The sequence below is a fragment of the Nevskia sp. genome, assembly GCF_021732705.1.
Lineage (GTDB): Bacteria > Pseudomonadota > Gammaproteobacteria > Nevskiales > Nevskiaceae > Nevskia.
Genome location: NZ_JAKFUM010000007.1, coordinates 397,770 through 455,440, shown reverse-complemented (window position 1 = coordinate 455,440; position 57,671 = coordinate 397,770). Strand labels below are relative to the sequence as shown.

Sequence of the window (57,671 nt, the reverse complement as noted above, 5' to 3'; positions counted from 1 at the left end):
CGAGGCCGCCGCCTTGCCGGCGAGGCGCATGCCTTCGCGCTCTTCCGGATTCTTGATGGTTACCGACATTATTGTTTGGGAAGCCTGCAGCGGGTGGGGGCGGGCGGCATCGCGCGCCGGGCCCGCGCCCATGGTGGGGGACGGCACCGCGTTGCGAGTGGTCAGCACAAGCGCCGTATGGTATAAAGCGCGCCGCCGCAAGGCAATGACGCAGCGGAAACGCGTTTTTCGCGCCTTCCGTTGCCTACACCATCCGCGCTCGTCCCTGGGTGTTCCGGGCCTGTCAACAGGCTCTGGATTCCTCGATGCGCGGTCAGCCCAACCCAAGGAGATTGCACCATGTCGTCGATTACCATGCGTCAGCTGCTGGAAGCGGGCGTCCATTTCGGACACCGCACCCGCTACTGGAACCCGAAGATGGAGTCCTACATCTTCGGCGACCGCAACAAGATTCACATCATCAACCTCGAAAGCACGCTGCCGCTGCTGAAGGATGCCTGCAACTTCGCCGGCAAGCTGGCCGCCAATGGTGGCCGCATCCTGTTCGTAGGCACCAAGCGTGCCGCCCGTGATGCGATCCGCGACGAAGCCGTGCGCGCCGGCATGCCGCACGTCAGCCAGCGCTGGCTCGGCGGCACGCTGACCAACTTCAAGACCATCAAGGGCTCGATCAAGCGCCTCCACGAGATGGAAAAGCAGATCACCGACGGCACGATCAACCGCCTGTCGAAGAAGGAACAGTTGCTGTTCACCCGCGAGCTGGAAAAGCTGCAGCGCTCGCTCGGCGGCATCAAGGACATGCCGGCGCTGCCGGATGCCCTGTTCATCATTGACACCGGCTACGAAAAGATCGCTGTCTCGGAAGCCAAGAAGCTCGGCATCCCGGTCATCGCCGTGGTCGACACCAACAACAACCCGGACGGCATCGACTGCGTGATTCCGGGCAATGACGACGCCATCCGCGCGATCAAGGTCTACGCCCAGTGCATCGCCGACGCGATCATCGAAGGCCGTGGCACCAACACCGTCAACGTCCGTGCCGAGGAATTCGCCACCGCCGGTGACGACGAGGCCGCGCCGGCCCGTCCGCGCCGTCCGCGCACCGGCAAGCCGACCGGCCGCGGCGAGCGCGCCGACGCCTGATCGGCGGCACGCAGCACGCTGTGCCGACGACGGCAGACTGAAAGGTCTGCCGTCGTCGCTTGCATCACCGGTTCTGCGCGGTTCGCTGCGGCAGGACCCGGTTGGCCCGGTCCGGCGGACGCTTCCGCCATCGCGCTGACCCAATCCGTCCGTATGGTTGCTGGCTGACCGTACATCTTTCACCCCTAATTCAGGTTGACCGGACATGAGCACCCCCATCACTGCTGCCCTCGTCAAAGAACTCCGCGACCGCACCGGCGCCGGCATGAGCGACTGCCAGAAGGCGCTGAAGGCGACTGACGGCAATGTCGACGCCGCCGCCGAAAAGCTGCGCATCGACGGCATGGCCAAGGCCGACAAGAAGGGCAGCCGCACGGCTGCCGAAGGCGTGATCTCGATCGCCGTCGGTGACGACGCCATCGTGCTGGTCGAAACCAACAGCGAAACCGACTTCGTGTCGAAGGGCGACGACTTCAAGGCGCTCGGCGAAGCTGCCGCCAAGGCGGCGCTGGTGGCCCGTCCGAAGACGCTGGCTGACCTGCTGGCGCTGACCACCGCCGAAGGCAAGACCATCGAAGAAGTCCGTCGCAGCCTGGTCGCCACGATCGGCGAAAACATCACCGTGCGCCGCTTCGAGATCATCGAAAAGGCCGCCGGTGCGATCGGCTATTACCTGCACGGCACCAAGATCGGTGCGGTCGTGGCGCTCAGCGCCGGCGATGCCGAACTGGCACGCGATCTCGCGATGCATGTCGCCGCCAGCGCCCCGCGTTTCGTCGATGCCTCGCAGGTGTCGGCCGACGTGATCGACGCCGAAAAGCGCGTGATCGAAGCCTCGATGGCGCAGGAGCAGGCCGAAGCCCAGACCGAATCCGAGCGCCTCGGCGGCCTGCTGAAGGAAATGGATGCCGAGAAGGCCAACGGCGTCTACGACGGCCTGGATGCCGAAGCCAAGAAGAACTGGGACGAGGACTACGCCAGCATCAAGAAGAAGTTCGGCGGCGGCTACCGTCCGAAGCCGGCCGACATCCTGGCCAAGATGGCCACCGGCAAGATCGCCAAGTTCGTCAACGACATCACGCTGGTCGGCCAGCCGTTCGTGAAGAACCCGGACGAGACCGTCGAGAAGCTGCTGAAGTCGAAGAACGCCGGCGTTGCCCGTTTCGTCCGCCTCGCCGTCGGCGAAGGCATCGAGAAAAAGACCACGGACTTCGCGGCCGAAGTCGCCGCGGCCACGCAGATTTGAGCGTGGTTCTCAGGTAAAGTAGTGCGATTCGAGGCCCCGGAAACGGGGCCTCTTTCTAACTGCCATCCTCGGTTTCGCGCGGGCCATTTGTCACTGCAAATGCCTGAATTCATTCCGCAAAGCGTGCACGCGGGCCCGGCGATCCCCAGCTGATTGACTCGGAGCCCCCTCATTGAATCAACAGCCCGCTGCTGAATCCGGCGCCAAGCCCGCCTACAAGCGCATTCTCCTGAAGCTGTCCGGCGAAGCCCTGATGGGCGACCTCGGATTCGGCATCTCGCCGGACGTGATGGGTTTCCTCGCCAAGGAACTCAAGGGCATCGTCGACATGGGCGTGCAGGTCGCGCTCGTCGTCGGTGGCGGCAACATCTTCCGCGGCGAAGGCTTGGCCCGTGCCGGCATGGACCGCGTGACCGGCGACCAGATGGGCATGCTGGCCACCGTGATCAACGCGCTGGCGATCCAGGATGCGATCGAGCGCGTCGGTCTCGAAGCTCGCGTGCAGTCGGCGATCCGGATCAACGAGGTCTGCGAGGACTTCATTCGGCGCAAGGCGATCCGTCATCTCGAGAAGGGCCGTGTGCTGGTGTTCGCTGCCGGCACCGGCAATCCGTTCTTCACCACCGATTCGGCCGCCGCGCTGCGCGCGATCGAGATTTCGGCCGACCTGATGCTCAAGGCGACGAAGGTCGACGGCATCTACACCGCGGATCCGAAGAAAGACCCGAACGCGACCCGCTACGACGAGCTGACCTACGACGAAGCGCTCGACCGTCGCCTCGGGGTGATGGACCAGACCGCGCTCGTGCTGTGCCGCGATCACAAGATCCGGCTGCGGGTGTACGACATGGACCGCCCGAACGCGCTGCACCGGATCGTCAGCGGCGACAGCTCGCTGGGGACGCTGGTTCGCGTCTGATCGGCAAGCGAACGCGCGGAATCTGAACGGATTTCCGCAGGATTTGCACGAAAAGCGCACGCTGCCGTGCGAAAGTGGTACCGAAAAATGGCTCAGGCCAGTTGAGAGACCGGATTCCGATGATCGAAGACATCAAGAAAGACGCCACGACCCGCATGCAGAAGACGGTCGATGGCTTGAAGCAGTCGTTCACCAAGCTCCGCACCGGTCGCGCGTCGACGGCGATCCTCGACCATGTCCGCGTCGACTATTACGGCTCCGAATCGCCGCTGTCGCAGGTCGCCAGCGTCGTCGTCGAAGACGCCCGCACGATCTCGATCGCGCCGTGGGATCGCAACATGATCGGTGCGATCGAGAAGGCCATCCTCGCGTCCGATCTCGGCATCACGCCGAACACGGCCGGCACGACGATCCGCATCAACATGCCGCCGCTGACCGAAGAACGCCGCAAGGATCTGGTCAAGGTGGTGAAGGGCGAAACCGAGAACGCGCGCGTCGCGATCCGCAGCGTTCGCCGCGACGCCAACCAGTCGATCAAGGAACTGGCGAAGGAAAAGATCATCACAGCGGATGAGGAAAAGGGCGCCGAGGCGGCCATCCAGAAGCTCACCGACCAGTTCGTCGCCAAAGCCGATGAAGTGATGGCGGCGAAGGAAAAAGAGCTGCTGTCGGTCTGATCCAGACCGACCGACGTCATGACCCAGAACCTGCCGAAGTTGCCCGACGATCGGATTCCGGCGCATGTCGCCGTGATCATGGATGGCAACGGCCGCTGGGCGCGGCAACGCCTCAGGCCGCGCGCCTTCGGCCATCAGGCCGGCGTCAAGGCGGCGCGGCGCATCGTCCGCGCCTGTCATCAGCATGGCGTGAAGGCGCTGACGCTGTTCGCGTTCAGCCAGGAGAACTGGCAGCGTCCACCGCTCGAAGTCACCCTGCTGATGCGGCTGTTCGTGCGTACCTTGTCGCGTGAAATCAACAGCCTGCACAAGAACGGCGTGCGCATCCGCTTCATCGGCGATCACCGCGATTTCGCCCCCGAGTTGCGCGCGCTGATGGCGGACGCCGCGGCGCTGACCGAAGCAAACACCGGTCTGACCTTGGTCGTCGCTGCCGGTTACGGTGGTCAGTGGGACATTGCGCAGGCCGCTGCCAGCCTGTGCCGCGACGGCCTGCCGATCACGCCGCAGGCGATTGAATCACGGCTGGCAGTGGCCGATCTGCCGCATCCGGATCTGCTGATCCGCACCGGCGGCGAGAAGCGCCTGTCGAACTTTCTGATGTGGCAGCTGGCGTACACCGAACTGCATCTGGTCGACATGCTGTGGCCGGATTTCGACGAATCGGCATTCTCGGAGGCGCTGGCCTGGTACGCCGGCCGCGAGCGGCGCTTCGGCCGCGTGCCGGAAGCGAGCTAGTGGCAGACGGTTCGATTCGCGCGCCACGACTCGGGGCGGGACGCTAGGTGCTCAGGCAGCGGGTCATCACCGCGCTGATCCTGCTGCCGATGATCCTCGGGCCGATCCTCTGGTTTCCGACGCCGGCCCTGTTTGTGTTTCTGTCCGCCGTCGGCCTGATCGCCGCTTGGGAATGGACGGCGTTGATGGGGCTGACGCAGACGGCTTCGCGCGCCGCCTATCTCGGGCTGATCGCATTGCTGCTGGCGGGTGCGGGTTTCCTCGAAGTGCATTTCGCGCTCGGTTACGCCGTGCTGATGGTCGGGGCGCTGTGGTGGGGCATGGCGCTGAGCCTGGTCGCCGGGTATCCGATCAACTTCAAGTATCGGCCGTGGGGTCTCGTCCGCTTTTCGCTGGCCGGTGTCGTGATGATCGTGCCGGCCGTGCTGGGGCTCGCGATGCTGCACGGCAGCCTGAGCGGGCTCGAACGCCCCGGCTACAACGGTATTGCCCGGCTGTTCTTCATGTTCGCCATGGTCTGGATGGCGGATATCGGCGCCTATTTCGCGGGTCGCCGCTTCGGCAAGCGCAAGCTGGCGCCGGATGTCAGCCCGGGGAAGACCATCGAAGGCGCGATCGGCGGTTTCATCGCCTCGATGTCGATGGTCGCCGCCGCGCCGTGGGTGTTCGGCTTCGGCCGCTTCGACTGGCTGCCGCTGTTGCTGTTGTGCGCGCTGGTCGTGGTCGCCTCGGTGATCGGAGACCTGACCGAAAGCCTGTTCAAGCGCCATCGCGGCGTCAAGGACAGCGGCACGCTGCTGCCCGGTCATGGCGGTATTCTCGACCGGATCGACAGCGTGCTCGCCGCGGCCCCGGTACTGGCGCTCGGGCTGGTGCTGCTCGGCATCTGATGCCATTCCGGATGAACGCTTCGCCTGCCGTCGTGGTCGAAGCACGTCGTCCGTTTCCCTTCCGGAGCTGATCCATGCTCGAAAACCTGCATTCCCTCGGGTCGTTCATCGTCGCCATCGGCGTGCTGGTGGCGTTCCACGAGTTCGGGCACTTCTGGGTCGCGCGGCGTTTCGGCATCAAGGTGCTGAAATTCTCGATCGGCTTCGGCAAGCCGCTGCTCAAGCGCACGGCGCGCGATGGCGTCGAGTACCAGTTGGCGATGATCCCGCTCGGCGGCTACGTCAAGCTTCTGGACGAGCGCGAAGTCGATGCCGACGGCCAGCACCACATCGCGGCAGCCGATCTGCCGCACGCCTTCAACCGACAGCCGGTCTGGACGCGGATCGCCGTGTTTGCGGCCGGACCGGTGTTCAATTTCATGCTGGCGCTCGTTTTCTACTGGGCGCTGTACATGGTCGGCGTGCCCGGCATGAAGCCGGTGATCGCGGCCCCGGCCGCAGGCTCGCTGGCGGCGAAGGCAGGTTTCGAGGCTCGCGACGAGATCATCGCGCTCGATGGCCGTGCCGTGGCGACGTGGTCGGCACTGCGCGGTGACCTGATCGACGAGGCGCTGTCGCGCGGCACCACCGAATTCCGCATTCGCAAGCCCGATGGCAGCGAGCGCACGGTCCCGGTCGATCTCGGCGCGGTCCGCATCGATCCGGTGAAACTGTTCGAGGATCTGGGGCTGGCGCCGTTCGATGTGCCGATCGCCGCGGTCGTGGGCGAAGTGCTGCCGGGCGAGGCGGCAGCACGCGCCGGACTTCAGAGCGGCGACCGGATCGTCTCGATCGACGGCGTGGCGATCACCTCGTTCCAGCAGATGCGCGAGATCATCCTGGCGCGGCCCGGTCAGATCGCGAAGTTCGCGATCGAGCGCGGCGGTGCGCCGATGGGGCTCTCCGCGATCATCGGCAGCGACAGCAGCAAGCCGCCTGCCGGGCGTATGGGCTTCGCGCCGCAGCGCGTGGCGGGAGACACTGATTTGTGGCAGGATTTGCGCGCCGAAGTGCGGCTGGGACCTCTCGCCGCGGCAGCGGCGGCGTGGCATCAGACGTGGCAGGTGGCCGGATTGACGGTGCGTCTGCTGGGTCGGATGGTCATCGGCGAAGTGTCGGTGAAGAACGTCAGTGGTCCGATCCAGATCGCGCAAGCGGCGGGCTATTCGGCCAGCGCCGGTCTTGTCGCGTTCGTGACGTTCGTGGCATTGGTCAGCATCAGCATCGGCGTGTTCAACCTGCTGCCGATACCGATGCTCGACGGCGGGCAGATCCTGTTCGGTCTGATCGAGGCGGTGAAGGGTTCGCCGCTGTCCGAACGCGTGCAACTGGCGGGCCAGCAGGTGGGCCTGACCTTGCTGTTGTTGCTGATGGGCTTGGCGGTCTACAACGATGTGGCCAGCGTCATCGGCTGACAACACTCATGAATCGCTCGAGGTATGGCTCTGAACCGGATAAGCAACAAGGCACGCGGCGCGCTGCTGACCCTGATCGCCGTCGCTGCACTGCCGCACGCGGCCTGGGCATTCGAGCCATTCGTGATCAAGCAGGTCCGGGCCGAGGGGCTGAAGCGCCTCGAACTCGGCACCGTGCTGACCTATCTGCCGCTGTCGGTCGGCGACGAACTGACCGAAACCGCCTCGCGTCAGGCGATCCGCAGCCTGTACAGCTCCGGTCTGTTCCTCGACGTGCAGCTCGAACGCGAAGGCGACGACCTGGTCATCAAGGTCAAGGAACGCCCGGCAATCGCCAGCTTCAAGATCGAAGGCAACGAGAAGGTCGGCGGCGACGAGCTGAACAAGTCGCTGAAGGATGCCGGTCTTGCCGAGGGCGAACTGTTCAAGCGCGCGCTGCTCGATTCGGTCGAGCAGGAACTGCGCCGCCAGTACTACGCCAACGGCTATTACGATGTCGCGATCGAAGCCAAGGTCACCGACCTGCCGAACAACCGCGTCGACATCGGCATCAAGGTGACCGAAGGCAAGGTCACCAAGATCAAGGAAATCAACATCATCGGCAACAAGGCCTTCAAGAAGGACGTGTTGCTCGAACAGCTGAAACTGCGCAAGACCCACTGGATTCCGTTCCAGCGCTCGGATCGCTATTCCAAGCAGCAGCTCGGTGGCGATCTCGAAACGCTGTCGTCGTACTACCAGGACCGCGGCTACCTGCAGTTCAACATCTCGTCGGTGCAGGTCGCGCTGTCGCCGGACAAGCAGGACATCTACGTCACGCTCGCCGTCGAGGAAGGCAAGGTCTACAAGGTCAAGGATCACCGCTTCAGCGGCGAGATCGTGCTGAACGAGAAGTTCCTCGACCTGCTGACGTCGACCAAGACCGGCAGCGTGTTCTCGCGCAAGGAAGCGACCGAAACCGGCACCCGCATCGAAGCGGCGCTGTCGGACATCGGCTACGCGTTTGCCAAGGTCACGCCTGTGCCGGAAGTCGACGAGCCGAACCGTCAGGTCGGCATCAACTATTTCATCGAGCCCGGCAAGCGCGCGTACATCCGCCGCATCAATTTCCAGGGCCACAGCGGCACCAACGACGAAACGCTGCGCCGCGAGATGCGTCAGCTCGAAGCCGCACCGTTCTCGAAGAGTGCGGTCGAGCGTTCGCGCGTGCGTCTGGCGCGATTGCCGTTCATCGAGGAAGCCGAAGTCGAGACCAAGCCGGTGGCCGGCAGTGACGATCTCGTCGACATCGAGTTCAAGGTCAAGGAACGCGCCCCGGGTTCGATCCAGTTCGGCGTCGGCTTCTCCGGCGCCCAGGGCTTCCTGATCAATGCCAGCATCACCAACACGAACTTCCTCGGTACCGGCAACCGCGTGCAGCTCGCGGCCGACACCAGCACGTTCAACCGCTCGGTCAGCCTGAGCCTCACCGATCCGTACTTCACGCAGGACGGCATCAGCCAGACGGTCTCGACGTTCTTCCGCAAGTCGCAGTCGGTCATCCGCTTCAGCTCCGGTTTCGACACCAACGTGGTCGGCGGCGATCTGACTTACGGCATCCCGCTGTCGGAATTCACCAGCCTGCGCGTCGGTGCCGGCGTCAGCCAGACCGCGGTCAAGACCTTCGCCAACGCGTCCAGCGACAACATCCTGAACTTCGTCATCCGGAACGGCACGAACTTCACGGAATTCCAGCTGCGCACCGGCATCGCGCGCGACACCCGCAACCGCACGTTCTTCGCATCGAGCGGCGCGTTGACCCGACTGAACTTCGACATCGCCGTGCCGGTCAGCGACCTGACGTACTACAACACCAGCCTGTCGCACGAGCAGTTCTTCCCGCTGCCGTTCAAGTTCTTCGCGCAGGTGCAGGGCACGGTCGGCTATGTCGAGCGCTACGGCTCGACCAAGGATGTGCCGCCGTACGAGCTGTTCTTCGCAGGCGGCGCCAACACCGTCCGCGGCTATCGCGATGGCTCGCTCGGACCGCGCGACTTCCCGAACAACAACCCGTTCGGCGGCAAGCTGCGCACGACGGCACAGACCGACCTGGTGCTGCCGATTCCGGTCGTCAGCGACAACAAGACGACGCGCGCGAGCTTCTTCTACGACATCGGCAACGTCTACGCCCAGCCGGCAGACTTCTCGGTGTCCAGCCTGCGCCAGTCGTACGGCATCTCGTTCAGCTTCTTCACGCCGATTCTCGGCCTGCTGAGCCTGAGCTACGCGTTCCCGGTGAACGACAAGCCGGGCGACAATACCAACAACTTCCAGATCAACTTCGGTACCGGTTTCTGAGCGGCACCCACCGGTATCGAGACCCGCAGCATCCTGGCCGCAAACCCAAGCACCTCAGAGAGATCCACATGATTCAGCACCGTATTCTTGCCATCCTGGCCGTCGTTGCCACGGGCTTTGTTGCCGCGCCGCTGTCGGCCACGGCCGCCGATGCGAAGGTGGGCGTCGTCCGCTTCGACGACGCTGTGCGTGCGTCGCCGCAGTACAAGGCCGCCGACCAGAAGATGACGTCCGAATTCCAGAAGCGGAAGAACGATCTGGAAGCGCAGTCGAAGCAGTTCGAATCCGATGTCGAGAAGTTCAAGCGTGATCGCGTGACGATCAGCCCGGACGCGCAGGCGAAGACCGAGAAGGATCTGGCCGCCCGCCAGGTCGACCTCAACCAGGCTGGCCGCAAGTTCCAGGAAGACGCCGCTGCCCGCCAGCGCGATCTGACCAACGAAGTCGTCGGCAAGGTCCGTGACGCCGTGGTCGCCGTCGCCAAGGAAAAGGGCGTCGACATCGTCGTCGCCGACCCGGTCTACGCGAACGCCACGTTCGACCTGACCGATGACGTGGTCAAGAAGCTCGGCGGCACGCCGGGCAAGTAAGCGGCCCGTCAGGTCTCACGACGGACCCGAAAGCCCCGGCCTCGATCACTTGACGCCGGGGCTTTTCACGCCGATCTCGCGCCGATGACTTCCGCCCGCATGAAGGCTCCGACCACGCTTCAGGCTCTGGCAGCGCGGCACGGGCTGGAACTGCGCGGCGACCCGGCGATCGAGATCGGCGGCATCTGTGCGCTGTCGCCCGGCAAGCCCGGGCATCTTGGTTTCTGTGCCGATCCGAAGCTGCGACCGCAACTGGCGACAACGCGGGCGGCTGCCGTCATCGTGTCGCCGCGCGATGCCGCGAGTTACGGCGGAAACGCGCTGATTGCGCAGGACGCCGCGCTGGCCTTTGCCGCGATCGCGCGGGAGTTCGATCGCGCCGATGAATTCGCGGCCGGCATCCACCCGTCCGCGTTCGTCGATCCGACGGCATTGATCGGCGCTGGCGTCGGCGTGGGTGCCTGCGCGGTGATCGAAGCGGGTGTCTCGATCGGTGCCGGCAGCTACATCGGCCCGAACTGCACCATTCGACGCGATGCCGTCATCGGCGAGGGATCGCGGCTGGAAGCGCAGGTCTACGTCGGTCCGGATTGCGTGCTCGGCGCCCGCGCCCGCGTGCTGCCGGGTGCCGTGATCGGCGGCCGCGGCTTCGGCTTTGCGCGCAGCAAGACGGGCTGGGTGGAAGTGCCGCAGCTCGGGCGCGTGATCATCGGGGATGACGTCGAGATCGGCGCCAGCACCACGATCGATCGCGGCGCCATCGACGACACCGTGATCGCCGACGGCGTGAAGCTCGACAACCAGATCCAGATCGCTCACAACTGCCGCATCGGCGCGGGTACCGCGATCGCCGCCTGCGTCGGCATTGCCGGGTCGACCGAGATCGGCCGCAACTGCATGATCGGCGGTGCCGCCGGCATTGGCGGTCATCTGCAGATCGTCGACAACGTCGTCGTGCTGGGACTGGCCATGGTGACGAAGTCGATCACCGCGCCGGGGGTTTATGGTTCGGGCCTGCCAGCGCAGCCGGCCCGCGAGTGGCGCAAGCTGGTTGCCCGGGTTCGTCGCCTGCCGACGCTCGAAGAACGACTGGCGGCGATCGAAAAAGCGTTGAAATTGAATCCCCCCGAGGGAGAGGAGCCAGGTGAACAAGACGATTTTTGACATCCGCGACATCATGTCGATGCTGCCGCATCGCGCGCCGTTCCTGCTCGTCGACAAGGTCATCGAGCACGATCCCGGCAAGTCGCTGGTCGCGATCAAGAACGTGACGTACAACGAGCCGTTCTTCACCGGCCACTTCCCGCAAGTGCCGACGATGCCGGGCGTGCTGATCATCGAGGCGCTGGCGCAGGCCTGCGGCCTGCTGACGGCGATCGACACCGGCATCAAGCCCGAATCCGGGATGATCTTCTACTTCGCCGGCATCGAGGACGCGCGCTTCAAGCGCATCGTCGAGCCGGGCGATCAGCTGCGCTTCGAGGTCAGCCTCGATCGCGTCAAGCGCAACCTGCGCCGGTTCAAGGCGCGCGCGACGGTCGATGGCGAACTGGCCTGCGAAGCGACGCTGATGTGCGTGCTGAAGGACGCCTCGCGCGCCGCTGCCGCGGAACCCGAGGCGGCGGCCTGAGATGCTGGCGGCGCGCGGCACGGAGGACGGCCTGATCCACCCGACGGCGATCGTCGACCCCGGTGCCCGCCTGCACCCGTCGGTGAAGGTCGGTCCGTATTCGATCATCGGGCGGGACGTCGAAGTCGGCGAAGGCACCGTCATCGGCCCGCATGTCGTGTTGAAAGGCCCGATGCGGATCGGCCGCGACAACACCGTCTTCCAGTTCGCGAGCCTCGGCGAAGTCAGTCAGGACAAGACCGCGAAGGTCGACGATGCCACCCGGGTCGAGATCGGTGACGGCAACACGATTCGCGAATACGTCACGATCCAGCGCGGCACGCTGAAGACGCCGGACGGCCTGACCAAGGTCGGTGATCGCAACTGGATCATGGCCAACGTCCATATTGCGCACGACTGCATCGTCGGCAGCGACAACATCCTGGCCAACGGCACGACGCTGGCCGGGCACGTCACGATCGAGGACTGGACCGGGCTCGGCGGCTACACCCTGATCCACCAGTACTGCCGGATCGGCGGCCACGCCTTCACCGGCGGCGGCAGCGTGATCCTGAAAGACGTGCCGCCGTTCACGATGATCGAAGGCCAGCCCGCCAAGGCCCGCGGCATCAACAGCGAAGGCCTGAAGCGCCGCGGCTTCACGCCCGAGGAAATCGGCGAGATCAAGGACGCCTACAAGCTGATCTACCTCTCAGACCTGCTGATGGCCGACGTCAAGGTCAAGCTCGCCGAGATGGCCCAGACCTCGGTGCACTGCCGCCGACTGCTCGATTTCATCGAGAGCTCGACGCGGTCGATCGTGCGCTGAGCCGCGCGACGCGCGCACGGCGCCTGCGATGCATTTCGCGCTGATCGCCGGCGAAGCGTCCGGTGACCTGCTGGGCGCCGCACTGATTCCGGCCCTGCGTGCGCGCTTTCCGCAGGCGCGCTTCACCGGTGTCACCGGCCCCCGGATGCGCGCAGCAGGCTGCGAGTCACTCGCCAGCATCGATCGGCTGTCGGTGATGGGCATCGCCGAAGTGCTGCCGAAGCTGCCGGATCTGTTCCGGCTGCGTGCGGAACTGATCGAGTCGCTGACCGCCGAGCGCCCGGACTGCGTGATCGGCATCGACGCGCCGGACTTCAATCTGGGCCTCGAACGCCGCCTGCGTGCGCGCGGGCTCAGGACCGTGCATCTGGTCAGCCCGACGGTCTGGGCCTGGCGGCAGGGCCGGGTGAAGACCATCGCCAAGTCGACCGATCTGGTGCTGTGCCTGTTTCCGTTCGAGCCGAAGTTCTACGCGGGTCACGGCGTGCGCGCCGAGTACGTCGGCCATCCGCTGGCCGAGGAGCTGGCGGATCCGCCATCTCAGGCCGAGGCTCGTCAGGCACTTGGCCTGCCGGTCGATGGCCCCTGTCTCGCCGTGCTGCCGGGCAGCCGCGGTGGCGAACTGGCAAAGCTCGCCGTGCCGTTCGCGCAGACCGCGAAGCTGCTGGCGGCGCGTCTGCCCGGGCTGCACGTCGTGACCCCGATCGCCAAGCCGAGCCTGCGGCCGCTGATGGAGCGGGCGATTGCCGAACACGCGCCGGGTGTCGACTGGCGGCTGGTCGATGCTCAGTCTCGCGAGGCCATGCGCGCCAGTGCCGCGGTGCTGCTGGCGTCCGGCACGGCCACGCTCGAATGCCTGCTGCTCGATCGGCCGATGGTCATTGCCTACCGGCTGGCGGCGTTCACCGCGTTCCTGCTCGGCACGATGGGCATGCTGAAGACGCGCCACGTCGGCCTGCCGAACCTGCTGTCGGCGGAAGCCGTGGTGCCCGAATTCCTGCAGGACGCGGTGCAGCCCGCCGCGATGGCCGACGCGCTGCAGCCGCTGCTGGTCGATGGCGCCGCGCGGCAGCGTCAACTCGCGCAGTTCGGCGCCGTGCGCGGCGTGCTGCGCCAGAACGCGGCGGAGGCGTCGGCGCGCGCGATTGCCGAGCTGATCGCGAAGCCATGACCACGCCCCCCGTCGCGGCTCGCATCGCCGGCATCGATGAAGTGGGTCGCGGCTGTCTCGCCGGGCCGGTGTTCGCGGCCGCCGTCGTGCTGCCGGCCGCGCACGGGCTGGTCGGGCTCAAGGATTCGAAGGCGCTGACCGAACGTCAGCGCAATCATCTTTCGCCAAAGATTCAAGCGGTTGCGCTGGACTGGGCGATCGGCATCGCAACGCCCGAAGAAATCGACGCAATCAACATCCTGCAGGCGACGTTGCTCGCGATGCAGCGGGCGGTGGCGGCGCTGAAGCAGCCACCGGACCTGTGCCTGATCGACGGCAGCCAGCAACCGGCGATGCCGATGCCGGTCCGCATGGTGATCGGCGGCGATCGCGTTGATCCCTCGATCATGGCGGCGGCGATCGTCGCCAAGGTCGCGCGCGATGCCGAGATGACCCGGCTGGATGCGCAGTTCCCCGGCTACGGTCTGGCCAGGCACAAGGGCTACGGCACGCCCGTACACCTGAAAGCCTTGCGCGAACAAGGCGCTAGCGTCATCCATCGGATGAGCTTCGCGCCGTGTGCCGAAGCCGGCGTGCGCGCTCGGTAGAATCGGATTCGCGCAGGCAACCCGGCTCTGCGTCACGACAGCGCCGCCACACGACCCTTGTTCGTCCATCTGCATCTGCACACCGAGTTCTCGCTGGTCGACAGCCTGATTCGCATCGAGGCGCCGGCCCGCAAGAGCGCGGGCGCCAATGTGCAGACCTTGACCGGATTCGCCGCCAGGCTCGGCCTGCCGGCCATCGCCGTCACCGATCAGGACAACCTGTTCGCGATGGTGAAGTTCTACAAGCTGGCCGAGAGCGCGGGCGTGAAGCCGATCATCGGCGCCGATGTCTCGCTGGCCGAAAGCGGTGATGCCGACAGCGCCGAATGCGTGACCTTGCTGGTCCAAAACGCCACCGGCTACCGCAATCTGACTCGAATCGTCTCGCGCGCGTTTCAGGAAGGGCAGACGCGCGGTCGGCCGCGCATCCAGCGCGCCTGGCTGGCCGAAGCCAGTGCCGGCCTGATCGTGCTCAGCGGCAAGGACGGCGAGATCGGCCGTGCGCTGCTTTCGGGCCGGGTCGACCATGCGCGCAGCCTGCTGCCATGGTGGCATGCGCATTTCCCGGACCGGCTGTATCTCGAAATCACGCGCTGCGGTCGGCCGAACGACGAGAGCCATCTGGCGGCAGCCGTCGCCTTCGCCCGCGAGACCGGGCTGCCGGTGGTCGCCAGCAACGATGTGCGCTTTCTCGAACGCAGCGATTTCGATGCGCATGAAGCGCGCGTCTGCATCAGCGGCGGCCGAGTCATCAGCGACGAGCGCCGGCCGCGCGACTACACGCCGGAGCAGTACCTGAAGTCGGCGGACGAGATGGCGGCCCTGTTCGCCGATCTGCCGGAAGCGATCGAGAACACGCTGCAGATCGCCCGGCGCTGCACCTTGAGCCTGAAGTTCGGCGAAAACCACCTGCCGGACTACCCGGTGCCGGAAGGGATGACGGTCAGCGAGTATCTGCGCAAGACCGCCGAAGACGGCATGCAGATGCGCTTCGCCACGCAGGGCGCGTCGCGCCCGGCCGAGGACTACCAGAAGCGGCTCGACTACGAACTCGCGATCATCGAGCGCATGGGCTTCGGCGGCTATTTCCTCGTCGTGGCCGACTTCATCCGCTGGGGCAAGAACAACGGCGTGCCGGTCGGCCCGGGTCGCGGTTCCGGTGCCGGCTCGCTGGTGGCCTACGCGATCGGCATCACCGACCTCGATCCGCTGCCGTACAACCTGCTGTTCGAGCGCTTCCTGAACCCGGAGCGCGTGTCGCTGCCGGACTTCGACGTCGACTTCTGCATCGAAGGCCGCGACCGCGTCATTGCCTACGTCGCCGAGAAGTACGGCCGCGAGCGGGTCAGCCAGATCATCACCTATGGCTCGATGGCGGCACGCGCCGTCGTGCGAGACGTGGTCCGCGTCATGGGGCTGCCGTATGGCCTCGGCGACCGCATCGCCAAGCTGATTCCGGGTGCACCGGCGTACAAGGCGGAAGCGGAAAAGGCCGGCTGCTCGGTGCTCGAATACGCGGTGCTCAAGGACGCCAACAACCAGGAATTGCAGGCGCTGTATCGCTCGGACGAGGAAGTGCGCAACGTCGTCGACCTCGGCATGGCGCTGGAAGACCTGACCCGCGGCGTCGGCATCCATGCCGGCGGTGTCGTGATCGCGCCGAAGCCGCTGACCGAGTACTCGCCGATGTTCTGCGAAGCCGGCGGCGCCGGCCTGCGCACGCAGTTCGACATGAAGGACTGCGAGACCGTCGGCCTGGTCAAGTTCGACTTCCTCGGCCTGCGCACGCTGACCATCATCGAATCCGCCGTGCAGCAGATCAACGCACGCTGGCCGGACAAGAAGCTCGACATCCTGCAGCTGCCGCTGAACGATCCGAAGGCCTACCGCCTGTATGCCGACGGCCAGACGACCGCCGTGTTCCAGATGGAATCGCAGGGCATGCAGCGCGCCTCGGTCGATCTGAAGCCGGACTGTTTCGAGGACATCATCGCCCTGATCTCGCTGTATCGCCCGGGGCCGATGGACCTGATTCCGCAGTACTGCCGGCGCAAGCATGGGCAGGAACCGGTCAGCTACCTGCATCCGGACATGGAAGGGGTGCTCAAGCCCACGTACGGCAACTTCGTCTATCAGGAGCAGGTGATGCAGATGGCGCAGGTGCTGGCGGGCTATTCGCTCGGCGGCGCCGACCTGCTGCGTCGCGCGATGGGCAAGAAGAAGCCGGAGGAAATGGCGCAGCAGCGCGGCATCTTCGAGAAGGGCGCGGCCGACCGCGGCATCGACACCGCCACTGCGTCGGCCGTGTTCGACCTGATGGAAAAGTTCGCCGGCTACGGCTTCAACAAGTCGCACGCCGCCGCGTACGCGCTGGTCAGCTACCAGACCGCGTGGCTCAAGGCGCATTACCCAGCCGAGTTCATGGCGGCGGTGATGTCGGCGGAAATGAGCCACACCGATACCGTGGTGGTGATGCTCGAGGAATGCCGTCGGATGAAGCTGACGGTGCTGCCGCCGGACGTGAACTCGTCCGAATACCGCTTCACCGTCAATGCCAAGGGCGAAATCCTGTACGGGCTGGGAGCGGTGAAGGGCGCGGGCGAGGGCGCGATCGACGGCATCATCGGCGAGCGCCGGGCGAACGGCCGCTTCTCGGACCTGTTCGACTTCTGCCGCCGCATCGACACCAAGAAGGCCAATCGCCGTGTCCTCGAAGCGCTGATCGGCGCCGGCGCGATGGACTGCTTCCAGCTCAATCGCCCGAGCCTGATGAAGACGCTGCCGAAAGCGCTGCAGCTGGCCGAGCAGACCGCCGCCAGCGCCGGCGCCGGCATCGCCGACCTGTTCGGCCTCGGCGCGCCGGCGACCGCCAGCGACAGCGGCAGCGTTGCCGCCGAACTGGAACCGGACTGGGAGCCGAACGAGCGTCTGTCGGTCGAGAAGAAGGTGCTCGGGCTGTACCTGTCCGGACACCCGGTCGAGGCCTATCGCGGCCTGATTGATCAGGTCTGCTCCGGCACGTTCCGGCAGCTGATCGACGAGGCCGGGCCGCCGCCAGAGTTCGCGCCGAGCGGCGGTGGCGATGACGAGGACGGCGCACCGGCACCGCGCCGCCGCGGCGGCTTCCGCAAGCAGGTGATGCTGGCCGGCTGGCTGACCGACATCCGCACCATCATGGGCGACCGGCCGGGCAAGATCCTCGTGCTCGACGACCGGACCTCGCAGCTGGTCTGCTGGCTCGACTTCCAGGACTGGCAGCGCTTCCAGACGATGCTGAAGCCGGATACGCTGATTTTCGCGACTGGCTCGATCAATGCATCACAACGGGAAGGTCGCGAGCTGGAATACCGGCTGAGCCCGAAAAGCTTTTACGATCTCGATGCACTGATGCGGGAGCGGGCCGAGCGCGTTACGCTGACCTGGAAGAAGCCTGCGGCAACGGTGCAGGCGCTGCCGCAGCGTCTGGCGCCGTGGCGGAACCCGAATGGCGCGGCGGTGTCGGTGGATTACTGGAACGGTGTGGCGCGAGCCACCCTCGATTGGGGCGCGGACTGGCGTCTCAGATTTGAAACGGCGGCCGAAGCAGAATTGAAACGCCTGCTCGGCCCGGACAGCATTCGTGTCGACTATCGCCGCTGGGTGGCGCCGGTATCGACAAACGCAAGGTCTAGGGCAGAATACGACGATGGCGAATAACATGACGTATCTGGACTTCGAGCAGCCGATTGCCGACCTCCAGAAGAAGATCGAGGAACTCCGGTTCATGACCGGCGGCAGCGAACTCAACCTGACGGACGAGATCGCGCGCCTCGAATCGAAGATCGGCGAGGCCACCAAGGCCATCTTCGCGAACCTGACGCCGTGGCAGGTTGCGCAGCTTGCGCGCCACCCGCAGCGTCCGTACGCACTGGACTACGTGCACGGCATCTTCACCGAATGGGAAGAACTGCACGGCGACCGGCATTACGCCGACGATCCGGCGATCGTCTCCGGCGTTGCCCGGCTCGATGGTCGTGCCGTCGTCGTCATCGGCGAGCAGAAGGGTCGCGACGCCAAGGAACGCGTCTACCGCAATTTCGGCATGCCGCGTCCGGAAGGCTACCGAAAAGCCTTGCGCGTCATGAAGTTGGCCGAGAAGTTCAATCTGCCGATCGTCACCTTCATCGACACCCCGGGTGCCTATCCGGGCATCGGTGCAGAAGAGCGCAACCAGTCGGAAGCGATTGCCCGCAACCTGTTCGAACTGTCCAAGCTGCGTGCGCCGATCGTCGCCACGGTGACCGGTGAAGGCGGCTCCGGCGGTGCGCTCGCGATCGGCGTGGCCGACCACGTGATGATGCTGCAGTACGGCATCTACTCGGTGATCTCGCCGGAAGGCTGTGCCTCGATCCTGTTCAAGAAGGCCGAGCGGGCGAAGGAAGCGGCCGAGGCGATGCGCGTCACGTCGAAGGACCTGCTCGAATTCAAGCTGATCGACGAGATCGTGCCGGAGCCGCACGGCGGTGCCCATCGCGACCCGGCGCTGATGATGGCGACGATGAAGGAACGCCTGACCAGCCATGTCGAGCGCCTGTGCCGCGTGCCGATGACCAAGCTGCTGTCGGACCGCTACGCGCGCCTGATGTCGTATGGCACCTACGAAGAGACGGCCGAGGTTGCACCAAGTTCGGTCGCCGCGGCCTGAGTCGCGGCTGTCGAAGCACCGAAGAAGCCCGCCACGGCGGGCTTTTTTGTGGGCGAGACTTACACTCCGTCGATGGCTTCCCGACGATACACCCACCTGATTCCTGCGCTGCCGGCACTGCCGACGGGCGCGCGCATCGTCGTCGCCTGCAGCGGCGGTCTCGATTCCACCGTGCTGCTGCACGCGCTGACGATGCGCGGCGTCGACGCGCTGATCGCAGTGCACGTCCATCACGGCCTGCAGGCGGCGGCGGACGATTGGGCGCAGCACTGCCAGGCGTTGTGCAACCGGCTCGGCGTGCCGATGCAGCTGCGCCACGCGGCGATTGCCGACGGCGACGACGCCGGCCCCGAAGGCGCGGCGCGCGATGCCCGGTACGCGCTGCTGCGCGCGGCGATGCAGCCGGGCGATGTTCTGGCCACCGCTCACCATCGGGATGATCAGGCTGAAACCGTGCTGCTGCGGCTGCTGCGCGGCACCGGCGTGCATGGCCTGGCGGCGATGCGACCGCTGATCGATTTCGCACCGGGCCGGCTGTGGCGCCCGCTGCTCGATCAGCCGCGCGCGGCGATTCGGGACTACGCGCTGCAACAGGGTCTGACATGGATCGACGATCCGCACAACCAGCACCTGCGCTACACCCGCAGCTGGCTGCGCGGGCATGGCTTGCCGCCGTGGCGCGAACGCTTTCCGGGCATCGACGAGCGTCTGGCCCGCACTGCGCGGCTCGCGGCCGGTGCCGCGGAACTGCTCGACGAGCGCGCCGCCGAGGACCATGCCGCGATCGCGGCCGGCAGCGAGCTGTCGGTGTCCGGGCTGCTCGCGCTGTCGGTCGCGCGTCGCCACAACCTCGTGCGCTGGTGGCTGCAGCAGCGCGGTTTTCGCCCGCCGTTCGCCGAGCACCTTGATCGCATCGATCGCGAAATCCTCGGCGCTGGGCCGGAAACCGAGCCGCTGCTGCAGTGGCCCGGCTGCGAACTGCGCCGCTATCGCGACCGGCTGCATGCGATGGCGCCCTTGCAACCGGTGCCGGACGGCGTCTGGGTCGAGTGGACGAGCGGCACTCGGATCGAACTTCCCGGCGACTGCGGCGTGCTCGAAGCGGACCTGCCACCGCCGCGGCCGGTTCGCGTGCGCGGGCTGCGGCTGTCCGAGCGCATTCGTCCGGTCGGCGATGCCCACAGCCGCGAATGCCGCAAGCTGTTCCAGCAGCTCGGCATCCCGCCATGGCTGCGCGTGCGGATTCCGGTGCTGGAACTCGACGATGACGCGCGCTGCATCGCCGGCATCGCAATGACGGCGCAATGGCGTGAAAGCCTTGCTGCACAAGGCTGGCAGGGGCGCTGGCGGCATCGATTCGCGGGCCTTGCGAGTCCCGTCGTTTGGTGAGGACCCCGGCGTTCCCGTAAAATTCGGAATCTCCGCAGCCCGCATCGCCAATGCCCGACGTCACCTCGATTTCAGCCCACGCGGCTGGTCAGACCCCGCATCAGACCCACTTCATCTTCGTCACCGGCGGCGTCGTGTCGTCGCTCGGCAAGGGCATCGCCGCCGCGAGCCTCGGCGCGATCCTGGAATCTCGCGGGCTGACGGTGTCGATGATCAAGCTCGACCCGTACATCAACGTCGATGCCGGCACGATGAGCCCGTTCCAGCACGGCGAGGTGTTCGTGACGCAGGACGGCGCCGAAACCGACCTCGACCTCGGCCACTACGAGCGTTTCCTGCGCGGCAAGACCTCGCGTCTGTCGAACGTCACCACCGGCCAGATCTATCGCCACGTGCTCGACAAGGAGCGCCGCGGTGATTATCTCGGCCGCACCGTGCAGGTCATTCCGCACATCACCGACGAGATCCAGAGCCGCATTCGTGATGGCGCTCGCGGCGCCGACATCTGCCTGGTGGAGATCGGCGGCACCGTCGGCGACATCGAATCGCTGCCGTTTCTGGAGGCGATCCGCCAGATGGGCGCGGAACTCGGCCACAAGCTGTCGATGTTCGTGCACCTGACCTTGCTGCCGTACGTGAAGTCGTCGGGGGAGCTGAAAACCAAGCCGACGCAGCACTCGGTGAAGGAGCTGCGCTCGATCGGCATTCAGGCCGACGTGCTGCTGTGCCGCTCCGAGCGGCCGATCCCGGACTCCGAGAAGCGCAAGATCGCGCTGTTCACCAACGTGCCGTACCGCGCGGTGATTTCGGCGGTGGATCTCGACGACATCTACAAGATTCCCGGCTGGCTGCATCAGCAGGGCTTCGACGATCTGGTGGTCGAGCATTTCGGCCTGCAGTGCCGTCCGGCCGATCTGTCCGCCTGGGAGCGGGTGGTCAACGCCCGCGCCGAGCAGGATGTCGAAGTGCAGGTCGCGATGGTCGGCAAGTACGTCGATCTGGCCGATGCCTACAAGTCGCTGAACGAGGCGCTGTATCACGCCGGCCTGCACACCAAGACCCGCGTGAAGATCCGCTTCATCGAATCGGAGACCGTCGAAAGTCAGGGCCTCAGCGTGCTGCAGGGGGCGGACGCGATCCTGGTGCCGGGCGGCTTCGGCGAGCGCGGCATCGAAGGCAAGATCGAGGCAGCGCGGCACGCCCGCGAAAATCGCATCCCGTATCTCGGCATCTGCCTCGGCATGCAGGTCGCGGCGATCGAGTACGCACGCAACGTCTGCGGCCTCGTCGGCGCGCATTCGACCGAGTTCTCGCCGCAGTCGGCGCATCCGGTCATCGCACTGGTCACCGAGTGGCGCGATGCCACCGGCCGCGTCGAGACCCGTTCGGAGAACTCCAATCTCGGCGGCACGATGCGTCTGGGCATCCAGACCTGCCGTCTGATCGCGGGCTCGAAGTCGCGCGCGCTGTACAACTCCGAGCTGATTGGCGAGCGTCATCGGCATCGTTACGAGTTCAACAACAACTACCGCGACGTGCTGACCAATCACGGCATGAAGATCGCCGGCACTTCGGAAGACGGCGAACTGGTCGAAATGCTCGAGATTCCGGAGCATCCGTGGTTCATCGGCTGCCAGTTCCATCCGGAATTCACGTCGACGCCGCGTGACGGCCATCCGCTGTTCGAAGGCTTCGTTCGCGCTGCACGCGAGCAGCGTCTGGCGCATCAGGCTTCAGAACCGAACAAGGTGACCGGATGAAACTCTGCGGACGCGACATCGGCATCGATCAACCGCTGTTCCTGATCGCCGGCCCGGACACGCTGGAATCGCTCGATCTGGCGCTCGAAGTCGCGTCCACCATCAAGGCGATCACCGATCGTCTTGGGATCCTGTACGTGTTCAAGGGTTCGTTCGACAAGGCCAACCGCAGCTCGGGCAAGAGCTATCGCGGCCCGGGTCTGGCGGAGGGCCTGAAGATCATGGAGACGGTGAAGGCGCAGGTCGGTGTGCCGGTGCTGACCGATGTCCACGAGGACACGCCGCTGGACGAAGTCGCGTCGATCATCGACGTGATCCAGACGCCGGCCTTCCTGTGCCGGCAGACCAATTTCATGCAGAACGCCGCGAGAACCGGCCGGCCGATCAACGTCAAGAAAGGCCAATTCATGTCGCCGTGGGAAATGGGCAACGTGATCGAGAAGATGACCGATGTCGCGCCGCACCAGTTCCTGCTGTGCGAGCGCGGCTTCTCGTTCGGCTACAACAATCTCGTCGCCGACATGCGCGGGCTCGCGATCATGCGCAAGTTCGCGCCGGTGGTGTTCGATTCGACCCACACCGTGCAGTTGCCGGGCGGGCAGGGCAATGCATCCGGCGGCATGCGCGAGATGATTCCGGTGCTGGCGCGCGCGGCGGTCGGCGCCGGCGTGGCCGGCATCTTCATGGAAACGCACCCGAAACCGGACGAAGCCCTCTGCGACGGCCCCAATTCCCTGCCGCTGTCGGAGATCGGTGATCTGCTTGAAACCTTGGTCGCGCTCGACCGGCTGGTGAAAGGCAAGCCGCTGCTGGAGTCGCGACTGACGCGCTGAGCCACCGTCGGCGACGTCCCGCCAGGGCGCGTCGCACGCTGACCGCGCATCCGTCGCTCGTTCGACGAAAAAAAAGCGCCGGGCATCACGCCCGGCGCTTTTTTCATGACGCGACCGCTTACGGGCGCGCGCGCTGGCGACGACGCCCGAAGGCCGCGCCCATCAGCATCAGCAGCGACCAGACGCCCAGCGCACCGGCATTGCCGGCCGGAGGGGTCGGCGTGGTGCCGCCGGTGGAACCGCCGCCGGTCGTGCCACCGGTGGTCGAACCACCGGTCGTGCCGCCGGTGGTGGAGCCGCCCGTGGTGCCGCCGGTCGACCCGCCGGTGGTGCTGCCGCCCGTTGTTCCACCGCCCGTTGTTCCACCGCTGGTACCGCCGGTGGCGGTCGCGCAGAAGTACAGCTGCGTGTCATCGACGTACCAGCCGAGGTTGCCGCCGCAGCCGTCGTTGCCAAACTCCCAGCGGAACTTCACGCGATCGCCGTTGCGAGCGCCGAGCACGGCGACATCGACGATCGTCGTGCCCCAGCTGCCGCTCGCTTCGCCCTGATCGGAACCGGTCCATCCCGCCTGGCCGGCCAGCGGGCTGGTGTTGTTGCCGCCGAGGCCGACGGGATCCGGCACGCCCGGAATCAGCGGAGCGGCAATGAACTGGCCGCTGTGACCGTTGTAGAGGAAGGCACCGGCCGGGACGATCGTGAACGCGCCGCCGTTGACGCTGGCCTTCAGGTTGCCGCCGTCATAGCCCGCTTCGGTCTGCAGGAAGTGGGTGAACGACAGGTAGCTCGCGTTGTTGGTCACCGGCAGGTCCGGCGAATCGAGCCAGAACGAGCTGGACTGGTCGCCGCCGGCCGCGCAGGTGCCGCCGGTGTTGTTCGGCGCGAACACCGCATTGCCGGTGTGCGGCGCCGGCAGCGTTCGGGTGACGCCCCAGACGCTGGTCGACGGGAAGCTGTCGCCGGTCAGGCGGCTGTCCTGCGTCCAGCCGCTCGGCAGGCTGCCACCTTCCCAGGTTTCCCGGAAGGTCGGCGTGGCGACGAGGCCGCTGCCGCACAGTGCCGGCGTCGACGCTTCCGGACGCAGCACCGGGATGTAGTTGCACTTGGTGTTCGGACGCTGCCGCATTTCGACCGCCAGCATCGCCGCAGACACGGCGGCGCAGTCGGCCGTGGTGATGCGCTCGCTGCTGACCTGACCATCGAAGCCATTCAGCGGCTGGCCGATCAGATCGGCACAGGAGCGTTCCAGCGCATCCGCGTGCTGGGTGAAGTTGGTCGTCGGCGTCTGGTAATGAGTCTCGGCCTGGAAGTAGATGTGCAGCGCCTTGATCATGCCGATGCGCGGCACGGTGACGTTGTTGAAGGTCTTGCCGTCGACCAGCATCGCGAACGCGTGGTTCGGCACGCCGGAATTGGTGTGCACGCCGCCGTTGTCGCCGGTGCCGCAGAAATAGTTCGGGGAGGTGATGACGCTGCCCGGAGACGGCGTCGGGAAGGCGTCCGGGTCCCACATGTCGCGCAGCAGCACGGCGGCGGCGACCTGGCTGAGGTCCTCGCCGACGACCCAGCGGCTGCCGCCGTTGGCGTAGGTCTGGCCTTCGGTCAGGGTGACGCCGAGCGGGCCTTCGGTGCCGTTCACGAGGTCGTAGGCCTCGCCGAAGATGTCCGAGTAGCTCTCGTTCAGCGCGCCCGACTGGTACTGGTAGATCAGGCCGTGCGTGAACTCGGTGTAGGCGTGGCTCCACTCGTGCGACACGACATCGTCGGCATCGAAGCCGGGGCAATAGTTGGTCGACGTGCCGTCCCAGTACGCATTCGGGCAGTTCTGGTTGATCAGATAGACGCTTTCCTGCACCTGGTTTTCATCGGTGATGCCCGGCGCGCCGTCGTCGTAGCCATCACGGCCGAAGAGGTTGTTGTAGAGCAGCCAGGTGCCGCCGGCGAAGTTGTAGAGATTGCGCGGCGGCGTGTCGACGCGGCGAGCCGAGCCGGTGACGTCGCCAGCGAGCGGCGCGTTGGCCGGGGCGCCGACCTGCCCTTCACCGATGACCTGGATGTTGCGGTACAGCGGCGTGTAGATCCGGCGATTCAGGATCGAGTGGATCTCGTCGATCGCGTTCAGCACGGCGCCGGTCTCGGCGTTGAGAAAGATGCGGTCGCGAATCGCCTGCCCGGGCTGGCCCTTCACGATCGCTTCCCACGCGAGGAAGCTCTTTCCTTCGACGCCCTTCAGCAGGCCGCTTCGGTAGACCACCAGACGGCTCGATTCGACCACCAGTCCGCTCGCGTCCGGGTGGAGCTTGCGGGCGGCGGCCATCACGCGATCCCGCAACTGCACCGGAGTGAGGCGTGCGGCGGACGGCAGGTTGTCGAGGCCATCGACGAAGGCGCCGCTGACGCCAAGAATGCCGCTGCCGTTCATGTGCACGACGACGCGGGCCCCGAACACCGGCAGGCCGTTGTGGCGCTGGTCCATGTGTACGTGCGTGGCGCCGGCGGCATCGCGGGAAACGCGCACGGCTTCGAGCTCGGTCGCCGCATCGTGCAGGCCGAGCAGCGCCCGATTCTGGTTCAGGAAGTTCTGCGCTCGGACGATCGGCGAGGCCGCGACGTTGTCGCTCAGCAGCGTCGCGCGGCCGGTGGCACGCACGTTGATGTAGTTCTCGGCCGGCGTGAACTGCGCGGATATGGCCGAGCCGCTGCTGCGCTTGAGCTGCGCCAGCGCCTGATCGCGCGCCGCAGACGCGTGGGCGCTGCCCGTCAGGGTCAAGCCGGACAGAACCAGCGTCGGCAACAGGGTGGACAGCGCGGTGACAGCGGTTCCGAACGGGTTCGGACGCGGGTTCTTCATGATTCTTGAGCTCCGTGGGTGGATACAGCCGCGTCGGAACGCTAGCTGACAGACAATTCATCTACGCAAGAATATGACCAACGGATGTCAAAAACAGATCGCGGACGCCGATGGGTAATGAATTACCTACGCCGGCACCTGAATGGCGGGACCGTCCTGCGCGACGTAGAATCTTCGGATTCCGCCACTGATAGAGGGTTTCTGGATGTCCGAGATTGTCCGCGTGCTGGCCCGAGAGATCATTGATTCACGCGGCAATCCGACGGTGGAGGCGGAAGTAGTCCTCGAAAGCGGCTTCAGTGGCCGCGCAGCGTCGCCCAGCGGCGCCTCGACCGGCTCGCGCGAAGCGGTCGAACTGCGTGACGGCGACAAGAAGCGCTATTTCGGCAAGGGCGTGCTGAAGGCCGTCCGCAATGCCGAAGGCGAAATCGCCAAATGCGTGAAGGGCCGCGATGCGCAGGACCAGGCCGGTCTCGACGAAGCGCTGATCAAGCTCGATGGCACCGAGAACAAGTCGCGCCTCGGCGCCAACGCCATCCTCGCGGTCTCGCTGGCCACGGCGCATGCCGCCGCCGCCGAGAACGATCAGCCGCTGTACCGCCACCTCGGCGGCCTGCAGGCCGACACCCTGCCGGTGCCGATGATGAACGTCATCAACGGCGGCGCGCACGCCGACAACAACATCGACATCCAGGAATTCATGATCCTGCCGGTCGGCGCGGCCAGCTTCTCCGAAGCGCTGCGCACCGGTGCCGAAATCTTCCACACGCTGAAAAAGGTGCTGCACGCCCGCAAGCTGAACACGGCGGTCGGTGACGAGGGCGGCTTCGCGCCGAACCTCGAATCGAACGAAGCCGCGCTCGCCGTGCTGATGGAAGCGATCAGCGAAGCCGGCTACAAGCCGGGTGTCGACGTCTTCCTTGGCCTCGACGTCGCATCCACCGAGTTCTACAAGAAGGGCAAGTACCACCTCGAAGGCGAGGGCAAGTCGTTCACCGCGGACCAGTTCAGCGACTATCTCGCTGGCCTCGTCGACCGCTATCCGATCATCTCGATCGAGGACGGCTGTGCCGAAGGCGACTGGAAGGGCTGGGGCCTGTTGACCGAGAAGCTCGGTGCCAAGGTGCAGCTGGTCGGCGACGACCTGTTCGTCACCAACACCAAGATCCTCGCCGAAGGCATCATCCGCGGCGTCGCCAACTCGATCCTGATCAAGCCGAACCAGATCGGCACCCTGACCGAAACTCTGGCCGCCATCCGCATGGCGACCGAAGGCGACTATTCGGCCGTGGTCTCGCATCGCTCGGGCGAAACCGAAGACGCGACGATCGCCGACATCGCCGTCGGCACGGCCGCCACACAGATCAAGACCGGCTCGCTGTGCCGCTCGGATCGCATGGCCAAGTACAACCAGCTACTGCGCATCGAACGCCAGCTCGGTTCGCGCGCCCGTTATCCGGGTGCCGGCGCGTTCCCGGTCATCGTCGGCTGACAATGACGTGATCCGCCGCGTCGCCGTCGTCGTTCTGGGCGTCATGCTCACCGGTCTGCAGTACCGGTTCTGGATCGGCGACGGCGGCGTCTACGACACCGGCAAGAAGCGGGTGTCGGTGGCGGTGCAGGAACGCGAGAACGCCGTGCTGCGCCTGCGCAATGAAGCGCGGCAGGCGGAGGTCGACGATCTCCGCGCCGGCGGCGCCGCGATCGAAGCCCATGCCCGCAACTCGCTGGGCATGGTCCGGCGCGACGAAACGTTTTTCCTCGTGGTCGATGCCGGTCGTCGATGACTGGCGTGCCGGCCGCGGCAAACTGATTCGACAATGACTGCAGGCGTGTCTCAGCGCCGGGGCACCGGCCCGGATTCGCGGACGCCGCCGCGGTACTGGGCGGTGGTCGCCTCCGCCGGCGGCAGCGCCCGGATGGGGCTCGGCAAGCCCAAGCAGTATCTGATGCTGCGCGGCCGGGCACTGCTCGAGTGGAGCCTGGCGCCGTTTCTCGATGCGGAAGGCATCGATGGCGTGGTCGTCGTGCTTGCGCGAGGCGATGCCGAATTCGCTCGACTGCCGATCGCTCGTCATCCCAAGATCATCACCGTCACCGGTGGCGCCTCGCGGGCCGATTCGGTGCTGGCCGGGCTTGCGGCCGTGACTGCGGCCAGCCAGCGGTTGAGCGGGGCGATCTACACGCTGATCCACGATGCTGCGCGGCCGTGTCTGACGGTCGACGACATCGAACGCCTGCGCGACGAGGCCACTGACGACAACGGCGGCCTGCTGGCACTGCCGGTCACCGATACCCTGAAGCGCGAAGCGCGCGACCGGGCGGTCGCGACGATCGATCGCAGCGAACTGTGGCGCGGCCAGACGCCGCAGCTGTTCCGGCTCGATCTGCTGCGCAACGCGCTGGAACTCAGCCGGACGCGGTCGCCGCCGATGGACGACGAAGCCGCCGCGATGGAAGCCGCCGGCTACAAGCCGCTGCTGCTGCGCGGTCGCGAAAGCAACCTCAAGGTCACCTATCCCGAAGACCTGCCGCTGGCCGAGTTCTGGCTGTCGCGGCAGGAATACGCGCGCTAGCCGTTCGTCGCTGGCGGACGGCGGCCCGGACTAGACAAACGCCGCTTCCGCCTCGGCACGGCGCAGCGAAAACAGCCGGTAGGTGCCGAAGCGCTTCGGCAGCTCGACTTCGCCGGCATAGTCGACGACATAGCGATCCGGCGCTTCCAGTGCGAGGCGGGCAGCGAACGCTTCGGTGACGAAGATCATGCCGGGCGGCGTCACCGGCTCGATGCGCGCGGCGAACGATAACTGCGTGCCGAAATAGGTCGTCGTGCCTTCGACCGGATCGATGCCTTCGAACACTGGCGCGTAATGCGCCGACAGCCGCAGTTCCAGCCGCGCTAGCATGCCGCCGGCGGCGGTGCGCAGGCGATCGACTTCGGAATGGATTTCGGTCGCGATCCGGGCGGCAGACCGGGCGTCGACGGTGACGATATGCACGGCATCGCCCCAGGTGTGCTGGCGCAGGACCTGCGGCTGATGACGCGCCAGCGTTTCGGCAATGGCGCCGGCCAGCAGGCTCTGGAACAGCGGCATCTCGGATTCGTCGAGCCGGCTGTAGCCGGAAAAGTCGGCGAACAGCACGCCGATGACGCGGCGGCTCATCGGCTTGCCGTCCAACGATTCGACCGGTCGCGGGCGATGCTCGAAGCGCTTCAGCAATGCTTCGCTGAAGGCGTCGGCATCGGTCGGCGGTCCGGCGGCGATCGAGCCGTCGAACGCCTGCCAGCCGCAGCCCAGACGCCGCGCCATCAGCCGCGACAGGCCGCAGGCCGTGGCCGACACATAGGCCGCGCTCCAACCGTCTTCGCCATCGAGAAAGCCTTGCGCCACCGAGCTTTCGGCAGCGCGGTCAAGGCCGCGGATCAGGCGCTGGGCCCAGGCCTCGCCGTAGTGTCGCTGCCAGTGCTCGATCAAGGCCACGCGCGGCAGCGGCAGCACCAGATGGACGCGGCAGCCGTGCAGCAGGAACGGTTCCGCGATGTCCAGCTCGGCCGGCTCGGTCAGACCGCTGAACACGAACGAGGCATCGTCCGGCAACGGCGCCGATGGCGGCGCTGCGCCAGCACGCGGCAAGCCGGGTGCCGGGCGCGGCAGATACAGGACCGGAGCCATGCTGAGCGCGCTGATCAGATCGTGACCCGTCCCGAGATGGCGACAGATCAGCCGCAGCTGCGCGGCCGTGCGGCTGCGGACATTGACATCGCCGCGCAGCAGGCGATTGGCGCTGGCCAGCGTGCTGCGCGCCCGATCGAGATCCCCGAGCAGCAGCGCGGCTTCGGCCTCGGTGACGCGGAAGAAATACGCTTCCTGCTCCGTCTGCGGCAAGCGATCGCGCACCCGCGCCAGTGCCGCCTCGGCCAGCGGCCGGGCGTCGTCCGGCGCGCCGCCGAGCAGCAGCATGGTGGCGGCGTTGATGGCGCTGAAGTAGCCATCCTTCGCCATGAACGCGCGGCGATAGGCGAGGCCGGCATTGCGGTAGCGTTCGGCCGCGCGATCCGGATGGCCGGCAATCGCGAGGTCCTTCAGCAGCCGGCCCTCGAGCGCCAGCAGATCTTCGCTGGCAGTCGACGACGGCGTGTTCAGCGCCCGCAGCCGGGTCAGTGCCATCAGCGTGCTGCCGGCATTCGCCAGCGCCAGCAGCAACGCGTAGTCGAGGTCCGGAGACGTCAGACCCTGCGACTGGGCGCGTGTCGCGAGGTCGTAGCTGAGCAGGTAGTTGCCGGATTTCTGTGCGTGGCGGCACTGCTTCAGGGCTTCGGCCAGCCGCGCTTCCGGCGGCGCGTGTACCGGCCCGTCGGTGGCGAGTACCTGCATGACAGTGCGGCTGGCGGAACCCGGTCGGCGATCGGCATGGGACGTCGGATCGAGCAGCACGAGGCGCTTGCCGAACTGCCGTGGCTGGCGCAAGGCCAGCGTCGACAGCGCGTCCGGAACTCGCGCCGGATCCAGCCGCCATTCGACGACCTCGGCCGTGCCACCCGGAAGCACCGGCCGATCCGCGCGCAGCAGCGCCACCAGCACGTCGCACTGTTCGACGAGGCACGCGGCCAGCCGCCGATACTGCTGCTGCCGCGCGCTTTCATCGCGCAGATGCAGGCGCTCGCCGGTGCGTGGCAGCAGGCTGACGACGTCCGAGCACTCGGACATCACGGCGTCGACATTGCGGCGCATGGCCTCGATCTCGGACTGGTCGATCGGCCCGGTTTCCGGATGGGCCTTGCGCAGCCAGTCGTCGAGCAGCACGTCGACCGGCACCGGCAGCAGCGCCACGACATTGACGGCGATGCCGGCGCGGCCGAGCCAGTCGACCGCGACCTGCTTGAACAGCAGATCGGAGCCCGGTGCCATGCCGGTGACGAGGGTCACGCGCGACGGGGGCGACAGCCCGATGGCGGCCGGCAGCACGTCATCGCGCAGGCGGTCGATCGAGGCGTCGCGCTCGGCCGGCGACAGCAGCAGGTGACCGGTCGAACCGATCAGCAGATGGCCATCATCGGGAGGCGGCAGGCGCGACAGCCAGTCGGACAGGCTGACTTCGCGCAGCCGCCGCATGTTCAGGGGCCGGTGTAGCTGCCGGGTGCCGCGCGCAGCAGCACGTAGACCGCTCCGGTACCGCCGTCGTGGGGCCGGGCGGAGCAGAACGCCAGCACGTCGTTGCGGCGGCGGAGCCAGGAATCGAGCAGGGTCTTGATCACCGGACCGGTGTTCGGCGAGCGGTTGCCCTTGCCGTGGATGATGCGGACGCAGCGCACGTCCTTCGCCATGCACTCGGCAAGGAAGAGCGAGACTTCCTCGCGTGCCACGGTACGGTTCAGGCCATGCAGGTCGAGTTCCGCGCGCACGCGGTAGGCGCCGCGGCGCAACTTCCGCCAGACCGAGTCCTGCACGCCGTCGGCGCGATAGGTCAGGGTGTCGCCGCTTTCGATCAGCTCCGGCTCGAACATGCCGTAGTCGAGCAGTTCGTCCATCACGGCGCGCTCGTCGGCCTCGGCGTAGCGCGGTTTCGGCGGTGGCAGCTTGCGCGGCGGCGGCACGCGATCGGACGACGCCCGAGGCTGCACGCCGGCCATCGCCTCGCGGAAGGCATCGTCTTCGAACAGCGCCGGATCGGGCTTGGGAGTCGTCATCTGGCGGGCATCATAGCCCGCCGACACGTAAACTAGCGGCCTCCCCAAGACCCTTCCGGACCAGCAGCCAGACATGCGGATTCTCCTGTCCAACGACGACGGTTGCACCGCGCCCGGCCTGCTCGAACTGGCCACGCATCTGCGTGCCGCGTACCACGTCGACGTGGTCGCCCCGGACCGCAATCGCAGCGCCGCGTCGAACTCGCTGACCATCCTGCATCCGCTGCGCGTGCAGAAGCATGCCGACGGCATCATCTGCGTCGACGGCACGCCGAGCGACTGCGTGCATCTGGCGCTGGCCAGCCTGCTCGATCAGCGGCCGGACATGGTCGTCAGCGGCATCAACAATGGCCCGAACCTCGGCGATGACACGCTGTATTCGGGTACCGTCGCGGCCGCGATGGAAGGCCGCTATCTCGGGGTCGCCGCGATCGCCGTGTCGTGCGCGCAGTACAACCCGAAGCACTACGCCACCGCCGCCCGCGCCACGGTGAAGCTGGTCGAACGATTGCGGCAGGAGCCGTTCCCCGGCAACACGATCCTGAACGTCAATGTGCCGGACGTGCCGTGGGAAGACCTCCAGGGCTTCGAGGTGACGCGCCTCGGCCATCGTCATCAGTCCGAGCCGGTGCAGCAGATGCTCGATCCGCGCGGCCGCCCGATCTACTGGATCGGCGCCGCCGGCCCGGGTGCCGACTGCGGCCCGGGCACGGACTTTCACGCGATCGAGCACAACCGGGTATCGATCACGCCGCTGCTGGTCGATCTCACGCGCCACAGCGCCCTCGACAAGCTGACCGAGTGGGCCAAGGCGCTGTGAAGCGGTCGTCCGTGTCAGGAGCCTGCGGGTGATGACCGGCGCCCATCCGCACAGCCGCGGGCTGGGCCTGACCTCGCCGGTCAGCCGCGCCAAGATGGTCGACGACCTCCGCCGCAACGGCGTCGAGGACGAACGCGTGCTCGCGGCGATGCAGAAGATTCCGCGGCACGAGTTCGTCGAGGAAGCCTGGCGCGGCGAGGCCTATCGCAACAAGCCGTTGCCGATCGGACTGGCGCAGACCATCTCGCAGCCGGTCGTGGTCGGCCTGATGACGCAGGCGCTGATCCAGCCCTCGGTCGAAGCCGGGCCGCGCAAGCGGGTGCTGGAAATCGGCACCGGCAGCGGCTACCAGACTGCGGTGCTGGCCGAGCTGATCGAGCGCGTGTACTCGGTCGAACGCCTGAAGGCCTTGTCTGAAATCGCTCGCAAGCGCCTGAGCGGGCTGGGTTATCGCAACATCCATTTCGGCTACGCCGACGGCACGCAGGGCTGGGATGCGCATGGTCCGTACGACGCGATCATCGTGACCGCTGCCGCTGGCGACGTGCCGAAGGCGCTGCTGGAACAGCTGGCGCCCGGCGGCCGGCTGGTGATTCCGGTCGGCCCGCCGAACAACCAGATGCTGAAAGCGGTGGATCGGCACGGCAGCCGCTACAAGTCGGTCGATCTGGCGACGGTCAGCTTCGTGCCGCTCCTCGAAGGCCGCGCCTGAGCGTTCGCCCCCTGCCACGGAAACCCCGATGATCGACGTGTTCAAGACCTGGATGGCCGAGTGGTTGTCGCAGCTCGGCTATTTCGAGATTTTCGTGCTGATGGCACTGGAGTCCAGCCTGTTCCCGGTGCCGTCGGAACTGGTGATGATTCCGGCGGGCTATCTGGCGCAGGGCGGCAAGCTTGATCCGTTTCTGGCGACCTTGGCGGGCGGCACCGGCTCGGTGGTCGGTGCATCGGCCAACTATCTGCTCGGTCGCCATGTCGGCCGCGCCTTCCTGCTGGGCTACGGCAAGTACCTGCTGATCAACGAAAAGAAGTACCACGAGGCCGAGACCATGTTTCTCGGCAACGCGAGACTCGCGACCTTTATCGGCCGCTTCATTCCGGTGGTACGCCATTTGATCTCGCTGCCGCCCGGCGTGTTCGGCATGGCCTACCTGCCGTTCGCGCTGATCACGTTCGTTGGCGCCACCCTGTGGTGCGGCGTGCTGGTGGCCGCCGGCTACTTCTTCGGCAAGGCGGCGGTGAAGGTGATCAGCACCTACACCCACGAACTGACCCTGGCCGTGGTCGCGCTGCTGGCGATCGGCGGACTCTGGTTCCTGTTCCGCAAGCGCGCGTGATTCGTCGGCAGCTCTCGGCCTTAGCGCCGGCACTGGCGCTGGCACTGGCGCTGTCGCTGCTGGCCGGCTGCGCGAGCGACAGGGCCGGCCCGGAAGTCAGCCGATCGTCCGGCCGGGTGGCGGTCTCGAAATCGAAGCCGACGTTCGGCGAGACCTATGTCGTCAACAAGGGCGACACGCTGTATTCGATCGCGTTTCGCAACAACCTCGATTATCACGAGCTTGCCGACTGGAACGGCATCGGCCGCGATTACGCGATCCGCGTAGGTCAGGTGCTGCGACTGACTGCGCCGGGCGCCGCAACGGCCTCCGCGCCGTCACCGTCGCCGTCATCATCGGCCGCCGGCAAGGCCGCCACGCCGCTGCGCAAGCCGGTGACCGAGCCGCCGCTGCCGAGCGGCTTCGTCGGTGTCGGCAGCTGGGAATGGCCGACGCGCGGCAAGGTCGCCCGCGGCTTCGACAATGGCGGCAGCAAGGGGCTCGACATTGCCGGCGACGTTGGCCAGATCGTCGTCGCCAGCCGCGGCGGCCGCGTCGTCTACAGCGGGGCGGCACTCAAGGGTTATGGCGAACTGATCATCATCAAGCACGATGACCAGTACCTCTCGGCCTACGGCTACAACCGCAAGCGACTCGTCGCCGAGGGCGAGGACGTTGGCCCGGGCCAGCCGATCGCCGAACTCGGCATCGGCCCGGAACAGAAGCCGCTGCTGCACTTCGAGATTCGCGACCGCGGCCGGCCGATCGATCCGCGGAGCTTTCTGCCGGCGCGGTGACGACACCGCGATCTGCAGCTTCGCCAGACCCGCAGCCGTCCGCGTGCGGTGACCCGGACACGAGGTTTTCGCAACGATCGACGTCACGCGGGTTTTGACGGCTGCGCGGAAAGCGAAGCCCTTCAGCGTGCTGCTGGAGTCACTCGCTTGGCTCTGCGATCTCGGAACATCGGCCAAGCGCGGAGCACGCCGTTCGGCTCGGCATCGCCGGCCTTCGTACGTCCGTCATGCGTGGCCGCGTGCAGGGCCGCAAGCACCGAGGCTGCAATGCTGGTGACACTGCGTATCGCCGTTGCGGACCGTGTGTTCCAGCGCCTTGATGGGCTGGGCCCATCGTGATCGCGCATGGTCGGTGATCGTATGGCGCGCGGGTTGTGCACGCTTCATCAGCACTTGCGCGCTGGAACGGGATGCCCGAGGCCTAGCGCGGTTTGGGCAACGCGTCCTTCTCGCCAGTCGGCGCCGCCGCAGGTGCCACGCGCTCGCTGCCAAAATCCGCCTGCACCGGAAACTCCATTTCGCAGGGTTTGCCGTTGCATTTGCCCGGCTTGTAGGCTGGCTTCAGCATGATGAAGGCGAGCACTTCCTTGAGCTTCTGGTCCGGGATTTCGAGGAAGGACACTTTCGTGGCCTTGCCGGTGGCATCGACGGTGACGCTGGCGAACAGATGACCGTTCACGGCAACCCGTGCCTGAACCTTGACGATGTCGGCATACATCGGCGCGAGGCCTTCGACCGGATACGGCGGCTCGTCATTGATGTCGAGATTCTCGTACCAGTTCCGGATGATGCGCTGCTGGGAGTAGCTCAGCTGGTTCCAGGACTTGTCGAACTCCAGTTCGGTGGCCTTCGGTACCGGGATGTAACGGGTGCCGAGGTGCGGCAGGCCATCGTCGCGCAGGTCAGCCGGCTTGCCGGGCGCGGGGCGTTCGGACGTGGTCGCGTGAGCCGCAGTGGCGACGGCGATCAGCAGCAGCGGAGTGGCCAGCAGGGGAAAGCGCATCGGCGACGGTCTCGAATGGTGGGCGCGGCGCGCCACGAAAAGGGCGGCGGAAATCGCTTTCCGCCACCCTTGATCATCTCACGGCGCCCGATGACTCCGGGTGCCTGGTGACCGACTTCAGAAACGGGCTTTGAACTGCGCGCCGAAGATGCGCGGTTCGTTGATGAAGCCGGTCAGGTTGTTGAAGTCGATGCCGCCGACGATGCGCGTGGTGCCGGTGATGTTGCGAGCGAACGCCGCCGCCTCGTACTTGCCCTGGCCCCAGACGTAGCCGGCACGCAGACCGCCTTCGAGCAGCGACTTGCCCTTGTACTCGACCGACTCATACAGGAAGAAGTTGACCGTGCTGCGATACGCCCAGTCGGTGAGTGCGAACACTTCGGTGCCGTTGGCCAGCGGGATCGAATAGCGCAGCGTGGCATTGGTGGTCAGCTTCGGGGCCTGCGGCAGCGAGTTGCCGTCGATGATCACGGTGCCCGGCGTGACGCCGGCCGGGTCGAGCACGGTGCAGCCGCTGCCGCACGGGGCGACGGCGAGACCCGCCTGCTTGATCTCGGTGTAGTTGTAGCTGGCGCCGAGCGTCAGCAGCAGGTTGTCGACGAGAATCGCCTTGAAATCGAGCTCCGCACCCTGCAGCACGGCCTTGTCGGCGTTCAGCAACTGGTTGAAGTTGGCAGCACCGCCGACGGCCGTGAGCTGCTGGTTCTTGACGTCGGACCGGAACAGATTGAACGCGATGCGTGCGCGCTTGTTAAACAGATCCGCCTTGATGCCGGTTTCATACGACAACACTGTTTCCGAGTTCGCCTGCGATAGCGTGCTGCCGAACAGCAGGCGGCCCTGCACCGACGGCGCGCGGAAGCCGCGCGCGACGCGGGCGTAGACGCTGACCGCCGGCGTGAACTTGTACGTGCCGCTGACATCCCAGCTGACGTCGCTGTCGCTCGGATTGGCGTAGAGCTGGCCGGTCGGCGGCGCACCGATCGGCGACTGCGTCTGCTGCGCGACGAAGTTCTTGGTGTCGTCGGTGTAGCGAACGCCCGCTTTCAGCTTGAATTCCGGCGTCACCTCATAAGTGCCGGACCCGAAGATCGCCCAGGCGTTGTTCTGCTGCTCCTGCACGGCGTAGCCGTTCTGGACGCCGCCGCCGAGCGTGTCGTAGTTGAAGCTGTCGATCGTGATGTCTTCGAAGAAGTAGTACAGGCCGCCCTGCCAGTTCAGCGGGCCGGCGTACTCGGATTCGATGCGGAACTCCTGCGTCACCTGATCGTGGTTCGGCAGACCGTCGGCCGATTCGGCCGGGAACGGGATGAAGCCCGGGCCGCTCGGCTGCGCGAAGCTGGCACCGAAGCCGCCATCGATGTCGCCGCGGCTGAACGACTCGACATTCTCGTAGCCGCTGATCGAATACAGGCTGTAGTCGTCGATGTCCCAGCGCAGGCGGGCGCTGGCGCCGAATTCCTTCAGGTCCTGCTCGTTGCGGCCATCGATGGCGACCTGGTTGCGCTCGAACGTCGAGACCAGATCATTGGTGCCGGGCGCGATGATGTTGGCGCGGAACAGGCGCGCGGTGCCGTCGAGCTGGCGCGTGTGGACATTGAACAGCGCGCTGAAATCGGTCGATGGCTGATACAGCGCCTGCACGCGCAGCGCGCCTTCGTTGTAGCCCTCGAGATCGTTCTTGACGTTGCGGAACGTGTTGTCGACGAAGTCGTTCCGGTGCTGGTACAGGCCCGAGATGCGCACGGCCCATTCCTTCGTGACCGGCAGGTTGATCGCGCCTTCGAAGTTCGAGGTGTAGTAGGTCGCGGTGGAGGCATTGAAATAGCCCTCCTGCTTGAACGTCGGCTTCGCCGAGTCGAACTTGACGATGCCGGCCGGCGTGTTGCGGCCGAACAGCGTGCCCTGCGGGCCGCGATCAACTTCGATCTGGGCCAGGTCGAAGATCGGGAAGCCCTTCAGCAGCGGGCTTTCGAGCACGACATCGTCATAGACCAGCGACACCGGCTGCGAGGCGTTCAGGTCGAAATCGGTGTTGCCGTAGCCGCGGATGTAGAAGCGCGGGAAGGCGCGGCCGAACGAGGATTCGATGTTCAGGCTCGGCACGCGGGCGGCGAGCAGGCGCACGTCCTGACCGTTGGAGGTGAACACGTCGAGCGTGTCGCCGCTCAGGGTCGTGATCGAGATCGGCACGTCGCGGATGTTTTCGCGGCGGCGCTCGGCGGTCACGGTGACGGTCTTGAGCTGCGTGGTTTCGCCGGCGGTGGTGGTTTCGGCGGCGGAGTCGGCCGCGACGGCCGCGTTCTGGGCCGCTTTCGGAGCTGCTTCCTGAGCCTGCAGATGCGGCGCGACAAGACCGAGCGACAGCAGCAGCGCGTGGCGGATCGCCAGACGGCCACGGGCGGAACGATGCAGACGGATAGGCATGGTGACTCCCCAGGTGGTAGTGCGGGCCACACCCCCGTGCGGCGCCGCGATGACAGCAGGTGGACGCAAGAATCGTGCGGTTGACGACACGATGGCGACCAATGGGCGCAACCATACCGGAGTCGGTCGGCTGGATGTCACCGTGCCGCCATCGTTCGGTCATGTCCCGGCAACAGGCCGGATGTCGCTGGCGGTGGCCCGCACACTGCGGCGACCAGTGATCGCCCACGAAAAAGGCCGCAGCGAGTGCTGCGGCCTTCGGCAGTTCGGCAACGCCCGGCGAACCCGTCGCGTGCGCGGCGCCGGGTTCGTCGCCGTTCACGCCATCACGGCGTCTGCTTCGTTTTCCACTCCTTGACCGCCGCCAGCGTGTTGGCCACGTGCTTGTCCGGACTCAGCGCCGAATAGACCATGCTGATGGTCGAGTCCGGCAGGATCACGAACGAGGTGCGATCGGCATAGCCGACGAGCGGAATCTTCGCGTCGAAGGATTTCGCGATCTTCAGGCCGGGATCGGCTGCCACCGCGAACTTGTTGCGGCATTCGCTGACCGAAAACTTGTTCAGCGTCTCGATGTCGTCCTTCGACACGCCGATGACCGTGGCGCCGAGCGCCTCGAACTCGGCCGTCGCCTCGGCGAACATGTGGGCCTCGACCGTGCAGCCTGTAGTGAACGCGGCCGGATAGAAGTACAGGACTACCGGACCTTTCTTCAGCGCCGAGGCCAGCGCGAACTCGAACGGCTGGCCCGCGAGCGTGGCCTGCGTAGTGAAATCCGGCGCCTTGGCACCGACCTTCAGCGCGGCAAAAGCCGGCGCGGCGAGCCCGAGGGCGACTGCGGCGGCCGCCAGACGCAGGCGCGGACGGGAAACGGTGCGGTTCAGAAACATCGGGAACTCCAGTCAAGGCGGGTACGAATGTGCTTACGCGCCCGGGTCGTCGCCGGATTCAGCAGGGCGCGGGCGGCCGGCGTTGGCGACCGTGACCGTCTGTCGAAACGCTGCGCGCGACGGGCGTTCCGGCGCACCGCATTGCAGCATTTCGCTTGGCTGATCGGCCTGCCCGTGCTGTAATTAGCGGCTTTTTGCACCCGGATTGCGCCGTTTCAGGGCGTGAACCGGGCATTCACCCGGAGCCGCAAACCCGTTATCCGTGCCAGCCGGCACATTCCAGCCGTCGATGAGGATCCCTTGAATACCGTCTTCCCGCGCATCGAGCGCTTGCCGCCCTACGTCTTCAACATTGTTGGCGAAATGAAGAAGGCGGCCCGAGCTCGTGGCGAGGACGTCATCGACTTCAGCATGGGCAACCCGGATCAGCCGACGCCGAAGCACATCGTCGACAAGCTGGTCGAAGCGTCCGTCCGCGGCACCGAAAGCGACTACGTGCGGCCGGAAGTCCACGACGAGGACGGCACGCACACGCATCGCTACTCGGTGTCGAAAGGCATTCCGCGCCTCCGGCGCGCGATGGCGACCTGGTACAAGCGGCGCTACGACGTCGACCTGAACGCCGAGACCGAAGTCATCGCGACCATCGGGTCGAAAGAAGGCCTCGCCCATCTGGCATTCGCCACGCTGGCCCCGGGCGACACCGTGCTGGTGCCGAACCCGGCATATCCGATTCATCCGTTCGGCGTGGTGCTGGCCGGAGCCGACGTGCGCCACGTGCGCTTCCCGGCCGATGATCCGAACCACGACATCTTCTTCGAGGAACTGCGCAAGGCGATCAAGGAATCCACACCCACGCCGAAGATGCTGATCCTCAATTTCCCGTCGAACCCGACGGCGGAATGCGTGGAGCTGGATTTCTTCGAGCGTGCCGTGGCGATCTGCCGCGAGCACCAGATCTGGCTGATCCACGACTTGGCCTATGCCGACATCGTGTTCGACGGCTACAAGGCACCGAGCGTGATGCAGGTGCCGGGTGCGAAGGACGTGGCGGTGGAGTTCTTCACCTTGTCGAAGAGCTACAACATGCCGGGCTGGAGAGTCGGCTTCATGGTCGGCAATCCGATCCTGGTCGCAGCACTCGCGCGCATCAAGAGCTATCTCGACTACGGCATGTTCACGCCGATCCAGGTCGCGTCGATTGCCGCCCTGGAAGGCCCGCAGGAGTGTGTTGCCGAAATCTGCGAGATGTACCGCAAGCGCCGCGACGTGCTGGTCGACGGCCTGCTGGCCGCTGGCTGGCCGGTGACGAAGCCGAAGGCGACGATGTTCATCTGGGCGCAGATCCCGGAATCGCACCGCCATCTCGGCTCGCTGGAATTCTCCAAGCAGCTGCTCGAGCAGGCGCAGGTCGCGGTGTCGCCGGGCATCGGCTTTGGCGACTACGGCAACGATTACGTGCGCTTCGCGCTGATCGAGAACGAGCACCGCACGCGGCAGGCGACGCGCTCGATCAAGAAATTCCTCAAGGGCAGCGTCAAGACCGAAACGGCTGCGAAGACCGAGAAAGTCGAGAAGGTAGAGAAGGCATGAGCGTGATCCCGTTGAAGGTCGGCATCGTCGGGCTCGGTACGGTCGGGCAGGGTGTCGTCCGCGTGCTGGCGAAGAACGCCGAGGTCATCGCCGCCCGCGCCGGTCGCCCCATCGTGGTCACCGATGTCTCGGTGCGCACGCCGAACGCCAAGCGCGACTGCGTGCTCGACGGCATCCGCGTTCACGCCACGCCGGAAGCGGTGGTGGCTGCGGATGTCGATGTCGTCTGCGAACTGATCGGCGGCACCGAACTCGCCAATGATCTGATCATGGCCGCGCTGGCCAGTGGCAAGTCGGTGGTGACCGCCAACAAGGCGCTGATCGCCGAGCGCGGCAACGCGCTGATCGCCGAAGCCAATGCCCGCGGCCTGAGCCTGGCGTTCGAGGCCGCCGTCGCCGGTGGTATCCCGATCATCAAGGTGCTGCGCGAGGGACTGACGGCGAACGCGATCGACAGCCTCGCCGGCATCATCAACGGCACGTCGAACTACATCCTGACGCAGATGACGGCGAAGGGGCAGAGCTTCGCCGATGCGCTGGCCGACGCCCAGAAGCTTGGCTATGCCGAAGCCGATCCGACCTTCGATGTCGAAGGCATCGATGCCGCGCACAAGCTGACGATTCTGGCGAGCATCGCTTTCGGCACGCCGCTGAACTTCGCGGCGGTGGCCACCGAAGGTCTGTCGAAGGTGCATTCGCAGGACATCCAGCTGGCGCGCGAACTCGGCTACCGGATCAAGTCGCTCGGCATTGCCAAGCGTTCCGAGCACGGTGTGGAACTGCGCGTCCATCCGACCCTGGTGCCGGACGATCACTTGCTGGCGAAGACTGACGGTGCGCTGAACGCGGTCCGCGTCCACGGCAACGCGGTCGGGCAGACCGTGTACGTCGGCCGTGGTGCGGGCGGCGAGCCAACCGCGTCGGCGGTGGTGGCCGATCTGATCGACATCGCTCGCCTGAACGGTGCTGCGCCGGTGGTGCCGGCGCTCGGGTTCAGGGCTGCTGCACTTTCGGCACAGCCGGCGCTGTCGATCGAAGCGGTGGAGTCGGCGTTCTACCTGCGCCTGACCGTCGCCGACGAACCGGGCGTGCTGCGCGCGCTGACCTCGATCCTGGCCGAGGCCGACATCTCGATCGAAGCGATCCTGCAGAAGGAGCCGGGCGACAACGAGGATGCGCGCATCGCGATCATCACCTCGGTGATCAGTGGCAGCCGCTTCGATGCAGCACTCGAACGCATCCGCGCGCTGCCGTTCGTGCGCGCCGACCTGAGCCGGCTGCGGGTTGAGCATTTCGAGTAAGCGACGAGCAACAGCAACCGTTAAACGCAGAGGCGCAAAGGGAAAGGAAAGGACGCAAAGAAAAGCACGATGAAGCGGTCTCGCTTTTCATCGGTATCGTCCTGCCTTTGCGTCCTTTCTGGGCTGCTCTTTGCGCCTTTGCGTTGAACTTTTGATTTTTCGCTTTTGCCGCGCCATCGGCGGCCAGGCGGCACGACACAGGAGCACGCAGTGACCCGTTACACCGGCCTCATCGACGCCTACCGCCATCGCCTTCCGCTGCCGCCGGAGGCCAAAGCCATCAGCCTTGGCGAAGGCCGCACGCCGCTGATCAAGCTTGACAACCTCGTCCGCCGCGAAGGGGTCGAGGCCGATCTCTACGTGAAGTTCGAAGGCGCCAACCCGACCGGTTCGTTCAAGGACCGCGGCATGACTATGGCCGTGACCGAGGCCGTGCATCGCGGTGCCAAGGCGATCCTGTGCGCCTCCACCGGCAACACTTCGGCCGCTGCTGCGGCTTATGCGGCGCGCGCCGGCATCAAGTCCTTCGTGCTGATTCCGGAAGGCAAGATCGCGATGGGCAAGCTGGCCCAGGCCGTCGTCCACGGCGCGGTGATCGTGCAGGTGCGCGGCAACTTCGATGACGGCATGCGCCTAGTCAAGGAAGTGTCGGAAAACTCGCCGGTGGTGCTGGTCAACTCGGTCAATCCGTATCGCCTTCAGGGCCAGAAGACCGCCGCCTTCGAGATTGTCGAAGCACTCGGCGAAGCGCCGGACTACCACTGCCTGCCGGTCGGCAATGCCGGCAACATCACGGCGCACTGGATCGGCTACACCGAGTGCAGCGGCGCTGGCACCAAGGCCTGCCTGCTGTGCAACGGCAACTGCCAATTCGCTGTCGCCGGGGGCCAGGCCGGCGGCAAGACCAAGCGGCCAAAGATGGTCGGTTATCAGGCCGATGGCTCGGCACCGTTCCTGCGCGGCGCGGCGGTCAAGGACCCGGAAACGGTCGCCACCGCAATCCGCATCGGCAACCCGCAGAGCTGGGACCCGGCGTGGATCGTCCAGCAGGAATCCGGCGGCTGGTTCGACGAACTGTCGGACGCCGAAATTCTCGCCTGCCAGCGCCTGCTCGCCGAGACCGAAGGCGTCTGGTGCGAACCGGCGTCGGCGGCTTCGCTGTGCGGCGCACTGCGCGATCTCAAGAGCGGCAAGATCCCGGCCGGTTCGTCGATCGTCTGCACGCTGACCGGCAACGGTTTGAAGGACCCGGACATCATCCTGAAGTCCGGTGCGCCGGAGCTGATCCAGGTCGATGCCGTGCGCAGTGCCGTCGAGCGGGTGCTGGTCGATCGACTGTAAGCGCGCCTTGATTCAGCGGTGAGCCGCGCGCCGACCATCCGCCGTCGCCCGCCCGGCGAACCGCAGGCGCTGCCGGCCACGCTGTCGCCGGTGCTTCGCCGTGTTTACGCGGCGCGCGGCCTGCGCGATCCGTCGCAACTGGCGCTGGAGCTGAAGCACCTGCTGCCGCCCGATCGGCTGCTTGGCATCGACTGCGCCGCTGAACTGCTGGCGCAGGCGATTCGCGACGGAAAGCGGATCGTCATCGCCGGCGACTACGACGCCGATGGCGCCACCGCCTGTGCCGTTGCCACGCTGGGGCTGAAAGCGCTCGGCGCGGCCAGCGTCGGTTACGTGGTGCCGAACCGCTTCACGATGGGCTATGGCCTGTCGCCGCCGCTGGTCGATCTGGCGCTGGAAGCCGGTGCCGAACTGCTGGTGACCGTCGACAACGGCATCGCCAGCCTGGCCGGCATCGACCACGCGAACAGCCTCGGCCTGCCGGTCGTGGTCACCGATCACCATCTGGCCGGTCCGGAATTGCCGGCGGCGGCGGCGATCGTCAATCCGAACCAGCCGGGTTGTCCGTTTCCATCGAAGCATCTGGCCGGCGTCGGCGTGATGTTCTACGTGCTGCTGGCGCTGCGCGCGCGGCTGCGCAGCGACGGCGCGTTTGGCGCCGGCAACGGCCCGAACCTCGCCGAACTGCTCGATCTGGTGGCGCTCGGCACGGTCGCCGACGTGGTCAAGCTCGATTACAACAACCGCGTGCTGGTCCAGCAGGGCATCAACCGTATTCGCGCCGGCCGCGCGCGGCCGGGCTTGATGGCGCTGCTCGAAGCCGCCGGCCGCACGCCGGAGCGGATCAACGCCAGCGATCTCGGCTTCGTGCTCGGCCCGCGGTTGAATGCGGCCGGGCGGCTCGACGACATGGGTCGCGGCATCGAATGCCTGCTGGCGCCGGATCGCGACGCGGCGCTGCCGATCGCGCAGGAACTCGACAAGCTGAATCGCGAGCGGCGCGGCATCGAAGCGCAGATGCGGGATGACGCGCTGGCGCTGGTCGCCGAAAGCGAGGACGTCGGCGTCACCGTTCACGAGGCGGACTGGCACGAGGGCGTCGTCGGTCTGGTCGCCTCGCGAGTCAAGGACGCGCTGCACCGGCCGGTGATCGCCTTCGCCTGCGCGCAGGAGCGCGGGATGCTGAAAGGTTCGGGTCGCTCGATTCCGGGCCTGCATCTGCGCGACGCACTGGCGGCGATCGATGCCCGGTATCCCGGCCTGATCACCCGCTTCGGCGGCCATGCGATGGCCGCTGGCCTGACCATGCCGGAAGAAGGGCTGGCTGCGTTCCGCACCGTGTTCGATGCTCAGTGCCGGGCCATGCTCGATGCCGACGCGCTGCAGCAAGTCATCGATACCGATGGCGAACTGCGCGGCGCAGAGTTCTCGATCGACACCGCGAGCGAGATCGAATCGGCCGGTCCGTGGGGGCAGGGCTTCCCGGAGCCGCGCTTCGATGGCGAGTTCGAGGTGCTGGACCTGCGCCCGGTCGGCAAGGACGGCAACCACGTCCGCTATCGCCTGAAGGGCCCGGCCGGCGTGATCAACGCCGTGCATTTCAACGGCGCTGAAACCGCCGTCGAGGACGGCCGCATCCACGCCGTCTACCAACTGTCGATCAATCGCTGGCAGGACCGCGAATCGCTGGAACTGCGGCTGGAGCAGGTCGAGCGCGCCTGAAGCGATTCCGGGCGCGCGCCCGTCAAGCTCAGCAACGGTCGATGTGGTGGTCGAAAAATGCCGATGTCGTGATAGCGCAGCCAGGCGTGGGTCAGGCTCAGCCAGGTACGCGCCACCAGCAGCGGGAAAAGCAGCAGATTCAGCGTCCTGAGCATGCCGCAGAGTGGCATTGCAGACGCGCTGCGGCGGCTGCGGGTCGCCTAGACCCGGAATGGCACCGGACTCGGCTTGGCGATCGCGTGGCCTTGCAGGTAGTCCGCGCCGAGTCGGCGCCAGACGGTGGCAAGGGCTTCGGTCTCGATCTGGGTGACGATGATCCGGCTGCCGACGATGCGGGCGAGGCGCATCGCGGTTTCGGCCAGCGTCTGGTCGATGCTGTCATCGGCGATCTTCGCGAACTGCTTCGAGTCGAGCTTCAGGATATCGATCGGCAGCTGCCGCAGCTGGTCGATCACGGAAATCTGGCGGCCGACGCGCTGGTCGATCGCGATGCGGGCGCCGAGCTTGCGCAGCGCGGCGCAGAAGCGCTGGGCCTGCAGCGGCTGGTTCGCCAGCATGTCGTCGCGCAGTTCGAAACAGAGCTTGGCGACCGGCACCTGCGGGTGACTGTTCATCTGCTCGGCGATGTAGTCGATCAGCCCCGGATCGCCGAGCGAATCCGCCGACAGGTTGATGCCGCAGAACGACAGCCGACCGCAGAGCGGGGCGTCGTTGGACAAGCGGGCGAACAGCTCGCGGATCACCCAGCGATCGAGCCGCGAGCCCAGCAGATGGCGTTCCGCAACCGGCAGGAACACGGACGGCGGTGCCCAGAAGCCTTCCTCGTCCTCCAGCGACAACAGCGCCTCGAACACTTCGCCGTCGACGACATGGCTGCGCGCGGGCTGCACCGACTGCGTGGTCAGATGGAACAGGTGATGTTCGAGACCCCGCTCGATCCGCTGGACCCACAGTTCTTCCTCGGCGGCGCCATTGCCGTTCTCCTGCGACGGGTCGTACAGCACCACGCGCGGACCATTGCGGGTGTGATCGCAGGCGATGCCGGCGCGGCGCATGATTTCGGTGGCCGATTCGACGGTCGGATCGATCAGGCACAGGCCAAGGCCGGCATCGAGCTCGACCCAGTCCGGACCGGCCAGCAGGCGCTGTTCGCTGATCTCGGCGCGCAGCGCTTCGGCCACGGCGCGGGCGCTGGCCTCGTCGCTGGCTTCGAGCAGCACGGCAAAGCGGTCCGGCGTCATCCGGAACACGCGCTCGGCGCCTTGCATGAGCGCCGCCAGCCGCTCGGCGCTGCTGGCGGCGAGGGTGTCGGCCTCGGCCATGCCGAGCCTTCCGCGAACCTGGCGCAGCACCGGCAGATCGATCTTGACCAGCACCTGCGTGACTGGCGGCGCAGCACCGCTGGCAGCGCCGGCACGGACCTGCGCCAGGGCCAGCGCCTGGTTCTGCACGGCGCTGATGCGGCGCTCGCAGGCGCGGCGGCCAGCCAGTCCGGTGACCGGATCGTCGGCCTCCGCCGTGCCATCGCCACGGCCGCTGCGCACGGCCTGGCCCTGGCGCCGCAGCAGGATCAGCGCACCGGTCAGCCGATCGAGGCGGCTCATGACCGGCAGCACGGTCAGGCCGAGCTCGCGCTCGGTGCCGGCGCCGCCAGTACCGATCCAAACCCCTTCGGGATGCTCGATCCGGGCGCCGGTCTCGATCAGCTGACGCCACAGGTCCGGCAGCGCCGGGCTGTCGCCGGGGCCGCTGCGCACGGCGAACACGGCGCTGAACGGCTGACTGCGCAGGCTACGAGCCGAGGCGTTGAGCCATTGCTCGGCCACGGTGTTGATGTCGTCGATGCGGCCCTGATCGTCGAGCACGATGACGCCTTCGTCGACGCCGTCGAGCAGCCGGCCATTGCGCTCGGCCAGTCGCAGCAGCGCTTCCTGCGCGCGGACCCGTTCCGCGCTTTCGCCCGCGAGCTGGCCCGCGGCGATGCTGGCGCGATCCTGCATCTCGCGCAGGCGGGCGCTGCGCTCGTTGTGCCAGTGCGCCAGCAGGCCCAGTTCGCTGCCGGTCGATTCGTCCAGCGTCACCGCCAGCCCGTCACCGTTGCTTTCGGCCGCGGCCAGTTCCCGTGTCATCTGCCGCAGCGGCCGGATCACGGCGCGGCGCAGCAGCGCAAATGCGATCACCAGCACCAGTGCCGAGGTGCCGAGCGTCAGCACCAGGGCTTCGGTGATCAGGTAGACGGTGGTGTCCTGGCCTTCTCGCGATGGCGACACGCTGACCAGCTGCCAGCCGGTGTCGGGCAAGGTCGACAGCACCAAATACGCGTCTTCGCGCAGCACCGGGTCCTCCGGCTGCGACAACTGCACGGCGGGCTCGATCGCCCGCCGGTCGTCGCGATTCCAGGTCGCGGCCAGCGTGTCTTCGGCGTCGCGGCGCGACAGGTCGCGGCTGTTGTCCTTCAGCGACGACACTTGCCGCGCGTCGTAACGCGACGAGCGCAGCGCATCGGCACGGAACGCTTCGAGCCGCTGGTGGACGGCCAGCGCCAGCGCGTTGTAGCGATCGTCGCGCTTGGCCAGATCGGCAAGGCTGCGGCTGGCGGCGGCATCCTTGCCGACCAGCGAGCGCGCCAGCGGCGACAGCGCCAGCAGCCGGCCGTCGCGATCGGCCAGCAGTGCGTAGCTGCGGTTGTTGTCGGAGCCGCCGGCGAAGCGCGTGGCCAGCGCATCGAGATCGATCACCACGGTGGTCACGCCCTCGAACCCGCGCGGGCCGTCGACGCTGGCGGCGCAGCTGACGACGTCGCGATCGAGCAGCGGGTCGCGATACGGCGCCGACCACAGGCAGCGACGACCGCTGCCGGCAATCCGTGCGGCGACATACCAGGGCTCGCGCCAGTATGGAATTGCGCTGGCTGCGTTGTAGTCGTCGCGCAGTTCCAGCTTGATGCCGTTGCTGCCGCCGGACAGTACCCGCCAGAACTGGCTGTTGCGGCGGCTGCCGGCCGCGGTGGACGCAGGTTCCGGCCACAGTCCGATGCCGATGATCGGCAACTCGGCGCCCAGGCGTTCGCCGAGCCGTTCGACGATCTGGCTGCGGGCGGGTGACGGTGGCTCGGCAGCGATCAGCGCCAACGCCTGCGCTAGACCATCGGCACTGCTCGTGATCTGGCGCAGCTCGGCGCCGATGCGGCCATTGATCGCCATCTCGTGGCGGAAGGTGGCGCGATCCAGCCCGGTGCCGATCAGGCGCTGTCCGGCGTAGAACGCCACGCCGCCGAGAAACGCGAGCAGCACCGCAAAGAGCAGCCCCAGCTTGAACTGCAGGCTTTGATACCAGCGAAGGCCGGTTTGTCCGGCAAGACGCGAACGCTGGGAGCTCATGCGGACCAGGAATGTCACGGTGTCAGGCGTGGCCGGAAGATGACACGAACGTCTGGCCAAGACCATGGGTTTCCGAGGCACGGCAAGCCGTGCGACTTGAGTGCCACGGGTGCAAGCGCCGTGCCCGCGGCAGGTTCTGGAAAGGCAATGCTGCCAAGGGCTTCCGCGAGACTCTGCAGGTGAGTCCGAGGTCGACGCCCGGCCTCAGCGTTCGCTGCCGGCGATCAGCTGGGCAAGGCTGCCGTCGGGCCGACTCAGCGCCTCGATCGGCAGGCCGTAGACCGCGCTCAGGCGCTCGGCATCGAGCACGTCGGCCGGGGGGCCGCTGGCCACGAGCCGACCGCGATCGAGCAGGCTGACCACGTCGGCATGGCGCAGCGCCAGATTCGGATCCTGCAGGATCGCGAGCACCCCGACGCCGCGATCCGCCAGCCGCCGCATCGTGATCAGGCTGTGATGCTGGAACGCGAAATCGAGGCTGGCGGTCGGTTCGTCCAGCAGCAGGTAGCGGCCGGTCGGATCCTGATCTCCCGCGTCATCGGCAGCGATCTGGACCAGTGCCCGCGCCAGCTGCACGCGTGCCCGCTCGCCGCCGGACAGCGCGGGGTAGCGGCGATCGGCGAGCGCCGCCGCGCCGGCCTGCTCCAGCGCCAGCATCACCTTCCGTTGTTCTGCCGGCGACGCGTCGTCGCGCTGCCACGGCAAGCGGCCGAGGCCGACAACCTCGCGCACGGTGAACGGGAACGGCAGGCTTTCGCGCTGCATCATCACGGCACGGCGGCGGGCCAGCGCCATCGGCGGCCAGTCGGCGAGCGAGCGGCCATCGAGCACGACCTCGCCACGCGCGGGGTGCAGATCACCGGCCAGCAGGCCCAGCAGGGTCGACTTGCCGGCGCCGTTCGGCCCGAGCAGCACATGCAGTTCGCCCGGCGCGACGCCGAGGTTCACGCCTTCGATCCGGCGTGGCGTGCCCGGCGCGAACGCCAGCGCGTGTGCGACCAGGCCTGTCACGTCAGCCCCGCTCGGTCGCGCAGGCGCAGCAGCAGCGCCAGAAAGAACGGTGCTCCGAGCGCCGAGGTCAAGGCGCCGACCGGCCACTCCGCAGGGCTGGCCACCGTGCGCGCTGCGAGATCGGCGAGCGTCAGCAGACTGGCGCCGAGGAGGGCGGATGCCGGCAGGAGCAGCCGATGCCCCGGCCCGGCGACCAGTCGCAGCGCATGCGGAACGATCAGGCCGACGAAGCCGATGATGCCGGCGAGCGATACCGCGGCCGCCGTGGCGAGCACCGCCAGCAGCAAGGTGCGGCGTTTCAGGCGCTCGACATCGATCCCCAGATGCCGCGCTTCGGCCTCGCCGAGCAGCAGCGCATCGAGCCCGCGTGCCTCGCGCGGCAGCCACAGGGCGATCAGCAGCAGCACCGGGCCGGCGATCGCGATCTCGGGCCAGCCGGCCCGGCCGAGATTGCCGTACATCCACAAGGTGAAGCCGCGCAGGCCCGGATCGTCGGCGCGGGTGGCCAGCAGGCCGACGATCGCTGCGACGAAGGCATTCACCGCCGTGCCGGCCAGCAGCAGGGTGACGAGGCGGGTCTGCCCGTCCGTGCTCGCCAGCCGGATGACCAGTGCCGCCGTCGCAAGCCCGCCGGCGAACGCCGCCAGCGGCAGCAGCCAGGGCCCGGCCGGGTTGTCGACCCCGATCCGGGTGTAGACGATGGCCGCGGCCAGCGCGCTGCCGGCCGAAACGCCGACCAGCCCCGGTTCGGCCAGCGGATTGCGGAAGAGGGCCTGCATCGTCGCGCCGGATTCGGCCAGCGCTGCGCCGATCAGTACCGCCAGCAGCACGCGCGGCAGCCGCAGTTCAAGCAGCGCTGTGGCCGCGACGTCATCGCCACGGCCCGCCAGCGCCTGCCATAGCGCCGGACCGAGCGAGACCGTGCCCAGGGTCAGTGCCAGTGCCACCGCTGCGGTCAGCAGCACGACCAGCGCGGGCAGCAGCAGCGCGGCGGGGAGACGAAGCATGGCGGGCAGAGCGGTCGGTGGGGCAGGCGTGGCGAATGCTTGATCGAGCCGGCCGCGATGACCGGCGCTGCTCGAAGGCGCTGCAGTGTCTCAGTTTGCTGCGCCGCGATCACCCTGCAGCGTCGGCACGTGCGTTGACGCGGGCGAACGAGGTGCGCGCGAGAATGGCCGGGCGTGACCGGTCGGCGACCAGAAATCGGGCTTTCCATCGCGGGCGGCCAGCGCCTTTCGGCTGGTATACTCGGCGTCTACGTCGGATTTGCGGCCGGATCGCGAGTCTGGTGCGGGGAGAGCAGGCGAGAGTGGCGGAATTGGTAGACGCACTGGATTTAGGTTCCAGCGCCGCAAGGCGTGCGAGTTCGAGTCTTGCCTTTCGCACCATGGCTGGACCGTTGGCGTCGAACAGCGCGAACCTTTCAGGAATTCGACGCGATGCCTGCGGCCGGTCCTTCCGGCGATCGCCACAAATGCCTTGACAATCAGACCGCTACGCTAATACGGCGGCCCACGTTTCATTCATCACCACCTTTTCAAGAGTCAACATTACGATGGAAGTGCAAGTCGAATCCGCCGGCGGTCTGACGCGCCGGCTGCATGTCACGATCCCGGCCGATCGCTTCGAGCGCGAGTTCGGCGAGCGCATCAAGAAGATCGCCGGCCGCGTGCGCGTGGCGGGCTTCCGTCCGGGCAAGGCGCCGCTGAAGGTGGTGCAGCAGCAGTACGGCGCCGACGCCCGCAATGATGCCGTCGGCGAACTGGTTCGCCAGACCTGGCCGGAAGCGCTGGCCCAGTCGAAGGTGGTTCCGGCGAACTCGCCGAACTTCCAGATCACGACCGAAACCCTCGGCCAGCCGATGGCCTACGTCGCCACGTTCGACGTCTACCCGGACATCGTCCTCGGCGATCTGACCCAGATGACGCTGGTGCGTCCGCAGGTCGAGGTCACCGAAGCCGACATTGCCCGTCTGATCGACAACCTGCGCAAGGCCCGTCGCACGCTGGAACCGGTCGAGCGCGCCGCGCAGGTCGGTGACGTGGTGAAGGTCGACTTCGAAGGCAAGCTCGACGGCGAAGTGTTCCAGGGCGGCAAGTCCGAGAACACCGAGATCGACCTCGGCGAAGGCAAGTTCCTGCCGGACCTCGAGAACGGCATCGTCGGCCACGCGGCAGGCGAAACCTTCGAAGTGCCGGTGAACTTCCCGGCCGATTACCGCAATGAAACGCTGGCCGGAAAGCTGACCCAGTTCACGGTCACGATCAAGGAAGTGCGCGAGCCGAAGCTGCCGGAGATCAACGAGGAGTTCCTGCAGCAGCACGGCGTCGAGGAAGGCGGCATCGAAGCCCTGACCGCGAAGTGCCGCGAAGCACTCGAAACCGAGCGTGACAAGGCGGTGACGGCGCGCCTGAAGCGCGACGTGATGGAAGCGCTGCACACCATGCACCCGATCGACGTGCCGGCCAGCCTCGTGGCCGAGGAAATCGACCGCATGCGCGCCGAAACGGCCGAGCGCATCGGCGCCAACCGTGGCGGCAACAAGCTGAAGCCGGAACAGCTGCGGGCGATGCTGCCGGGCGAAATGTTCGAGCCGGGCGCCAAGCGCCGCGTCGCGCTCGGTCTGCTGATCGGCGAAGTGATCAACGCCCGCAACATCCAGTTCGATCCTGCCCGCGTCGACGCCGCGCTCGAGCGCATCGCCGGCGATTTCGAGGATCCGGCCGAAGTGCGCAAGGTCTATCAGTCCCGTCCGGATCTGATGCAGGGCCTGCGCGGCGTCGTGATCGAAGAGCAGGTGGTGGAAGGCCTGGTCGCGACGGCGCAGGTCAGCGACGTCCCGATGTCGCTGGAAGAATTGTTGAAATCGCAGAATCAGGCCCAAGTTGTCTGAAGACAGCGGCAAAGCGCTGCAATGGGTCCGCCGGTTGCAAGGCCGGCGGACCTTCTTGATCACCGAAACCTGGAATTCCGATGACTGACATTCGCAACCGTTCGCAGCTGGTCCCGATGGTGGTCGAGCAGACCGCCCGTGGCGAGCGCGCGTTCGACATCTACTCGCGCCTGCTGAAGGAGCGCGTCGTGTTCATCGTCGGCCCGATCGACGACTACATGGCCAACCTGGTCGTCGCGCAGCTGCTGTTCCTAGAATCCGAAAACCCGGACAAGGACATCCACCTGTACATCAACTCGCCCGGCGGCGTGATCACGTCCGGCCTGTCGATCTACGACACGATGAAGTTCATCAAGCCGGATGTGTCGACGATGTGCATCGGCCAGGCGGCCAGCATGGGTGCCTTCCTGCTGTCGGCGGGGACCAAGGGCAAGCGCTACGCGCTGCCGAACTCGCGCGTGATGATTCACCAGCCGTCCGGCGGCGCGCAGGGTCAGGCCACCGACATCGAGATTCAGGCCCGCGAGATCCTGTATCTGCGCGAAAAACTGAACAAGCTGATGGCCGACCACTGCGGCCAGCCGCTGGAAAAGGTCGCGCACGATGTCGAGCGCGACTACTTCATGAATTCCGAGCAGGCCAAGGCCTACGGTCTGATCGACACCATCATCGACAAGCGTTCGGCCGTCGCTGCACCCGCGTCGACCTGATTTTCCGCTTGCGGCGGCGGTGTCGCCGGAATGTTGACGCACCGCACGCTGCGTGCCGCAGCATGGAACTTGCAGTCATTTTGTTGTCATACAACATGATGCTATAAGTGTTGAAGAACCTTGATTGAGGTTGGAAATGCCTGACAACGTACGCAGCGGCACCCAAGGCGGCCGTGTGCTGTATTGCTCGTTCTGCGGCAAGAGCGAGCACGAAGTGCGCAAGCTGATCGCCGGCCCGTCGGTGTACATCTGCGATGAATGCGTCAATCTGTGCAACGACATCATTCGCGAAGAAGTCCACGCCAAGCCGCAGGTGAAGGGCTTGCCGAAGCCGCAGGAAATCCGCGCCGTCCTCGATGAATACGTCATCGGTCAGGATCAGGCGAAGAAGGTGCTGTCGGTTGCCGTCTACAACCACTACAAGCGGCTGAGCCAGAAGGGCTCGACCGATGGCGTGGAGCTGTCGAAGTCCAACATCCTGCTGATCGGGCCGACCGGTTCGGGCAAGACGCTGCTCGCCGAGACGCTGGCGCGTCTGCTCGACGTGCCGTTCGCGATCGCCGATGCCACCACGCTGACCGAAGCCGGCTACGTCGGCGAAGACGTCGAGAACATCATCCAGCGCCTGCTGCAGAAGTGCGACTACGATGTCGAGAAGGCGCAGCGCGGCATCGTCTACATCGATGAAATCGACAAGATCTCGCGCAAGAGCGAGAACCCGTCGATCACCCGCGACGTGTCGGGCGAGGGCGTGCAGCAGGCCCTGCTGAAGCTGATCGAAGGCACCATCGCCAGCGTTCCGCCGCAGGGTGGCCGCAAGCATCCGCAGCAGGAGTTCCTGCAGGTCAATACGGCCGGCATCCTGTTCATCTGCGGCGGCGCGTTCTCCGGCCTCGACAAGGTGATCCAGAACCGTACCGAAAAGACCGGCATCGGCTTCGGCGCCGACGTCAAGTCGCAGAAGGACAGCCACCAGGTCTCGCGCATGCTGCTCGGCGTGGAACCGGAAGACCTGATCCGCTACGGCCTGATTCCGGAATTCGTCGGTCGTCTGCCCGTGCTGGCGGTGCTCGAGGAACTGGATGAGAAGGCGCTGATCTCGATCCTGAAGGAACCGAAGAACGCGCTGGTCAAGCAGTTCGGCAAGCTGTTCCAGATGGAAGGCTGCCAGCTCGAGTTCCGCGAAGATGCCCTGAACGCGATCGCCCGCAAGGCGCGTGATCGCAAGACGGGCGCCCGCGGCCTGCGCACGATCCTCGAAACGATCCTGCTGGACGTGATGTACGACCTGCCGTCGATGCAGAACGTGTCGAAGGTCGTCGTCGACGAGTCGGTGGTGAAAGGCGAGGCGAAGCCGTTCATCGTCTACGAGAACCTGGAAGCGCCGCGCCGGGACGTCAAGAACTCGGCCTGATCGGGTCTTGACCGAAAAGCCCGCCCCGTTCGTTCGCGGCGGGTTTTTTTTCGGCCGCGGGACCGTCATTTGCAGGAACTGCTGCTTGAAACACCGGTGATCGGACGCAAGTCCTCGTTACTGCATAATCACTATCAAAGTCGTTTTCGAACCCGACCGAGGTTGCCCCAGTGCCCAGCACGACCGAAGTTTCAACGCCCGTCCTTCCGCTGCGCGATGTCGTGGTCTATCCGCACATGGCGATCCCGCTGTTCGTCGGACGCGAGAAGTCGGTCAAGGCGCTGACCGCCGCGATGCAGGACGGCAAGCGCATCCTGCTGGTTGCGCAGAAGCACGCCGATACCGACGAGCCGGGTGTCGACGACCTGTACGACACCGGCACGCTTGCCTCGATCCTGCAGTTGCTGAAACTTCCGGACGGCACGGTGAAGGTGCTGGTCGAAGGTGCGCAGCGCGCGCGCGTGACCAAGCTCGAGATGACCGGCGATTATCTGACGGCCGAGTACCGGATGATTCCGCCGGATGAAAGCGGCTCCAGCGGCAGCGAGGCCGATGCCGTGATGCGTGCGGCCGTCGCCACGTTCGAGCAGTACGTGAAGCTGAACAAGAAGGTGCCGGCCGAACTGCTGCCGAGCCTGACCAGCATGGATTCGCCGGGCCGCCTGGCGGACGCCATCGCCGCGCACCTGTCGCTGAAGCTGGAAGACAAGCAGAAGGTGCTGGAAATCGGCGATCCGAAGCCGCGTCTCGAATACGTGCTGGCGCAGCTCGAAGGCGAAATCGACATCCTGCAGATCGAGAAGAAGATTCGCGGTCGCGTGAAGCAGCAGATGGAGAAGAACCAGCGCGAGTACTACCTGAACGAGCAGATGAAGGCGATCCAGAAGGAACTGGGCGAGCTGGAAGATGCGCCGAACGAACAGGAAGAGCTGGCCCGCAAGATCGCGAAGTCCGGCATGCCGAAGGCGGCCAAGACCAAGGCCACGGCGGAACTGAACAAGCTGAAAATGATGCCGGCGATGTCGGCCGAAGCGACTGTCGTCCGCAATTATCTGGACGTGATGACGCAGGTGCCGTGGAAGAAGGCGAGCAAGACCAACATCGATCTACCGAAAGCGCAGGATCAGCTCGATTCCGATCACTACGGGCTCGAGAAGGTCAAGGAACGCATCCTCGAATATCTCGCCGTGCAGGCGCGGGTGAAGAAGCTGAAGGGCCCGATCCTCTGCCTCGTCGGCCCGCCGGGTGTCGGCAAGACCTCGCTCGGCCGCTCGATCGCGCAGGCGACCAATCGCAAGTTTGCGCGGATGTCGCTCGGCGGCGTGCGCGATGAAGCGGAAATCCGCGGCCATCGCCGCACCTACATCGGTTCGCTGCCGGGCAAGATCGTGCAGAACCTGACCAAGGTCGGGGTCAAGAATCCGCTGTTCCTGCTCGACGAGATCGACAAGATGAGCACGGATTTCCGTGGCGATCCGTCATCGGCGCTGCTCGAAGTGCTCGATCCGGAGCAGAACAACACGTTCCAGGATCACTATCTCGAAGTCGATCTCGATCTGTCGGACGTGATGTTCATCTGCACCGCGAACACGCTGAACATTCCGGCTCCGCTGCTTGATCGCATGGAAGTGATCCGCATCCCGGGCTACACCGAGGACGAGAAGCTCAACATCGCCAAGCGTTACCTGATCCCTAAGCAGATCAAGGAAAACGGTCTGAGCGATTCCGAGCTGGAAATCACCGAGGGCGCGATCCGTGCCGTCATCCGCACGTACACGCGCGAAGCCGGCGTTCGCAATCTCGAGCGCGAGATGTCGAAGATCGCGCGCAAAGTGGTCAAGCAGGTGCTGCTGAAGCCGACGGAGAAGACAGTCAAGGTCACCGAGAAGAACATCGACAAGTATCTCGGCGTGCCGCGCTTCCGTTACGGCCGCGCCGAGGAAGCGAATCAGGTCGGGCAGGTCACCGGGCTGGCGTGGACCGAAGTCGGCGGCGAGCTGCTGACGATCGAATCGGCGCTGACCTCGGGCAAGGGCAAGCTGACGCAGACCGGCAGCCTCGGCACGGTCATGCAGGAGTCGATTCAGGCGGCGCTGACGGTGGTTCGTTCGCGCGCCAAGCAGCTCGGCATCGATCCGGATTTCTATCAGAAGCACGATCTGCACGTGCACGTGCCGGAAGGCGCTACGCCGAAGGATGGACCGTCGGCCGGCATCGGCATGTGCACGGCGCTGGTGTCGGCATTGACCGGCATCCCGGTGCGTGCCGATGTCGCGATGACGGGTGAAATCACGCTGCGAGGCGAAGTGCTGCCGATCGGGGGCCTGAAGGAGAAGCTCCTGGCGGCTCAGCGCGGCGGCATTCGCACAGTCATCATTCCGCAGGACAACGTGAAGGATCTCGCCGACATCCCGGACACGATCAAGGGCAAGCTCGATATCGAACCCGTGCGCTGGGTCGACGATGTGCTGCGCATCGCGCTTGAACGTCTGCCGGAACCGAAGGCCGTCGTCGAAGGTGCTGCAGCACCAACGCCGGCCAGCAGCGAAGGCGTCCGCCCGCACTGAGCACCCGTCTGGTGCGTGACCCTTTCCACAAACGTGGCAAGGGTCACGAAGCGTGTTGGCGTTTCGTTGACGCTCCGAAACCCGCTTGATATAACGATTATTCGAGCATCTGGCGTTGCGACAGACGCTAATCCGGCTCGCACGCCGACCCGGTTCAACAGAACGGCGGGAAGGACTTCCAAGCCATCACAGGCACAAGCCGATTCAAACCAAGAGGGGATAAGAACCATATGAACAAGTCTGAACTGATCGCCGCGGTTGCCGACAAATCCGATCTGTCGAAGGCCGATGCCGGCAAGGCGATCGATGCGCTTGTCGAAGTTATCGGCAAGGCGCTCAAGAAGAATGATAAAGTCTCGCTTGTCGGCTTCGGCACGTTCTCGATTCGCAAGCGTGCATCGCGCACCGGTCGCAATCCGAAGACCGGCGCAGCGTTGAAGATCGCCGCCAGCAAAAATCCTTCATTCAAGGCTGGCAAAGCGCTGAAAGACGCAGTAAAATGACAGACCAGTTCAGGCAGACAACCTGAAGCCAGTAGGGTGCTTAGCTCAGTCGGTAGAGCATCGCCTTTACACGGCGGGAGTCGGGGGTTCGAGCCCCTCAGCACCCACCATCAAACTGGAAGTTTTTTGTAGTTCGCGGAGCGGTAGCTCAGTCGGTTAGAGTATCGGCCTGTCACGCCGAGGGTCGCGGGTTCGAGTCCCGTCCGCTCCGCCATGTAACACCCAGGGCGCTCCTAGTGAGCGCCCTCTTTATTTACGAGACCGAAAGCCATGATGCAGCAGATTCGCGACGGACTGAATGGTCCGGTCATCATCGGGGTGCTGTTGTTGATCATCGGTATCCCGTTCGCTTTCAGCGGGATCGAGGGCTATTTCCAGAGCAATGCGGATCCCGTCGCGGCCAAGGTTGGCGACGTCAAGATCACCAATGCGCAACTCCGTCAGGCCTACGATCAGCGGTATCGCCAGCTGCAGCAGTTGCTCGGCGAGAACTTCCGCGCTGACCAGATCAATCCGCAGCGGATGAAGGAAGGGGTCCTTCAGGATCTGGTCCAGGAATCGCTGCTGCGTCAGCAGGCTCGTTCCAG

46 protein-coding genes and 3 tRNA genes (2 of these 49 cut by a window edge) are annotated in these 57,671 nt (G+C 66.2%); 39 read left to right on the top strand and 10 right to left on the bottom strand.

Going from position 1 to position 57,671, the window contains the following annotated elements; genetic code table 11:
• Positions 1 to 69, bottom strand: partial view of a type I methionyl aminopeptidase gene (gene map / locus QZ951_RS09310; protein WP_293000270.1) — the 5' end (the start) only. It extends 717 nt beyond the left edge of the window; 69 of the gene's 786 nt are visible here — the first part of the coding sequence; its start codon is at positions 67 to 69; its stop codon lies beyond the left edge, outside the window.
• Positions 70 to 339: 270 nt separating this feature from the next.
• Here map and rpsB point away from each other — a divergent pair, with 270 nt between their 5' ends.
• The 19 genes from rpsB to kdsA all read left to right on the top strand — a co-directional run bounded on the left by rpsB (position 340) and on the right by kdsA (position 22,856).
• Positions 340 to 1,143, top strand: a complete 804-nt coding sequence (gene rpsB, locus QZ951_RS09305; RefSeq protein ID WP_293000269.1) for a 30S ribosomal protein S2 — start codon at positions 340 to 342, stop codon at positions 1,141 to 1,143.
• Positions 1,144 to 1,348: 205 nt separating this feature from the next.
• A complete protein-coding gene (gene tsf, locus QZ951_RS09300; RefSeq protein ID WP_293000268.1) occupies positions 1,349 to 2,389 on the top strand; it encodes a translation elongation factor Ts in 1,041 nt (346 codons plus the stop codon).
• 172 nt (positions 2,390 to 2,561) lie between these two features.
• Positions 2,562 to 3,308, top strand: a complete 747-nt coding sequence (pyrH, locus tag QZ951_RS09295) for a UMP kinase (RefSeq protein ID WP_293000267.1) — start codon at positions 2,562 to 2,564, stop codon at positions 3,306 to 3,308.
• A gap of 119 nt (positions 3,309 to 3,427) precedes the next feature.
• Positions 3,428 to 3,985 (top strand): ribosome recycling factor, encoded by a 558-nt coding sequence (gene frr, locus QZ951_RS09290; protein ID WP_293000266.1) that lies wholly within the window; start codon positions 3,428 to 3,430, stop codon positions 3,983 to 3,985.
• A gap of 18 nt (positions 3,986 to 4,003) precedes the next feature.
• Positions 4,004 to 4,723 (top strand): polyprenyl diphosphate synthase, encoded by a 720-nt coding sequence (gene uppS, locus QZ951_RS09285; protein WP_293000264.1) that lies wholly within the window; start codon positions 4,004 to 4,006, stop codon positions 4,721 to 4,723.
• Positions 4,724 to 4,770: 47 nt separating this feature from the next.
• On the top strand, positions 4,771 to 5,613 hold the full coding sequence (locus QZ951_RS09280; protein WP_293000263.1) for a phosphatidate cytidylyltransferase: 843 nt from the start codon (positions 4,771 to 4,773) through the stop codon (positions 5,611 to 5,613).
• A gap of 74 nt (positions 5,614 to 5,687) precedes the next feature.
• Complete coding sequence (rseP, locus tag QZ951_RS09275) at positions 5,688 to 7,067, top strand: RIP metalloprotease RseP (RefSeq protein ID WP_293000262.1); 1,380 nt, start codon at positions 5,688 to 5,690, stop codon at positions 7,065 to 7,067.
• A gap of 24 nt (positions 7,068 to 7,091) precedes the next feature.
• A complete protein-coding gene (bamA, locus tag QZ951_RS09270) occupies positions 7,092 to 9,404 on the top strand; it encodes an outer membrane protein assembly factor BamA (RefSeq protein ID WP_293000261.1) in 2,313 nt (770 codons plus the stop codon).
• A gap of 68 nt (positions 9,405 to 9,472) precedes the next feature.
• Positions 9,473 to 9,994: an OmpH family outer membrane protein gene (locus QZ951_RS09265; RefSeq protein ID WP_293000260.1), complete on the top strand. Its 522-nt coding sequence runs from the start codon at positions 9,473 to 9,475 to the stop codon at positions 9,992 to 9,994.
• 84 nt (positions 9,995 to 10,078) lie between these two features.
• Positions 10,079 to 11,158, top strand: coding sequence for a UDP-3-O-(3-hydroxymyristoyl)glucosamine N-acyltransferase (lpxD, locus tag QZ951_RS09260; RefSeq protein ID WP_293000259.1), 1,080 nt, complete (start codon positions 10,079 to 10,081; stop codon positions 11,156 to 11,158).
• A complete protein-coding gene (gene fabZ / locus QZ951_RS09255; RefSeq protein ID WP_366943843.1) occupies positions 11,139 to 11,624 on the top strand; it encodes a 3-hydroxyacyl-ACP dehydratase FabZ in 486 nt (161 codons plus the stop codon). Before lpxD ends, fabZ begins: the two co-directional genes overlap by 20 nt.
• 1 nt (position 11,625) lies before the next feature.
• The gene (lpxA, locus tag QZ951_RS09250; RefSeq protein ID WP_293000258.1) at positions 11,626 to 12,432 is read left to right on the top strand and encodes an acyl-ACP--UDP-N-acetylglucosamine O-acyltransferase; all 807 of its coding nucleotides are present in this window, start codon (positions 11,626 to 11,628) and stop codon (positions 12,430 to 12,432) included.
• Positions 12,433 to 12,460: 28 nt separating this feature from the next.
• Entirely contained in the window at positions 12,461 to 13,603 is a 1,143-nt protein-coding gene (gene lpxB, locus QZ951_RS09245) for a lipid-A-disaccharide synthase (protein WP_293000257.1), read from the top strand.
• Entirely contained in the window at positions 13,600 to 14,190 is a 591-nt protein-coding gene (locus QZ951_RS09240; RefSeq protein ID WP_293000256.1) for a ribonuclease HII, read from the top strand. The genes lpxB and QZ951_RS09240 overlap by 4 nt, the downstream gene beginning before the upstream one ends.
• Positions 14,191 to 14,247: 57 nt before the next feature.
• Entirely contained in the window at positions 14,248 to 17,886 is a 3,639-nt protein-coding gene (gene dnaE / locus QZ951_RS09235; RefSeq protein WP_293000255.1) for a DNA polymerase III subunit alpha, read from the top strand.
• Positions 17,876 to 18,874, top strand: coding sequence for an acetyl-CoA carboxylase carboxyltransferase subunit alpha (locus tag QZ951_RS09230; RefSeq protein WP_293000254.1), 999 nt, complete (start codon positions 17,876 to 17,878; stop codon positions 18,872 to 18,874). Before dnaE ends, QZ951_RS09230 begins: the two co-directional genes overlap by 11 nt.
• Positions 18,875 to 18,946: 72 nt before the next feature.
• Positions 18,947 to 20,263 carry a tRNA lysidine(34) synthetase TilS gene (tilS, locus tag QZ951_RS09225; protein ID WP_293000253.1) on the top strand — a complete coding sequence of 439 codons (1,317 nt, stop codon included), beginning with the start codon at positions 18,947 to 18,949 and terminating at the stop codon, positions 20,261 to 20,263.
• Between the two features lie 50 nt (positions 20,264 to 20,313).
• Complete coding sequence (locus QZ951_RS09220; RefSeq protein WP_293000252.1) at positions 20,314 to 22,023, top strand: CTP synthase; 1,710 nt, start codon at positions 20,314 to 20,316, stop codon at positions 22,021 to 22,023.
• Entirely contained in the window at positions 22,020 to 22,856 is an 837-nt protein-coding gene (kdsA, locus tag QZ951_RS09215; RefSeq protein WP_293000251.1) for a 3-deoxy-8-phosphooctulonate synthase, read from the top strand. The genes QZ951_RS09220 and kdsA overlap by 4 nt, the downstream gene beginning before the upstream one ends.
• Before the next feature lie 118 nt (positions 22,857 to 22,974).
• Here the strand turns inward: kdsA and QZ951_RS09210 are convergent, their stop codons facing one another.
• Positions 22,975 to 25,707, bottom strand: a complete 2,733-nt coding sequence (locus QZ951_RS09210; protein ID WP_293000250.1) for a M4 family metallopeptidase — start codon at positions 25,705 to 25,707, stop codon at positions 22,975 to 22,977.
• Between the two features lie 205 nt (positions 25,708 to 25,912).
• Here QZ951_RS09210 and eno point away from each other — a divergent pair, with 205 nt between their 5' ends.
• The 3 genes from eno to ispD are packed head-to-tail and all read left to right on the top strand — an operon-like array spanning position 25,913 to position 28,283.
• The gene (gene eno, locus QZ951_RS09205) at positions 25,913 to 27,199 is read left to right on the top strand and encodes a phosphopyruvate hydratase (RefSeq protein WP_293000248.1); all 1,287 of its coding nucleotides are present in this window, start codon (positions 25,913 to 25,915) and stop codon (positions 27,197 to 27,199) included.
• Between the two features lie 7 nt (positions 27,200 to 27,206).
• Positions 27,207 to 27,494 (top strand): septum formation initiator family protein, encoded by a 288-nt coding sequence (locus tag QZ951_RS09200; protein WP_293000247.1) that lies wholly within the window; start codon positions 27,207 to 27,209, stop codon positions 27,492 to 27,494.
• Positions 27,495 to 27,539: 45 nt separating this feature from the next.
• The gene (gene ispD / locus QZ951_RS09195; RefSeq protein WP_293000246.1) at positions 27,540 to 28,283 is read left to right on the top strand and encodes a 2-C-methyl-D-erythritol 4-phosphate cytidylyltransferase; all 744 of its coding nucleotides are present in this window, start codon (positions 27,540 to 27,542) and stop codon (positions 28,281 to 28,283) included.
• Positions 28,284 to 28,313: 30 nt separating this feature from the next.
• Here ispD and QZ951_RS09190 read toward each other — a convergent pair whose 3' ends face one another.
• Entirely contained in the window at positions 28,314 to 30,821 is a 2,508-nt protein-coding gene (locus QZ951_RS09190; protein WP_293000245.1) for a TRAFs-binding domain-containing protein, read from the bottom strand.
• Between the two features lie 2 nt (positions 30,822 to 30,823).
• Complete coding sequence (locus QZ951_RS09185; protein ID WP_293000244.1) at positions 30,824 to 31,396, bottom strand: Smr/MutS family protein; 573 nt, start codon at positions 31,394 to 31,396, stop codon at positions 30,824 to 30,826.
• 73 nt (positions 31,397 to 31,469) lie between these two features.
• Here QZ951_RS09185 and surE point away from each other — a divergent pair, with 73 nt between their 5' ends.
• The 4 genes from surE to QZ951_RS09165 are packed head-to-tail and all read left to right on the top strand — an operon-like array spanning position 31,470 to position 34,329.
• Positions 31,470 to 32,216: a 5'/3'-nucleotidase SurE gene (surE, locus tag QZ951_RS09180; protein ID WP_293000243.1), complete on the top strand. Its 747-nt coding sequence runs from the start codon at positions 31,470 to 31,472 to the stop codon at positions 32,214 to 32,216.
• Between the two features lie 31 nt (positions 32,217 to 32,247).
• Positions 32,248 to 32,928 (top strand): protein-L-isoaspartate(D-aspartate) O-methyltransferase, encoded by a 681-nt coding sequence (locus tag QZ951_RS09175; RefSeq protein WP_293000242.1) that lies wholly within the window; start codon positions 32,248 to 32,250, stop codon positions 32,926 to 32,928.
• Between the two features lie 28 nt (positions 32,929 to 32,956).
• Complete coding sequence (locus QZ951_RS09170; protein WP_293000241.1) at positions 32,957 to 33,553, top strand: DedA family protein; 597 nt, start codon at positions 32,957 to 32,959, stop codon at positions 33,551 to 33,553.
• A complete protein-coding gene (locus QZ951_RS09165) occupies positions 33,550 to 34,329 on the top strand; it encodes a peptidoglycan DD-metalloendopeptidase family protein (protein WP_293000240.1) in 780 nt (259 codons plus the stop codon). Before QZ951_RS09170 ends, QZ951_RS09165 begins: the two co-directional genes overlap by 4 nt.
• A gap of 421 nt (positions 34,330 to 34,750) precedes the next feature.
• On the opposite strand, the gene QZ951_RS09160 is transcribed toward QZ951_RS09165, so the two are convergent.
• The 3 genes from QZ951_RS09160 to QZ951_RS09150 form a co-directional block, all read right to left on the bottom strand.
• The gene (locus QZ951_RS09160) at positions 34,751 to 35,332 is read right to left on the bottom strand and encodes a hypothetical protein (protein WP_293000239.1); all 582 of its coding nucleotides are present in this window, start codon (positions 35,330 to 35,332) and stop codon (positions 34,751 to 34,753) included.
• Positions 35,333 to 35,449: 117 nt separating this feature from the next.
• Positions 35,450 to 37,759, bottom strand: a complete 2,310-nt coding sequence (locus QZ951_RS09155; RefSeq protein WP_293000238.1) for a TonB-dependent receptor — start codon at positions 37,757 to 37,759, stop codon at positions 35,450 to 35,452.
• A gap of 326 nt (positions 37,760 to 38,085) precedes the next feature.
• Entirely contained in the window at positions 38,086 to 38,649 is a 564-nt protein-coding gene (locus tag QZ951_RS09150) for a peroxiredoxin (RefSeq protein ID WP_293000237.1), read from the bottom strand.
• Positions 38,650 to 38,949: 300 nt separating this feature from the next.
• Between QZ951_RS09150 and alaC the strand changes: the two genes are divergently transcribed.
• The 4 genes from alaC (at position 38,950) to recJ (ending at position 44,606) form a co-directional block, all read left to right on the top strand.
• Positions 38,950 to 40,242 carry an alanine transaminase gene (gene alaC / locus QZ951_RS09145; RefSeq protein WP_293000236.1) on the top strand — a complete coding sequence of 431 codons (1,293 nt, stop codon included), beginning with the start codon at positions 38,950 to 38,952 and terminating at the stop codon, positions 40,240 to 40,242.
• A gap of 2 nt (positions 40,243 to 40,244) precedes the next feature.
• The gene (locus QZ951_RS09140) at positions 40,245 to 41,543 is read left to right on the top strand and encodes a homoserine dehydrogenase (protein WP_366943854.1); all 1,299 of its coding nucleotides are present in this window, start codon (positions 40,245 to 40,247) and stop codon (positions 41,541 to 41,543) included.
• A gap of 210 nt (positions 41,544 to 41,753) precedes the next feature.
• The gene (gene thrC / locus QZ951_RS09135; protein ID WP_293000234.1) at positions 41,754 to 42,884 is read left to right on the top strand and encodes a threonine synthase; all 1,131 of its coding nucleotides are present in this window, start codon (positions 41,754 to 41,756) and stop codon (positions 42,882 to 42,884) included.
• A gap of 36 nt (positions 42,885 to 42,920) precedes the next feature.
• The gene (gene recJ, locus QZ951_RS09130) at positions 42,921 to 44,606 is read left to right on the top strand and encodes a single-stranded-DNA-specific exonuclease RecJ (RefSeq protein ID WP_366943853.1); all 1,686 of its coding nucleotides are present in this window, start codon (positions 42,921 to 42,923) and stop codon (positions 44,604 to 44,606) included.
• Between the two features lie 200 nt (positions 44,607 to 44,806).
• Here the strand turns inward: recJ and QZ951_RS09125 are convergent, their stop codons facing one another.
• The 3 genes from QZ951_RS09125 to QZ951_RS09115 form a co-directional block, all read right to left on the bottom strand.
• On the bottom strand, positions 44,807 to 48,004 hold the full coding sequence (locus QZ951_RS09125; RefSeq protein WP_293000232.1) for an EAL domain-containing protein: 3,198 nt from the start codon (positions 48,002 to 48,004) through the stop codon (positions 44,807 to 44,809).
• 186 nt (positions 48,005 to 48,190) lie between these two features.
• The gene (locus QZ951_RS09120) at positions 48,191 to 48,997 is read right to left on the bottom strand and encodes a heme ABC transporter ATP-binding protein (RefSeq protein WP_293000231.1); all 807 of its coding nucleotides are present in this window, start codon (positions 48,995 to 48,997) and stop codon (positions 48,191 to 48,193) included.
• Complete coding sequence (locus tag QZ951_RS09115; RefSeq protein ID WP_293000230.1) at positions 48,994 to 50,004, bottom strand: iron ABC transporter permease; 1,011 nt, start codon at positions 50,002 to 50,004, stop codon at positions 48,994 to 48,996. Before QZ951_RS09115 ends, QZ951_RS09120 begins: the two co-directional genes overlap by 4 nt.
• 296 nt (positions 50,005 to 50,300) lie before the next feature.
• On the opposite strand from QZ951_RS09115, the gene QZ951_RS09110 reads away from it, so the two are divergent.
• The 9 genes from QZ951_RS09110 to QZ951_RS09070 all read left to right on the top strand — a co-directional run.
• Positions 50,301 to 50,385: transfer RNA gene (locus tag QZ951_RS09110), tRNA-Leu, on the top strand.
• A gap of 167 nt (positions 50,386 to 50,552) precedes the next feature.
• Complete coding sequence (gene tig / locus QZ951_RS09105) at positions 50,553 to 51,890, top strand: trigger factor (RefSeq protein ID WP_293000229.1); 1,338 nt, start codon at positions 50,553 to 50,555, stop codon at positions 51,888 to 51,890.
• 80 nt (positions 51,891 to 51,970) lie between these two features.
• Positions 51,971 to 52,600, top strand: coding sequence for an ATP-dependent Clp endopeptidase proteolytic subunit ClpP (clpP, locus tag QZ951_RS09100; protein ID WP_293000228.1), 630 nt, complete (start codon positions 51,971 to 51,973; stop codon positions 52,598 to 52,600).
• Between the two features lie 136 nt (positions 52,601 to 52,736).
• A complete protein-coding gene (gene clpX / locus QZ951_RS09095; RefSeq protein ID WP_293000227.1) occupies positions 52,737 to 54,014 on the top strand; it encodes an ATP-dependent Clp protease ATP-binding subunit ClpX in 1,278 nt (425 codons plus the stop codon).
• A 170-nt stretch (positions 54,015 to 54,184) separates the two neighbouring features.
• On the top strand, positions 54,185 to 56,581 hold the full coding sequence (gene lon / locus QZ951_RS09090) for an endopeptidase La (protein ID WP_293000226.1): 2,397 nt from the start codon (positions 54,185 to 54,187) through the stop codon (positions 56,579 to 56,581).
• A gap of 230 nt (positions 56,582 to 56,811) precedes the next feature.
• Positions 56,812 to 57,084, top strand: coding sequence for an HU family DNA-binding protein (locus QZ951_RS09085; protein WP_293000225.1), 273 nt, complete (start codon positions 56,812 to 56,814; stop codon positions 57,082 to 57,084).
• Between the two features lie 34 nt (positions 57,085 to 57,118).
• Positions 57,119 to 57,194: transfer RNA gene (locus QZ951_RS09080), tRNA-Val, on the top strand.
• 27 nt (positions 57,195 to 57,221) lie between these two features.
• Positions 57,222 to 57,298, top strand: a tRNA-Asp gene (locus tag QZ951_RS09075).
• A 56-nt stretch (positions 57,299 to 57,354) separates the two neighbouring features.
• Positions 57,355 to 57,671, top strand: the 5' end (the start) of a protein-coding gene (locus QZ951_RS09070) for a SurA N-terminal domain-containing protein (protein ID WP_293000224.1). The gene runs 1,612 nt beyond the window's last position; the window shows 317 of its 1,929 coding nt (coding positions 1–317); it begins with the start codon at positions 57,355 to 57,357; the stop codon falls past the right edge of the window.

What these genes read in the sequence shown, in the direction of transcription:
- QZ951_RS09190 (WP_293000245.1), bottom strand. Translation starts at nt 30,821, where the DNA reads ATGCGGCGGCTGCGCGAAGTCAGCCTGTCCGACTGGCTGTCGCGCCTG.
- QZ951_RS09115 (WP_293000230.1), bottom strand. Translation starts at nt 50,004, where the DNA reads ATGCTTCGTCTCCCCGCCGCGCTGCTGCTGCCCGCGCTGGTCGTGCTG.
- QZ951_RS09175 (WP_293000242.1), top strand. Translation starts at nt 32,248, where the DNA reads ATGACCGGCGCCCATCCGCACAGCCGCGGGCTGGGCCTGACCTCGCCG.
- lpxD (WP_293000259.1), top strand. Translation starts at nt 10,079, where the DNA reads ATGACTTCCGCCCGCATGAAGGCTCCGACCACGCTTCAGGCTCTGGCA.
- QZ951_RS09220 (WP_293000252.1), top strand. Translation starts at nt 20,314, where the DNA reads ATGCCCGACGTCACCTCGATTTCAGCCCACGCGGCTGGTCAGACCCCG.
- QZ951_RS09240 (WP_293000256.1), top strand. Translation starts at nt 13,600, where the DNA reads ATGACCACGCCCCCCGTCGCGGCTCGCATCGCCGGCATCGATGAAGTG.
- QZ951_RS09230 (WP_293000254.1), top strand. Translation starts at nt 17,876, where the DNA reads ATGGCGAATAACATGACGTATCTGGACTTCGAGCAGCCGATTGCCGAC.
- QZ951_RS09155 (WP_293000238.1), bottom strand. Translation starts at nt 37,759, where the DNA reads ATGCCTATCCGTCTGCATCGTTCCGCCCGTGGCCGTCTGGCGATCCGC.
- kdsA (WP_293000251.1), top strand. Translation starts at nt 22,020, where the DNA reads ATGAAACTCTGCGGACGCGACATCGGCATCGATCAACCGCTGTTCCTG.
- clpX (WP_293000227.1), top strand. Translation starts at nt 52,737, where the DNA reads ATGCCTGACAACGTACGCAGCGGCACCCAAGGCGGCCGTGTGCTGTAT.
- rpsB (WP_293000269.1), top strand. Translation starts at nt 340, where the DNA reads ATGTCGTCGATTACCATGCGTCAGCTGCTGGAAGCGGGCGTCCATTTC.
- eno (WP_293000248.1), top strand. Translation starts at nt 25,913, where the DNA reads ATGTCCGAGATTGTCCGCGTGCTGGCCCGAGAGATCATTGATTCACGC.
- clpP (WP_293000228.1), top strand. Translation starts at nt 51,971, where the DNA reads ATGACTGACATTCGCAACCGTTCGCAGCTGGTCCCGATGGTGGTCGAG.
- tilS (WP_293000253.1), top strand. Translation starts at nt 18,947, where the DNA reads ATGGCTTCCCGACGATACACCCACCTGATTCCTGCGCTGCCGGCACTG.
- tsf (WP_293000268.1), top strand. Translation starts at nt 1,349, where the DNA reads ATGAGCACCCCCATCACTGCTGCCCTCGTCAAAGAACTCCGCGACCGC.
- bamA (WP_293000261.1), top strand. Translation starts at nt 7,092, where the DNA reads ATGGCTCTGAACCGGATAAGCAACAAGGCACGCGGCGCGCTGCTGACC.
- lpxA (WP_293000258.1), top strand. Translation starts at nt 11,626, where the DNA reads ATGCTGGCGGCGCGCGGCACGGAGGACGGCCTGATCCACCCGACGGCG.
- QZ951_RS09265 (WP_293000260.1), top strand. Translation starts at nt 9,473, where the DNA reads ATGATTCAGCACCGTATTCTTGCCATCCTGGCCGTCGTTGCCACGGGC.
- rseP (WP_293000262.1), top strand. Translation starts at nt 5,688, where the DNA reads ATGCTCGAAAACCTGCATTCCCTCGGGTCGTTCATCGTCGCCATCGGC.
- QZ951_RS09185 (WP_293000244.1), bottom strand. Translation starts at nt 31,396, where the DNA reads ATGACGACTCCCAAGCCCGATCCGGCGCTGTTCGAAGACGATGCCTTC.
- frr (WP_293000266.1), top strand. Translation starts at nt 3,428, where the DNA reads ATGATCGAAGACATCAAGAAAGACGCCACGACCCGCATGCAGAAGACG.
- tig (WP_293000229.1), top strand. Translation starts at nt 50,553, where the DNA reads ATGGAAGTGCAAGTCGAATCCGCCGGCGGTCTGACGCGCCGGCTGCAT.
- QZ951_RS09150 (WP_293000237.1), bottom strand. Translation starts at nt 38,649, where the DNA reads ATGTTTCTGAACCGCACCGTTTCCCGTCCGCGCCTGCGTCTGGCGGCC.
- QZ951_RS09085 (WP_293000225.1), top strand. Translation starts at nt 56,812, where the DNA reads ATGAACAAGTCTGAACTGATCGCCGCGGTTGCCGACAAATCCGATCTG.
- surE (WP_293000243.1), top strand. Translation starts at nt 31,470, where the DNA reads ATGCGGATTCTCCTGTCCAACGACGACGGTTGCACCGCGCCCGGCCTG.
- QZ951_RS09160 (WP_293000239.1), bottom strand. Translation starts at nt 35,332, where the DNA reads ATGCGCTTTCCCCTGCTGGCCACTCCGCTGCTGCTGATCGCCGTCGCC.
- QZ951_RS09170 (WP_293000241.1), top strand. Translation starts at nt 32,957, where the DNA reads ATGATCGACGTGTTCAAGACCTGGATGGCCGAGTGGTTGTCGCAGCTC.
- QZ951_RS09210 (WP_293000250.1), bottom strand. Translation starts at nt 25,707, where the DNA reads ATGAAGAACCCGCGTCCGAACCCGTTCGGAACCGCTGTCACCGCGCTG.
- lpxB (WP_293000257.1), top strand. Translation starts at nt 12,461, where the DNA reads ATGCATTTCGCGCTGATCGCCGGCGAAGCGTCCGGTGACCTGCTGGGC.
- uppS (WP_293000264.1), top strand. Translation starts at nt 4,004, where the DNA reads ATGACCCAGAACCTGCCGAAGTTGCCCGACGATCGGATTCCGGCGCAT.